At 41.1% G+C, this 55145-nt stretch carries 67 protein-coding genes, 1 tRNA gene and 3 pseudogenes (1 of these 71 only partly in view); 9 read left to right on the top strand and 62 right to left on the bottom strand.

All coding sequences use genetic code 11. The annotated features are described in order from the left end of the window. A protein-coding gene (locus tag C9414_RS04630; RefSeq protein ID WP_107163150.1) for a choline dehydrogenase crosses the window boundary here: on the bottom strand, window positions 1–898 show its 5' portion. Its footprint begins 311 nt before the window's first position; only the first 898 of its 1209 coding nucleotides appear in the window; it begins with the start codon at window positions 896–898; its stop codon lies beyond the left edge, outside the window. 27 nt (window positions 899–925) lie between these two features. Further along, window positions 926–2395: a betaine-aldehyde dehydrogenase gene (gene betB / locus C9414_RS04625; RefSeq protein WP_107163149.1), complete on the bottom strand. Its 1470-nt coding sequence runs from the start codon at window positions 2393–2395 to the stop codon at window positions 926–928. A gap of 207 nt (window positions 2396–2602) precedes the next feature. Between betB and cudC the strand changes: the two genes are divergently transcribed. Continuing rightward, window positions 2603–3160: a transcriptional regulator GbsR gene (cudC, locus tag C9414_RS04620; RefSeq protein ID WP_047204076.1), complete on the top strand. Its 558-nt coding sequence runs from the start codon at window positions 2603–2605 to the stop codon at window positions 3158–3160. A 72-nt stretch (window positions 3161–3232) separates the two neighbouring features. After that, window positions 3233–3305: transfer RNA gene (locus tag C9414_RS04615), tRNA-Ala, on the top strand. Window positions 3306–3358: 53 nt separating this feature from the next. Here the strand turns inward: C9414_RS04615 and C9414_RS04610 are convergent. From C9414_RS04610 to C9414_RS04510, 21 genes are all read right to left on the bottom strand, one after another. Beyond that, on the bottom strand, window positions 3359–3541 hold the full coding sequence (locus C9414_RS04610; protein WP_107163148.1) for a hypothetical protein: 183 nt from the start codon (window positions 3539–3541) through the stop codon (window positions 3359–3361). Window positions 3542–3657: 116 nt separating this feature from the next. Further along, window positions 3658–4461: a peptidoglycan recognition protein family protein gene (locus C9414_RS04605; protein WP_047204001.1), complete on the bottom strand. Its 804-nt coding sequence runs from the start codon at window positions 4459–4461 to the stop codon at window positions 3658–3660. Window positions 4462–4480: 19 nt separating this feature from the next. Then, window positions 4481–4744, bottom strand: a complete 264-nt coding sequence (locus tag C9414_RS04600) for a phage holin (RefSeq protein WP_019743388.1) — start codon at window positions 4742–4744, stop codon at window positions 4481–4483. Between the two features lie 11 nt (window positions 4745–4755). After that, window positions 4756–4968 carry a BhlA/UviB family holin-like peptide gene (locus C9414_RS04595; protein ID WP_008344062.1) on the bottom strand — a complete coding sequence of 71 codons (213 nt, stop codon included), beginning with the start codon at window positions 4966–4968 and terminating at the stop codon, window positions 4756–4758. 55 nt (window positions 4969–5023) lie between these two features. After that, entirely contained in the window at window positions 5024–5170 is a 147-nt protein-coding gene (locus C9414_RS04590) for an XkdX family protein (protein ID WP_080967226.1), read from the bottom strand. Further along, window positions 5171–5509, bottom strand: a complete 339-nt coding sequence (locus C9414_RS04585; RefSeq protein WP_107163147.1) for a hypothetical protein — start codon at window positions 5507–5509, stop codon at window positions 5171–5173. Between the two features lie 11 nt (window positions 5510–5520). Continuing rightward, window positions 5521–6903: a hypothetical protein gene (locus C9414_RS20470; protein ID WP_224929350.1), complete on the bottom strand. Its 1383-nt coding sequence runs from the start codon at window positions 6901–6903 to the stop codon at window positions 5521–5523. An 87-nt stretch (window positions 6904–6990) separates the two neighbouring features. Next, on the bottom strand, window positions 6991–8196 hold the full coding sequence (locus C9414_RS04575; RefSeq protein ID WP_107163146.1) for a hypothetical protein: 1206 nt from the start codon (window positions 8194–8196) through the stop codon (window positions 6991–6993). Between the two features lie 396 nt (window positions 8197–8592). Beyond that, complete coding sequence (locus tag C9414_RS04570; RefSeq protein ID WP_107163145.1) at window positions 8593–8763, bottom strand: XkdX family protein; 171 nt, start codon at window positions 8761–8763, stop codon at window positions 8593–8595. Next, entirely contained in the window at window positions 8760–9089 is a 330-nt protein-coding gene (locus C9414_RS04565) for an XkdW family protein (protein ID WP_107163144.1), read from the bottom strand. Before C9414_RS04565 ends, C9414_RS04570 begins: the two co-directional genes overlap by 4 nt. 10 nt (window positions 9090–9099) lie before the next feature. After that, window positions 9100–9978, bottom strand: coding sequence for a hypothetical protein (locus tag C9414_RS04560; RefSeq protein WP_107163143.1), 879 nt, complete (start codon window positions 9976–9978; stop codon window positions 9100–9102). A 15-nt stretch (window positions 9979–9993) separates the two neighbouring features. After that, window positions 9994–10377 (bottom strand): phage tail-collar fiber domain-containing protein, encoded by a 384-nt coding sequence (locus C9414_RS04555; RefSeq protein ID WP_047203992.1) that lies wholly within the window; start codon window positions 10375–10377, stop codon window positions 9994–9996. Between the two features lie 11 nt (window positions 10378–10388). After that, a complete protein-coding gene (locus tag C9414_RS04550) occupies window positions 10389–11312 on the bottom strand; it encodes a YmfQ family protein (protein WP_107163142.1) in 924 nt (307 codons plus the stop codon). Further along, window positions 11296–12345: a baseplate J/gp47 family protein gene (locus C9414_RS04545; protein ID WP_107163141.1), complete on the bottom strand. Its 1050-nt coding sequence runs from the start codon at window positions 12343–12345 to the stop codon at window positions 11296–11298. Before C9414_RS04545 ends, C9414_RS04550 begins: the two co-directional genes overlap by 17 nt. Then, entirely contained in the window at window positions 12338–12760 is a 423-nt protein-coding gene (locus C9414_RS04540; RefSeq protein ID WP_107163140.1) for a DUF2634 domain-containing protein, read from the bottom strand. The genes C9414_RS04545 and C9414_RS04540 overlap by 8 nt, the downstream gene beginning before the upstream one ends. Window positions 12761–12774: 14 nt before the next feature. After that, window positions 12775–13041 (bottom strand): DUF2577 family protein, encoded by a 267-nt coding sequence (locus tag C9414_RS04535; RefSeq protein ID WP_107163139.1) that lies wholly within the window; start codon window positions 13039–13041, stop codon window positions 12775–12777. Beyond that, window positions 13038–14048, bottom strand: coding sequence for an XkdQ/YqbQ family protein (locus tag C9414_RS04530; RefSeq protein WP_047203987.1), 1011 nt, complete (start codon window positions 14046–14048; stop codon window positions 13038–13040). Before C9414_RS04530 ends, C9414_RS04535 begins: the two co-directional genes overlap by 4 nt. An 11-nt stretch (window positions 14049–14059) precedes the next feature. Next, window positions 14060–14728 carry a LysM peptidoglycan-binding domain-containing protein gene (locus C9414_RS04525; RefSeq protein WP_034282467.1) on the bottom strand — a complete coding sequence of 223 codons (669 nt, stop codon included), beginning with the start codon at window positions 14726–14728 and terminating at the stop codon, window positions 14060–14062. Continuing rightward, window positions 14721–18587: a transglycosylase SLT domain-containing protein gene (locus C9414_RS04520; RefSeq protein WP_107163138.1), complete on the bottom strand. Its 3867-nt coding sequence runs from the start codon at window positions 18585–18587 to the stop codon at window positions 14721–14723. Before C9414_RS04520 ends, C9414_RS04525 begins: the two co-directional genes overlap by 8 nt. Beyond that, window positions 18588–18725, bottom strand: coding sequence for a hypothetical protein (locus C9414_RS04515; RefSeq protein WP_095285871.1), 138 nt, complete (start codon window positions 18723–18725; stop codon window positions 18588–18590). A 41-nt stretch (window positions 18726–18766) separates the two neighbouring features. Beyond that, window positions 18767–19207, bottom strand: a complete 441-nt coding sequence (locus tag C9414_RS04510) for a phage tail assembly chaperone (RefSeq protein WP_039180982.1) — start codon at window positions 19205–19207, stop codon at window positions 18767–18769. Window positions 19208–19266: 59 nt separating this feature from the next. Between C9414_RS04510 and C9414_RS20605 the strand changes: the two genes are divergently transcribed. Beyond that, window positions 19267–19449, top strand: coding sequence for a putative holin-like toxin (locus C9414_RS20605; RefSeq protein WP_306460555.1), 183 nt, complete (start codon window positions 19267–19269; stop codon window positions 19447–19449). 285 nt (window positions 19450–19734) lie between these two features. Here C9414_RS20605 and C9414_RS04505 read toward each other — a convergent pair whose 3' ends face one another. The 18 genes from C9414_RS04505 to C9414_RS04425 form a co-directional block, all read right to left on the bottom strand. Then, a complete protein-coding gene (locus tag C9414_RS04505) occupies window positions 19735–20178 on the bottom strand; it encodes a phage tail tube protein (RefSeq protein ID WP_024423257.1) in 444 nt (147 codons plus the stop codon). A 1-nt stretch (window position 20179) separates the two neighbouring features. After that, window positions 20180–21526: a phage tail sheath family protein gene (locus C9414_RS04500; RefSeq protein WP_041088573.1), complete on the bottom strand. Its 1347-nt coding sequence runs from the start codon at window positions 21524–21526 to the stop codon at window positions 20180–20182. Window positions 21527–21529: 3 nt separating this feature from the next. Next, window positions 21530–21742, bottom strand: a complete 213-nt coding sequence (locus tag C9414_RS04495; RefSeq protein ID WP_039180988.1) for a YqzN/YkzM domain-containing protein — start codon at window positions 21740–21742, stop codon at window positions 21530–21532. Next, window positions 21729–22184: a phage tail terminator family protein gene (locus tag C9414_RS04490; protein WP_039180991.1), complete on the bottom strand. Its 456-nt coding sequence runs from the start codon at window positions 22182–22184 to the stop codon at window positions 21729–21731. The genes C9414_RS04495 and C9414_RS04490 overlap by 14 nt, the downstream gene beginning before the upstream one ends. Window positions 22185–22188: 4 nt before the next feature. Further along, window positions 22189–22686, bottom strand: a complete 498-nt coding sequence (locus C9414_RS04485; protein ID WP_107163137.1) for an HK97 gp10 family phage protein — start codon at window positions 22684–22686, stop codon at window positions 22189–22191. Continuing rightward, window positions 22683–23039: a YqbH/XkdH family protein gene (locus tag C9414_RS04480; protein ID WP_047203984.1), complete on the bottom strand. Its 357-nt coding sequence runs from the start codon at window positions 23037–23039 to the stop codon at window positions 22683–22685. Before C9414_RS04480 ends, C9414_RS04485 begins: the two co-directional genes overlap by 4 nt. Next, window positions 23036–23419 (bottom strand): protein YqbG, encoded by a 384-nt coding sequence (gene yqbG, locus C9414_RS04475; protein ID WP_039181000.1) that lies wholly within the window; start codon window positions 23417–23419, stop codon window positions 23036–23038. Before yqbG ends, C9414_RS04480 begins: the two co-directional genes overlap by 4 nt. Window positions 23420–23432: 13 nt before the next feature. After that, the gene (locus tag C9414_RS04470) at window positions 23433–24356 is read right to left on the bottom strand and encodes a phage major capsid protein (RefSeq protein WP_047203982.1); all 924 of its coding nucleotides are present in this window, start codon (window positions 24354–24356) and stop codon (window positions 23433–23435) included. Window positions 24357–24378: 22 nt separating this feature from the next. Beyond that, window positions 24379–25467 (bottom strand): XkdF-like putative serine protease domain-containing protein, encoded by a 1089-nt coding sequence (locus C9414_RS04465; RefSeq protein ID WP_047203981.1) that lies wholly within the window; start codon window positions 25465–25467, stop codon window positions 24379–24381. Between the two features lie 38 nt (window positions 25468–25505). Further along, on the bottom strand, window positions 25506–26963 hold the full coding sequence (locus tag C9414_RS04460) for a phage portal protein (RefSeq protein WP_107163136.1): 1458 nt from the start codon (window positions 26961–26963) through the stop codon (window positions 25506–25508). Then, complete coding sequence (locus C9414_RS04455; protein WP_162253746.1) at window positions 26960–28261, bottom strand: PBSX family phage terminase large subunit; 1302 nt, start codon at window positions 28259–28261, stop codon at window positions 26960–26962. The genes C9414_RS04460 and C9414_RS04455 overlap by 4 nt, the downstream gene beginning before the upstream one ends. Window positions 28262–28269: 8 nt before the next feature. Further along, a complete protein-coding gene (gene terS, locus C9414_RS04450; protein ID WP_024423266.1) occupies window positions 28270–28914 on the bottom strand; it encodes a phage terminase small subunit in 645 nt (214 codons plus the stop codon). A 151-nt stretch (window positions 28915–29065) separates the two neighbouring features. Next, window positions 29066–29584 carry a sigma-70 family RNA polymerase sigma factor gene (locus C9414_RS04445; protein ID WP_039181011.1) on the bottom strand — a complete coding sequence of 173 codons (519 nt, stop codon included), beginning with the start codon at window positions 29582–29584 and terminating at the stop codon, window positions 29066–29068. A 127-nt stretch (window positions 29585–29711) separates the two neighbouring features. Further along, window positions 29712–29864: an XtrA/YqaO family protein gene (locus tag C9414_RS04440; RefSeq protein ID WP_371412189.1), complete on the bottom strand. Its 153-nt coding sequence runs from the start codon at window positions 29862–29864 to the stop codon at window positions 29712–29714. A gap of 50 nt (window positions 29865–29914) precedes the next feature. Continuing rightward, complete coding sequence (locus tag C9414_RS04435) at window positions 29915–30316, bottom strand: RusA family crossover junction endodeoxyribonuclease (RefSeq protein ID WP_041088550.1); 402 nt, start codon at window positions 30314–30316, stop codon at window positions 29915–29917. A 50-nt stretch (window positions 30317–30366) separates the two neighbouring features. Continuing rightward, a complete protein-coding gene (locus tag C9414_RS04430) occupies window positions 30367–30606 on the bottom strand; it encodes a hypothetical protein (protein ID WP_107163135.1) in 240 nt (79 codons plus the stop codon). Then, window positions 30584–30736, bottom strand: a complete 153-nt coding sequence (locus tag C9414_RS20125) for a hypothetical protein (protein WP_181286102.1) — start codon at window positions 30734–30736, stop codon at window positions 30584–30586. Before C9414_RS20125 ends, C9414_RS04430 begins: the two co-directional genes overlap by 23 nt. Further along, a complete protein-coding gene (locus tag C9414_RS04425; protein WP_047203975.1) occupies window positions 30733–30996 on the bottom strand; it encodes a helix-turn-helix transcriptional regulator in 264 nt (87 codons plus the stop codon). Before C9414_RS04425 ends, C9414_RS20125 begins: the two co-directional genes overlap by 4 nt. Before the next feature lie 159 nt (window positions 30997–31155). Here C9414_RS04425 and C9414_RS04420 point away from each other — a divergent pair, with 159 nt between their 5' ends. The 3 genes from C9414_RS04420 to bioB all read left to right on the top strand — a co-directional run bounded on the left by C9414_RS04420 (window position 31156) and on the right by bioB (window position 33268). Next, the gene (locus C9414_RS04420; protein ID WP_047203974.1) at window positions 31156–31533 is read left to right on the top strand and encodes a helix-turn-helix domain-containing protein; all 378 of its coding nucleotides are present in this window, start codon (window positions 31156–31158) and stop codon (window positions 31531–31533) included. A gap of 236 nt (window positions 31534–31769) precedes the next feature. Then, entirely contained in the window at window positions 31770–32120 is a 351-nt protein-coding gene (locus tag C9414_RS04415) for a hypothetical protein (RefSeq protein WP_047203973.1), read from the top strand. A 152-nt stretch (window positions 32121–32272) separates the two neighbouring features. Next, window positions 32273–33268: a biotin synthase BioB gene (gene bioB / locus C9414_RS04410; protein ID WP_047203972.1), complete on the top strand. Its 996-nt coding sequence runs from the start codon at window positions 32273–32275 to the stop codon at window positions 33266–33268. A gap of 35 nt (window positions 33269–33303) precedes the next feature. Here the strand turns inward: bioB and C9414_RS04405 are convergent, their stop codons facing one another. The 4 genes from C9414_RS04405 to C9414_RS04390 all read right to left on the bottom strand — a co-directional run bounded on the left by C9414_RS04405 (window position 33304) and on the right by C9414_RS04390 (window position 36508). Further along, a complete protein-coding gene (locus tag C9414_RS04405) occupies window positions 33304–33777 on the bottom strand; it encodes a hypothetical protein (protein WP_024423274.1) in 474 nt (157 codons plus the stop codon). Window positions 33778–33947: 170 nt separating this feature from the next. Then, window positions 33948–34781, bottom strand: coding sequence for an undecaprenyl-diphosphate phosphatase (locus C9414_RS04400; RefSeq protein WP_039183288.1), 834 nt, complete (start codon window positions 34779–34781; stop codon window positions 33948–33950). Between the two features lie 127 nt (window positions 34782–34908). Then, a complete protein-coding gene (locus C9414_RS04395; RefSeq protein WP_041088540.1) occupies window positions 34909–36051 on the bottom strand; it encodes an AI-2E family transporter in 1143 nt (380 codons plus the stop codon). 73 nt (window positions 36052–36124) lie between these two features. Then, window positions 36125–36508: a DoxX family protein gene (locus C9414_RS04390; RefSeq protein ID WP_047203971.1), complete on the bottom strand. Its 384-nt coding sequence runs from the start codon at window positions 36506–36508 to the stop codon at window positions 36125–36127. Window positions 36509–36705: 197 nt separating this feature from the next. On the opposite strand from C9414_RS04390, the gene C9414_RS04385 reads away from it, so the two are divergent. After that, entirely contained in the window at window positions 36706–37698 is a 993-nt protein-coding gene (locus C9414_RS04385) for a Gfo/Idh/MocA family protein (RefSeq protein ID WP_107163134.1), read from the top strand. A gap of 72 nt (window positions 37699–37770) precedes the next feature. On the opposite strand, the gene C9414_RS04380 is transcribed toward C9414_RS04385, so the two are convergent. From C9414_RS04380 to C9414_RS21275, 8 genes and pseudogenes are all read right to left on the bottom strand, one after another. Next, window positions 37771–38295 carry a type 1 glutamine amidotransferase domain-containing protein gene (locus C9414_RS04380; RefSeq protein WP_039181039.1) on the bottom strand — a complete coding sequence of 175 codons (525 nt, stop codon included), beginning with the start codon at window positions 38293–38295 and terminating at the stop codon, window positions 37771–37773. A 90-nt stretch (window positions 38296–38385) separates the two neighbouring features. Next, the gene (locus C9414_RS04375) at window positions 38386–40377 is read right to left on the bottom strand and encodes a methyl-accepting chemotaxis protein (protein ID WP_107163133.1); all 1992 of its coding nucleotides are present in this window, start codon (window positions 40375–40377) and stop codon (window positions 38386–38388) included. Between the two features lie 164 nt (window positions 40378–40541). Continuing rightward, entirely contained in the window at window positions 40542–41489 is a 948-nt protein-coding gene (locus tag C9414_RS21300; RefSeq protein ID WP_390273532.1) for a methyl-accepting chemotaxis protein, read from the bottom strand. Beyond that, window positions 41481–42377 (bottom strand): annotated as a pseudogene (locus tag C9414_RS21295) (HAMP domain-containing protein); the annotation flags it as partial. The pseudogene C9414_RS21295 and the gene C9414_RS21300, both read right to left, overlap by 9 nt. 314 nt (window positions 42378–42691) lie before the next feature. Then, window positions 42692–43642 carry a methyl-accepting chemotaxis protein gene (locus tag C9414_RS21290; RefSeq protein ID WP_404841321.1) on the bottom strand — a complete coding sequence of 317 codons (951 nt, stop codon included), beginning with the start codon at window positions 43640–43642 and terminating at the stop codon, window positions 42692–42694. After that, a pseudogene (locus C9414_RS21285) lies at window positions 43637–44527 on the bottom strand (HAMP domain-containing protein); the annotation flags it as partial. The pseudogene C9414_RS21285 and the gene C9414_RS21290, both read right to left, overlap by 6 nt. A 281-nt stretch (window positions 44528–44808) precedes the next feature. Further along, a complete protein-coding gene (locus C9414_RS21280) occupies window positions 44809–45636 on the bottom strand; it encodes a methyl-accepting chemotaxis protein (RefSeq protein ID WP_390273526.1) in 828 nt (275 codons plus the stop codon). A 114-nt stretch (window positions 45637–45750) separates the two neighbouring features. Further along, window positions 45751–46641, bottom strand: a pseudogene (locus tag C9414_RS21275) (cache domain-containing protein); the annotation flags it as partial. 340 nt (window positions 46642–46981) lie between these two features. Between C9414_RS21275 and C9414_RS04355 the strand changes: the two are divergent. Next, the gene (locus C9414_RS04355) at window positions 46982–47722 is read left to right on the top strand and encodes a protein-glutamine gamma-glutamyltransferase (RefSeq protein WP_107163131.1); all 741 of its coding nucleotides are present in this window, start codon (window positions 46982–46984) and stop codon (window positions 47720–47722) included. 21 nt (window positions 47723–47743) lie between these two features. Here C9414_RS04355 and C9414_RS04350 read toward each other — a convergent pair whose 3' ends face one another. The 6 genes from C9414_RS04350 to C9414_RS04325 all read right to left on the bottom strand — a co-directional run bounded on the left by C9414_RS04350 (window position 47744) and on the right by C9414_RS04325 (window position 51900). Then, window positions 47744–47992, bottom strand: coding sequence for a hypothetical protein (locus C9414_RS04350; protein WP_047203931.1), 249 nt, complete (start codon window positions 47990–47992; stop codon window positions 47744–47746). Between the two features lie 24 nt (window positions 47993–48016). Further along, window positions 48017–49048 carry an NAD(P)H-dependent flavin oxidoreductase gene (locus C9414_RS04345; protein ID WP_107163130.1) on the bottom strand — a complete coding sequence of 344 codons (1032 nt, stop codon included), beginning with the start codon at window positions 49046–49048 and terminating at the stop codon, window positions 48017–48019. Window positions 49049–49064: 16 nt separating this feature from the next. Beyond that, window positions 49065–49466 (bottom strand): secondary thiamine-phosphate synthase enzyme YjbQ, encoded by a 402-nt coding sequence (locus tag C9414_RS04340; protein ID WP_039181060.1) that lies wholly within the window; start codon window positions 49464–49466, stop codon window positions 49065–49067. Between the two features lie 112 nt (window positions 49467–49578). Next, window positions 49579–50871 carry a hemolysin family protein gene (locus C9414_RS04335; RefSeq protein WP_047203929.1) on the bottom strand — a complete coding sequence of 431 codons (1293 nt, stop codon included), beginning with the start codon at window positions 50869–50871 and terminating at the stop codon, window positions 49579–49581. Window positions 50872–50919: 48 nt separating this feature from the next. Then, window positions 50920–51594: a zinc metallopeptidase gene (locus tag C9414_RS04330; RefSeq protein WP_024423288.1), complete on the bottom strand. Its 675-nt coding sequence runs from the start codon at window positions 51592–51594 to the stop codon at window positions 50920–50922. Window positions 51595–51675: 81 nt separating this feature from the next. Next, the gene (locus C9414_RS04325; protein ID WP_107163129.1) at window positions 51676–51900 is read right to left on the bottom strand and encodes a YuzI family membrane protein; all 225 of its coding nucleotides are present in this window, start codon (window positions 51898–51900) and stop codon (window positions 51676–51678) included. Window positions 51901–52026: 126 nt separating this feature from the next. Here C9414_RS04325 and C9414_RS04320 point away from each other — a divergent pair, with 126 nt between their 5' ends. Further along, complete coding sequence (locus C9414_RS04320; protein ID WP_047203927.1) at window positions 52027–53013, top strand: potassium channel family protein; 987 nt, start codon at window positions 52027–52029, stop codon at window positions 53011–53013. On the opposite strand, the gene C9414_RS04315 is transcribed toward C9414_RS04320, so the two are convergent. The 3 genes from C9414_RS04315 to C9414_RS04305 all read right to left on the bottom strand — a co-directional run bounded on the left by C9414_RS04315 (window position 53010) and on the right by C9414_RS04305 (window position 55126). Then, window positions 53010–53411, bottom strand: a complete 402-nt coding sequence (locus C9414_RS04315; protein WP_024423291.1) for a YugN-like family protein — start codon at window positions 53409–53411, stop codon at window positions 53010–53012. The genes C9414_RS04320 and C9414_RS04315 overlap by 4 nt on opposite strands. Window positions 53412–53440: 29 nt before the next feature. Next, window positions 53441–53659, bottom strand: a complete 219-nt coding sequence (locus C9414_RS04310; protein ID WP_047203926.1) for a hypothetical protein — start codon at window positions 53657–53659, stop codon at window positions 53441–53443. Window positions 53660–53770: 111 nt separating this feature from the next. Next, window positions 53771–55126, bottom strand: coding sequence for a glucose-6-phosphate isomerase (locus C9414_RS04305; protein WP_107163128.1), 1356 nt, complete (start codon window positions 55124–55126; stop codon window positions 53771–53773). Between the last annotated feature and the right edge of the window lie 19 nt (window positions 55127–55145).

Genomic DNA, 55145 nt, shown 5'->3' with positions numbered 1-55145 from the left:
GTCCCATCATCGCTGCAACACACTGACCGTGCGCGACAGGAATAATGCCTCCGAGTGTTTGACTCATCGCATGTGCAGCGCCAGCTGATTCACTTCCATAAGAAAGCCCGGCAAGCATCGCAGCTTGTGCCATTCCATATCTGGCTTCTAAGTCCCCGCCATCAGCAAAAGCGCGGCGAATATAATGAGCTGCATATTCAATTGCTATGAGCGCTACCGCATCTGTAATCGGCTGAGCAAATTTCATCGTATAGCATTCAATCGCGTGAGCAAGTGCGTCAATTCCAGTCATTGCTGTCACATGAGGCGGCATGGATACATGAAGCTCTGGGTCAATCACTGTAAGATGAGCTGCAATGAGAGGACCACCTGTATTGAATTTGAATTCTCTTTCTTCATCAGTAATGACTGCCCATTGTGTCACTTCTGAACCTGTACCAGCTGTTGTCGGAATAGTGGTTAAAGGCGGGATTCTGTTTTCAAGCGGTTTTTTCCCCTCTGCCGCTTCGTAATCAAGGACTGAACCTTCATGAGTCGCCTCTACTCCGATTGCCTTTGCTGTATCCATTGAGCTACCGCCGCCTACTGCGATTAATCCATTACAGCCTTCTTTTTCATATAAAGCAGATCCTTCGTTCACTAGACGGACTGGCGGATTTGGCTCTACTTTATTAAATAGAACAACATCAATTTGTGCTTCTTTTAATGAAGCAATTACGGGGTCCACCACGCCCGCTTGATAAATCCCGGGGTCTGTTACAAGTAATACCTTTGAAACGCCGTATGCTTTTACTTCTTCCCCGACATGTTTCACTGCACCAATGCCGTGTTTGATGACAGTCGGAATTTCAAATGTATGGAATTTCTGCATGCTTTCAATTTTCATATTTAGTGTCATATAGAATCTCCTCCAAATGCGTAATTTTTATTTAAACCAATGAACTGCTTCAGGTTTTGTATTTCGATATAAATGCTTCAGCTCGGTATATTCCTCAAGTCCCGTGCGTCCTAATTCACGCCCAATGCCTGATTGCTTATAGCCACCCCAAGGTGCTTGAGCGAAATAAGGATGGAAGTCATTGATCCAAACCGTGCCTAATCTTAATTGCCGAGCCACTCTTTCGGCTTTGCTGATATCAGAAGACCACACAGCTCCTGCTAATCCATAAATCGTATCATTTGCCAGCTTGATGACTTCTTCCTCTGTACGGAAGGACTCAACTGTCAGGACAGGTCCAAAGACTTCTTCCTGCACAATCCGCATATCTGACGTGCAGCCTGAGAAAATGGTCGGCAAGTAGAAGAACCCATTTTGCAGCTCCTCTGTGTCAGGTCTTTTTCCACCTGTCTCTAACTTAGCGCCTTCTTCTAAACCGATGCTGACGTATTTTTCTACTTTTTCTCGATGCTCAGCTGAGATGAGCGGCCCGCTCTGGGTGTCTTCATCAAAGCCGTTGCCTAGCTTGATTTTTTTCGTACGCTTCACCAGTTCTTCTAAAAATTCATCATGAATGGATTCTTCCACCAGCAAACGTGACCCTGCTGAACACACTTGCCCTGCATGGAAAAACACAGCATTCATTGCCTGGTCAACCGCTACGTCTAAATCAGCATCTTGAAACACAATATTCGGATTCTTTCCGCCAAGCTCAAGGGCTATTTTTTTCACATTAGCGCTGGCTCCCTGCATAATTTTCTTACCTGTTTCAATACCGCCTGTAAATGAAATCAGATCTACTTGATCATTCACAGCAAGCTCATCCCCAACCGTTGCCCCAGGTCCAAGCACTAGGTTTGCAACGCCTGCCGGAACGCCCGCTTCTTCCATGAGTTTAAATACTTTAATTGTGGTGAGTGGTGTGATTTCACTTGGCTTTAAAACAATTGTATTTCCCGCCGCAAGAGCCGGCGCGATTTTCCAGCTTGCTTGAAGCAATGGATAGTTCCAAGGAGTGATTTGTCCGCATACACCGACAGGCTCTCTGATTAATTCACTTTTCGAGTTTGGAATTGGCGATGCAATGATTTCCCCGCCATCTTTATCAGCCAATCCTGCGTAATATTGGAACACGTTCGCAATATCATCCATATCTGCCTTGCTTTCCTCTAATGTTTTGCCTGTATCAAGTGATTCCAATTTGGCTAGTTCATCAAGATCACGTCTAATCAATTCAGCTATCTTAAACACAATATTTCCTCTTTCAAGTCCAGGAAGATTTGCCCAGTCCCCTTGATCGAAGGCTTTTCTCGCTGCTTTAATGGCTAGCTGCGCGTCATTTCTAGATCCTTCGCTGACTGTCGCGATCACTTCTTGATTGAACGGATTGATGATATCCCGCGTGTCGGTACTTTTAGCGCCAACCCATTGTCCGTCTATAAATAGTGTTTGACTCATAGAAGGAACCTCCTCTGATTCTCTTTGGTAAGTTTGTTAAATAAAAATTTAACGTTTTGAACATAATTAACTTATCATGTTCAAATTTTTCTGTCAAAGGGGAGATATGCTTCATTTATTTTGACTTTTTGTATTCTTTCGTTAACATATAGTCCATAAAGATTTTTTTGAACGGATTGAATTCTCTTAATAGAAAGCAGGGACAAAATGAAAAAGCAGGAACAGCCGCAAGCAGAAGATCGTATTTTAGCTGCTAAAGATCTAGTCATTGATTCCATAGCTGAAACGATGGATCTCTATGGCATTACACGAAGTGCAGGTATTCTATATGGGACGATGTATTTAAACGAGGAAATGACACTCGATGAAATGCGTGAAGAGCTGCAAATGAGTAAGCCGAGTATGAGTACGGGTGTGAAAAAGCTGCAAGACATGAATATTGTCAAAAAGACGTTTCACAGAGGCCGAAGAAAACACAGCTTTGTTGCGGAAAAAGACTTTTTTAAGTTTTTCACGAACTTCTTTCCTCAAAAATGGGAACGAGAGGTCGAGGTCAATTTAACGGCAATCGAAGAAGCGCAAGAGCAGCTTCAAGAGGTGGCGCATGATGATCAGCTGGAGGAACATGTAAGAGAGGAAGCGCAGCAGCTCATTGAGCAGCTTGAAAGCTCAAAAGCCTATTATGACTGGTTGAGACGATTAGCCCATTCTGTTCATTCTGGCGAAATTTTTGACTATATTCCGATTGAGCAGAAGGAAAATTAGACGTTGTGTTTACGTTTTACAGCTTGAATTTCACAGGAGGATTGATTATAATAAATTATGTCGTCATACCTCGGGGCATTAGCTCAGCTGGGAGAGCGCTACGCTGGCAGCGTAGAGGTCAGCGGTTCGATCCCGCTATGCTCCATACGAAAAACCATTCTTGAGAAATCAAGGATGGTTTTTTTATGTACATATCTCTTATGCTTGTTCTTTGTTTTTTCGTATTCTTAATAAATTTATGATGCGGTATGTAATCACAGAAAGATAAGTTAAGATGAGAATGATTGTATAGGACACAGGAAAACCGCTCGTCATTCCGTGATAAATGAAATAGATGAGTAGCACTGACAGCACGATGATCTGGAACAGTTCTTTTTTCATTTTTCCCTCCTCTCATGATAGTGATTTGGTTGATTATACCACATATGATGTGATTTTTTGTTAGCTATCAGCAAGGAAGCATTTCCTCACTTGCTGATAGCTCTTTTTAAAGATCGTCACTTCTTCAGCAATTGTTCGATTTTGTTCTTCGTCTTCGGTCCGTAAATTCCGTCTGCAGCTAAGCCGTTCATAAGCTGAAACCGTTTGACCGCATTTGCCGTTTTTGGTCCATAATAGCCGTCAATCCCGTTGTTTTTTGCCCCTTTGTCTGGGTAAAAATAGAGGGATGATAAGGCTTTTTGCACGGCAGTGACTTGAGGGCCTTTTGTTAAGGGCTTGGTTACTTTTAAAATGCCAGATGGCAGGTTTGACGATTTCTGTTTGGAAACGGGTGCTTTGTGGCTCAAGCTTTCTGCCTGAACTGGTTTTCTTGTGCTTTTGCTGCCGGTATGCGCTGTGGCTATGCCAGCTTTAAACTGATCCCATCGTCCGAGAAGTTTCCTTGGACACTCTTTCCCGCTCCAATGTTTATGAGGCACTACATTTGATAAAGGAATCCCCAAATCTCCTATCAGCTTGCGAATGAGCCATTGGGCATTTTCGACTGCTTGTTCAAAGTTACCGTCTGCATTTTCACAAATTTCAATTCCAATTGACTTCATATTGCCGGTGCCTCTGCCATCCCCTGCGTGCCAGCCGTTTTCGTTTAACGGTAAATGCTGATAAATCACCTGATCATCAACAGTGTAATGCCAGCTGACACCGGTACTTGAACGTGCAACAAACGCTGCATGACTGGCAGCATTAGCACCTTTTGCACTATTTGACGTATTATGCACTGTAATATAGAGCGGCTTCATTGTGTTTCCTGGTCTGTTGCGATGTTGTTTTGGGATCAATGCTTGAATGATTTTCACCATGTCGTTTCTCCTTCAAGTATTATTTTGTTAGCCCTCTTTGTTTCAGAGCATCTTTTTGTAATTGGCCTTTGTAGGTCACATAATTGTTTTTAAACCAAGCTATTACCGCTGTGACCATAGTGAAAATCGTAGAACCTGCCACATAAAGTGCTTCACCTGCGGTTTGTACTTGCTCCTCACTAATCGGTAGCACCGTTTGTCCAAACATGACAAGCGTTTGATTGATCAGAGCAATAAAAAGAAGCACTGTGCGAATTACAGTGCCTTTGTCGAATGTTTTCATGATTTTTCCTCCTATTTTAAATTTCGTTCTATTTTGTCGAGTTTGTCGATCACGACGTCATACTTTTCACTAAACTTTGCTAACACATCATTTTGTGCCTCGATTTGCTCATTGAGCTTGTTTTCTCTTTCCTTTGTTGTGTTTAATACGTAAAACAGCACCCAACAAAACAACACCGCAAACGGTCCTTGTGTCATTAAATATTGAGTCAAATCCATTTCCACTGCACTCACCTACTCCCTCACTTTGCCCATTTTAAAGAAGGCAAAATAAAAACGCCTATTTAGCGTTTGTTGGATATTCTTCTCTTGTTATTTCTTTGTATTGTTCCGGCGTAATCTTCTCGAAACGAACAAATTTTGCTACATCTTCATTTTCATAACACTTCCATTGATAGAACAATGAAATACTACGGAACCAATCCAATTAAATGACCCCCTTTTCATTCAGCAACATGATAAGTTCTGATATTGTTTTTGATTGTTCTTCTACTCTCTTTTCTGACTCTGCCAGTTGCTGAAGCAGATCAGCATTTTGCTGTTTTAATAGATCAATTTCTGATGGTGGCAGCGGCTTTGGCTGCAAGCTATCAATGTATTCTTTAGATGCTGATTCAAACCACATTCTCTTGTTCTCGTCATATTTAGGAAGATATAAACCCTCTTGCGGACGTACATCAGTAGCGCTTTTCGGAATCTCATTATAATCACTTATTACACCTTCGCCTTGATAATTAAAATTCTCGTCATAGTAATAAATGTGCATTGTAACCCCTCCTACCATAAAGGTATAGCAGCATTTATTTCGATGCGGTTGACTTTCGATGCATCGTTCGCTGACAAACCATCAAATTTAAGTGAACCGTCCTGAACAAGCGTCATTCGTGCTGCTCCGTACGACCCAACCGTCGCACCAACGAATACTGTGGTAGTAGACGGCTTTTGAACAAATCGAGCAATTACAGTTTCATTTATAGGTATTTCTTCAAATGATCCTCGTAAGTATAAAATGTTCTGCCTTATAGAAAATTTGAGTGGGTATACGGAATTATGCTTTGCTGTACCATTAATCAGAGTGACTTGATTCCATTCACTGCTCAAATCGTTACTGGTCAATAACTGTTCCCATTTTGACCATACGCCATTCGCTATAGTCTTACGCCACGTGCGGTTTAAGTTGTCAAAGCCAATTGCCTGCCCGTACGTACCTGTGTTATTACAAGTCCAAATCCCCCTTAACGCATTACCCGGGCCATTGGTTGGTGCATTTGCAGATGCAAAATGAACTAAACCTCGATACTTTGGTAATACTTCATGGAAATCTTCTGTATTTCTGATATAAGCCTTCCCCTGTCCATTAATATCAGTAATAGGAAACGATTGAATAGCATTTAAATCTGTAGATGTGAGCTGCCTTTCCCATTCAGTCCATGTATAGTCAGTCTTCCTGATTCTATAAAAAGAGTTCAGACCATTGACTGCATCATATATAGTTTGTAACAGGGTATTTCCATAACTGATAACAATCATAAATGCCCTTTTGATCTCTATTGGACCATTAAGGCCAGCATTATAAATGAGATACATTCCTGTTTCCGTAATTTCGTTATAGTCAGTGGTCTCACTTACCCCTTTATAAATAGGTCTACCATTGTTTTGAGTCAATTTATATAACTGTCCGTTGTTCCATTTATCTTTTTCAGCTACTGTCGGAATCTGAGTCCAAGTGATAGATAAATGGCTAGAATTATAGTAGAAGTAATATGCATTGCCTGATGTATCTATCGCAAAGCCTGTTCCAATATTATTTTGTCCCACTGTCTGTATCCCTCTAATGGCATATTGTGAAGGGCTATCCTCTATTCCACTGGGCGCATAAAATGTACATGTCCCTTTGTCTTTAATTGAGTCATAAATTTTTGAGCCGACAGGAATATTTAAAAGTTGTACTCCATTATCTCCTGTAATTTTATACAGCTGCGACTCATTCCATTTCTTTTTTTCTAGTTCTGAAGAGTGCTGTCTCGAATCATCGATATGATTAGTTAATTGTTCTGATATACCAGTGTCGTTACGAATCAGTATTTTCAACATATCGTTGAATAGATCAGCATGAGCTTTGTCACTCGTTTCAAAAGAACGAGGAGTTTTTATATCCACTGTGTTCTCTCCTTCCTACAATTTTTATATCAAGTTTTGAACGACTTCTACTTCCAATTTGCTCACCCACTTTCTTTTCAAATATCCTTATCTTAGCTGTGACAAGGTAACATAAGCTCTATTTACCGTAATGGTTCTCCCAGTGTTTTTGGGTGTAATATAAAATGTTAATTTATCTCCTGCTTTAAACTTTTGTTGAAGGTACAATACACATATACTTGATGAGATAACAGGATTCCAATTACCTAATCGTTGAAATTCTGTACCATTCACATAACATGATAAAATGCTATCTGATCCAACAGGAATGTTATTGCTATTAAGATAAAGCCTAATTAAATACAGACCATTGTTTTTCAGTGTAATTTCAGCGCGCGAACGATTATACTCTCCTAGGTCGTCTGATCTTGTATCACCAAAATTCAGTTTTGTTGGAACGTTTTCAACGGCTGATACAGAAGAATTATCGAGATCATACGTATCAACAAAAGAAGTATTATCCATATCCTCCTTTGTTAAAACACGTTTCCAGCCTTGCCACCCCAAATTTAAATCAAGATAGTTTGTATACATGTAATTGTTATAATCTATTGCTATGACCCATCCAAATGTCCCTTTTCCATTACTATCTTGAGAAGTAAAATGATACATACCACGACACGATCTTGTTGTTGGGCTGTTTAATGCTTTACCTGTGGCATAAAATGTACCATGCTTCGGGCCTAAAGAAACAACCTTTTCAAGTAAATCTTCACCATCAGAAACAGATAGAATCACCCCTCCATTATCTGAGGTGATCTTAGATAATTGTCCATCATTCCATTTGTTTCTTTCAGCATTTGATGGGAGCTTTGTCCAGTTAATAGCAGTATGTGCAGCATTATAGTAAAAACTATAAGCATTACCAGCAATATCTACAGCAAAGCCAGTACCAATGTTATCTTCACCTACTGTCTGTAATCCTCTCAATGATATATTTACTGGGGAATCTTCGACTCCAGAAGCTGCATAAAAAGTACACGTTCCTTTCCCTTTTATCGCATCAAAAATCCTAGCATCTGCTGGCACATTAATTAACTGACTTCCATTATCTGCTGTAATTTTATAGCTCTGAGAATCGTTCCATTTTTTCTTTTCCGCTTCAGATGCATGTGGTTTTATATCTTTCATATGTTGATTGATTGCCTCTAATAGACCCACATCATTGTCAAGAAAGGCCTCAACCATGTCATTAAATAGATCAGCATGGGCTTTATCAGTTGTTTTAAAAGTACGTGGTGTCTTAATCTCCATGATCATTCTCCTTTCAAATCTATTACCACTTGTTCATGTAAATTTTTTTACATGTAATGATGTTTGACTTCAGTTGTACTGAACTTAAAATTAAATGTAATAAACTCTGTCGAATTGACATTATTTACATAATATTCCACACGCATATTCCCTTATCTAATAAGGTAAGATGGAATCGAGGTACTCTTAAAATCCCTATACTGAAGCGACTCCAACAAATAAATTTCCTGCTGCGGCCGATACCTTCAGGCAAAATAAACAGCATGCTGACTTCCACTATATAATGTTATCTAATCACTCTGGGAATCATTACATTTCTTCTTTTCTGTTTCAGCTGCGTGTATTCTCGCATCATTTGTATGTTTTAAGAAATGCTCTAATATCCCAAGATCATTTTCAAGTAGTGCTTAAGCTTGGTTCTATTTCTTGCAGCTGCTCAAAAGTGAGCATCCTTTGCTCGTATCCTGCATTTAGATCTTCCATCGAACAATCACCTAGTTCAACTGCTTGTTTGACCAACTCAGGTGTCACCCATTGAAAATATAATGCCATTACCCAATAATTCATGTTGTACTCTCCCCTTTAATGAAAAGGATGTCATTTTTTAGCGCTTTTAGTTCGTTTGATAGAAGATCACATTGATGTTCAAGCTGTTTTCTCATCAGCTTTTCTTTTGCTACTTCTTGCGCTAGATAATCTAGCGGGAGCGGTGGGTGATACCTTGGATTGGTTTGTGATTCCTCCCACCATTTTTTCAATTCTTCTTCTGTTGGTTTGGGCACATCAAGATACCACTCATCTATATACGAATCAGCACCATCATTTCTTAGTTCAAAATCCTTTTGCGGGTCCGCATTGGGATATTTATATTTAATGGCTTCATATAAAATCATCAAACCCCTCCTATACTCGTGGGAAATTTCTGCCGCCTATTTCTGTAATATCGAAATAGTTGTACCAGCCCGAGTTCTCTGATATATAACGACTAACGTCTCCGTCATATGCTGCATAAATATAAATTTCTAAATAATCCCCTTTATTAGCAGGAACATTTGCAGCACCATAAAGCCCCATACTTAAACTCAATGTATCAGAAGGACTTCCTGGACTTTGTCTGTGATGTGCAATGTTTTTATACCTTTTTCCATTTAAATAAATCGCTAATTCAAAGTTTGAGTATCGTTGAAAGGTTTCAATATAAACACCTGCATTTACTAAATACATCCCATTTTCGGAACAGATGAAGCGATTATTTTTAATATCAAAATTGTTATGACTGTCTTTTATCTTTCGATTAAAAAGGACTTTTTGGTGCTCTCCCTTGTTTAACAGCTGCTTCCCAGTTGTACCTATATTGGCATGACAGAACCCAGATAGTTTATGCCAGTCGGTCCAACCCGATCCTGTCCACCAGTGACGACACCACGTACCTGTGCTATCAAAATAACTTCCTGCTTCGTTTCCAGTCCCATAGTAATATTGAATAAATCGAAAGTTACTATATTTTTCATTTTTCACAAAGCCGAATCTTGTAGGGTATCCCGTATCATTGGCTTGACCAATATCCATGAATGTAATCCCTATTGGATATTCCTCGCCGCTGATTGTCGCATCTTGAATGGCTTGATCCCCTGTTAGCTTGAAAAAGCTTTCATTTGTGATCCCTGCAATTTGTTTACTCAGCGCATGATCATTCTCTACAAGTGTGTCGACCATCTGGTTAAACAAGTTGGCATGGGCTTTGTCAGTGGTTTCAAACGGTAAAGGTGATTTTATGTCCACTTCATTTCCCCTCCATTAATAAATATCATCAATCTCAAAAACGAATTCGATGTCGCCGTCTTTTTGTTTGTCTGTCATGGTGCGGATGGCGGTGAATTTACCGTCTTCGTCGACAAGAGCTAGTTCGTTGATGACTTCTCCTGCCAGTTCTCCTTCGGCGATCGTGCAGGTGTAGCGGATTTTTGCTGGCTCCATGAAGGTAAATGAATCAATATTTTTTTGGACCAGTTCCTTTTTGAGTGCTTGTTCGGTACCGTCGAGAGAGATCGGTTTTCCATCCTTCGTTCCCCCATTTCCAAATGCCATTTTGACGACTTTTGTGAGTTTTGTTCCTTCTGCTCTTGCCTTTGCCATTTGTTGTCGTGCATACAGTGTTGTTACGGTTAATTGATCAGCCATTGTGATCCTCCTTATAGCTCTATTTTTTTAGAAGTTGCTGCTAGCATTTTTGATCCATCCAGCGGAACAGATCCATCAAGAATCCAGTAATGATCCTTGATTAGTAAGCTTCCACCCTGCTCAGTTTGGACATGTACTGGCAGACGGAACGTCACCTTCTTTTTGGTTTGATGCTGAAGCTGATTTTTTGTGCGTAAAGTCAATGCCGTTCCTTGCTTCGTTTCATGTACCGCTCCAGTCATGACATAGTTCATGCGATGTGCTGTTTCTGACTGATGTAGAAGCCGCATTCTCATGTTTAATGAATGCCGAAAACGAGCAGGCACATCCGTTGTACCTCGTGTTCCACTAAGATAAAACGTACCATTTAAGGCAAATTCACCATTGAGTAAAATCGGGATATGATCGAAAAAACCCACCCTGCTGCGCAGTGTGAGCCTCACGTGATGATCATTTTTTTCATGTACGTCGGTATGATGAAAAGCAGTGAACGTATAAGCCAAGTGAGCAGGCTTTAACGTTTCAAGAATTTCTACAATATATCTCGTGTTTTGCAGATCATCAAGGTTCACACGTAAGGCGAAGTGATAACGATTGGTTGTGAGACGGATGACAGCACTTGGATTCTTGAGAAAGCGATTCACTGATTTCTCTAATGAAAGATATGTGATTGGCGGAATATTCGACATCATATTGAGTAAGCGTGCTCTGCGCAGTTCAATTGAATCATCTGATTCCCGCTGTACCTTCAGCATTCTTTCCCATCTATTCAATCCCCATGTCGCTGTTAAAGGAAAGAACTGATCCGTTAAGTCGAAAATGGATTCATCCAATTGCTCAAATTCAGGTGCTTCTGTCTTGAGCAGGTGATCTACTTCATAAATTTCTGTAAAATATGGCGGCAAATAGTTTTTCATTTCATCCTGTTTGCTCAATAACCTTCACCTGCCTAAGACGCGGAATCTCAATGTCCTGTAATACTAAGTTTTTCGACTCTCCATTCAATAACACATCTGCATAATCTGACACACTTTCTGAATGATACAGAATATCATTTAAGGCGGACATTCGAATGGTACTCTTTTCAAATGCGATTGATTTCAACAACGTCTTGACCTTTTCTTCTATTTCTTTCTGAGCTCCTTCAAGGGTCCAGTCCATTTGAAGTTCGACAGCCACTTCTATGTCGATATCCAGCCATTTGGCGCTTTCAACGGTTGCTTTTGAGCCTATAGGCGCTTGTCCTTCTCCTTCACCTGGCTCTGGGTCGATATATTCCTGTACCCTTTTGACAAGAAGGTCTGATGCAACATCTAGATTGCCATCTGTGATAACAATTTTGACCGTCCCTTCTCCGTTCCAAAGCGGGAACACCTTCGCTCTGCCAACACCGGCTACTTCCTCAGCCCATTTTTTATAATGCGCCCTGTTGGCACTGACAGCCTCTCGCCTCGCACGTATTAAATATCGATCGTATAATGAAGCGTCATCTTCCTCCTCTTGACCAGGTATGACCAGTTCTTTCATCGTAATCGATTCAAGTCCTGGAATTGTATCAAGTGACAGCAGCGGCTGATCTGTTAATTGAACATTGCCTGCTTTACCAGGTGTCTCACATTCTAGCGTGCCATCCTTCGAATACTGGAAATAAACGTCTTCAATAAAAAAACGTGAGCCATCTGGAATATTGATATTCTCTGGCTGAATGGCCGCTGACCAAACCGCTTTAGTGGCTGGTTTTCTTTCAATTCCTACTTCAGCAGCCCGCCGATCTAGAAACTCTCCTTGTGCTGTATCTGCAAAGACCAGCTCAAACACTTGATCAAGCCAAATATAGGATTGGGCCAGTTCAGCAGCAGCAGGTGCCAAGGCATTCCAAATCACGCTATTTTCTCTTTTATCTATATCATCTGGCAGTCTGTCCAGCATTCTTTCCATTAATGCTTCGTACGTCTGTTCCTCAAACATCGCCCTCCATCACCTCCTCTATTTCTAATGTTCCCTCATCTGTGACAATAGCTAATTTGACATGAAACGATTCATTTTGCTTTGTGACCTCTAACTCTTCAATATGATCAATCCGCTCGTCAACGAGCAGTGCCTCCTCTAGCAGCCTTGGAATCTCCATCTCTTTGTATTCATCCGTAGCTTCTGTATCCGTCAACAGCTCCTGAATTTCAGTGCCAATGTCGTGACTGTAGATAGGATGTGCATATCGCTCTGTCCTAAGTGTCATATAAATAAATTGCCGGATTGCTTCAATACCTGAAATGGTTTCGCCTGTCAGTCTGCCTGTTTCAAAATCTATTCGATACGTCGTCGAGGTTTCGACCTCTTCGTCTTCTTCTATTTCCTCGATTTCTTCCTCTGGTGAAAGTGCCACGTTCATCACCTCCCTTACAATTTGTCGATGATGTAAAAGGACTGCCCTCCTGCCATTGCAAGCACCATAATACTGTCTCCTCTTTTCAGCTCATCATCCTCACCCTTATTTAAGCGCTTCGGCCAAATCAGTAATTCTTCTGGAATGATCAGCTTATGATTTTCATTTAATCGGATGCTCAGCGGGGAAACCGCCGTGACTTCTCCAATGACAAGATCGATTGGAGATTCTGCGTCTACTGCATTCACTGCCAATTGTTTAATTGCTTCACTTAATCTCACGCTTGATCACCCTTTGGCATTGAATTTTTCTCAACAACATCAATGGTCATGGTGTGTTTCACCCCACTGAATTCATGTTTGTCTTGATCGATCCAGTAAGTTTTTTTTACGTTGATTTCGGGAATTTTCAAATAGATTGGGAGACCGCTTTGCAGCTCAGGAATTCCTAGCGCTTGGATGCTTTTGACTTCTTGTTTGACGCCTTTTTTCTCTGCCAGCCGTACTTTGGCTCTTTTTTGCAGCTGCGGCTGGTTGATTTGCCCCGTGACTGTCTCAACATGCTGTAAAATACCGTATTTATTCTGACCGGCTTTATCCTGTTCAATCACCACAATCTCTGATTTACTGCCTTTTTTCTTATTTTTCCCCTGTTCATCAGCAGACGTACGCATCTTGACACGAGTGGCTGTCTCTTCAATTGAGGTGCTGTATTGATAGCTGATGAGATTGATGCCTGATTCAATGACCCATACGTCCTCTGGATCAGGCCAGGCTCTCAGCCCCATCTTGCCTTTAGCAGAATAGATTTGATAGTTTCTTCCCGTCTGCCGCTTCGTTTCTTTCAATGCTTTCAATATCATGTCATACAGGCTCGTATCATTTTTAAAGACTAGTGATTTGATGACATGTCCTGTATTGGCGATGGAGGTCATTGGAATTTGAAAGTCAGCTCCAATCCGCCTTAAGATTTGATCTGCTCTTTGATTTGAAAAAACATAGACATCTTGGTTTTTCACCAAATATTGAAGCATATCGTATGCGGTAAAGGTCATCTTCCCTTCAACAGGTGTCCGGGAAAAAACGATGCCTCTAAAAAGCTCTTTTCCTTTCCATTTAAAAAGAACCGTGTCCCCTTCCGAGACACGGTAATAAGTTTGACTGCCTTGCTTTGTGATAATATTTGCCTGAATTGAGCGAGGGGCTTGATACCTTTGCCCCTGAAGTGTCACACTCTCTGTGACAAGCTCATACATGGTGCCGCTTCTGATGGCAAAAAGCTCGATCAATGCCAGCCCCCCTATTGTGGTATTTTTAACCTTTGTCCAGGGAAAATCCAATGCCCCGGCTGCTTAATATTACGTCTGCTACGTTTAATCATCGCTAATTTATTGGCATTCCAAATACGCCGCCATTTTGTACTGTCGCCATAAAACCTGCCAGAAATGGCCCATAGCGTATCCCCTTTTTTGACGGTGTACATTTTTGGTGGTGTTTTTGAAGGCCGTTTCTTTTTCGTTTGTTTTGCTTTTTTCTTCCGTTTTATTTTCCTAGGCGATGCGGTTTTATATTCTTTTAACTCGATCGTAAATTCACGATCTCCAATATCATATGACCCTTCCTTGTGGGTGAAGCTTTCAATGCTGCACGTCATATTGATTTTTGTCCCAGTTACAATCAACCGCACGGATTTCTTTGAACGCATCATTCGTTCAATTTTCGCGATTGCATTCTCTGGTGATGGAATGCTTTTATATTCAGCAATCGGCGAATATTTCTTAGGAAATAATGAAGTGAATGATACTTGTTTCGCCGATGGTACGTCAATAAAGGTCAGTTCTCCAAAAGAGGCGACCTTTACCGTTTCATTTTGTACGTTATTTGTGATTTCGAGTTCGGATGGAAGAACAGGGAATCGCAACTTGTCCTTTCCTTGGGAAATCCACAATTGATACACTGATTTACCCATCGATCACGACCCCCTTCGTTCCTGTATGAAGCTCTATTTCCAGTTCATCTACAAGCATTTGTTTAATTTTTTCGACTAGCGATTGCTGATCTTGTCCATTATGGAAATGCTGATCTCCATTGAATTGAATCGTGATTTGTTTATTACCTGACGATGTTGTACTGCCAGTAGACTGAGCTGAGGTGACTTGCTGCATCTGTGCTTCTGGTAAAGGAGCAGATGCATTTGATGGATCATATACTTGCATCCCAAGTGCCTTAGCTGCCTGCGTCAATAAATACCTTCCGCGAATGCCTCTTTCCTCGGGAATAATCCATTCTCGTTTGTTTCCTTCACCGACTCTAGCCACTTGCTCTTGAGTAATCAATCCACCATTTGCGTAGCCTTTATAAGGACCGCCTCTTCTCATACTTCGTAATCCCGGCGTATTGAAGACTGTTCCATATCTGCCCTTAATGTAGTTAATGGCTGCTACGGCATTATGAATTGGGTTCCAAATGTCATTCATGCCCTTGCCTTTATTGGCGTTAAACGTCGTTCCAATGGTTTGCATTAAGCCTTTAGAAGGTGTTCCCTTTTTGGCGTTGGAATCCCATAAGTTGATCGCTCTCGGATTTCCACGTGACTCATGCTGCGCGATGGTCATCAGACCTGGAAGCCAGCTCATAGATGTGCCAGTTGCCATGATGGCCGCCATGAGCCATTGTTTAATATTAAGCCCTGAAGCTCCCATACCGCTGAAGGCACCGATTAATGAACCAGCCTGATTTTCAGCAAACTTTTTCACATCAACTGAGTCGAGCCCTTTGACGACACCAATTGATGCAAATTTCCCAAGACTCATCATGACGCGTGAAGGGGAATGAATGTCTAATTCCTCTCTAAACGCCTGTTCTACTTTCTTCGCCATTTCTTTGGCCGCTTGCGTGACTTCGCTTCCTTTGGAACGCATACCGCTGTTAAAGGCGTCAATCATTCCAGATCCCCAGCCTGGTGATTCTTGTTTTGCTTGCAGGAATGGTTGTTTGATGTGTTGATCTACGTATTGGCTCGTGCCAATTGATGTGGTATTTTGGCCTGCTGCAAAACCACTAACCGTTCCAGAACCCCAAGTTGGTGATGCGGTCATGACTTGTTGGTATGGTGTTTTTACACGACTTTGCAAGAAGCTGGCTGTACCTGTTGGTGTCATCTGCTGACCATTTGCAAAGGCTGAAACCGTTTGTTGACCATACTTTCCTGAGTCTGATGTCAATTGACCAAAAGGCTGCTGAATATTCTTTTGTTTCCATTGATCAAGGGAGATTACTTTACGATTTAACCCTTGTTCAAAATCGTCATTAAATTGCTCGCCAATGCTAGAGGCCTGAATGTCCCCAGTCATCGAGACCGATCCGTCTATTGAACCGACAGAAGATGATGCAGCTACTGCTGTAGGAGCTGGGGAGCTTGATACTTGATTTCCAGCTGCTCCACTTGGCATAACAGACATTCCAAGATGAGAAGCGGCCTGAGCAAGCAGCATCTTTCCACGTCCTCGGTTATTTTGAGTTGGAATAACAAATTCGTTACCTGCTTCACCGACCCATGATAAGGTTGGCTGGGTGATATAGCCGCCTGTGGCTTTTTTATCAGGGGTTCCAAAGACTTGTTTCAATACAAAATCAACCCCACCGCTAGCCTTATTAAACAAATCTTTGACCCAGCCAAACGCTTTAGAAAACCCATCACCAATAGCTTCTGCTACTTTTACAATCGGCTTTTGAATGTTGTCCTCAAACCATTTGGATAACCCATCCCATATATCTGTCACGACTTTATACGCTTCTTCAAACTTTTCCCCGATACCATCTTTAATGGTTCCTACGGTATCTACAAGTGGATTCCACACATTTTCCATAAACCATGTCGATACAGCACCAAAGATTGATTGTATCTTTTTCCATGCATTTGATAATGCTGTCCAAATCCCTGTAGCGACTGTAACAACTGTGCTGCTTAGTGGCGTCCAGACGTTCTCGATAAACCACCCTGCTACTGCACTGAATGTTTCTTGAATCCATGTCCAGGCATTGACTAGGCTTGACCAGATGGTCGTTGCTACCGTAACGACTGTGCTGCTTAGCGGCGTCCAAACATTCTCGATAAACCACCCTGCTACTGCACTGAATGTTTCTTGAATCCACGTCCAGGCATTGACTAGGCTTGACCAGATGGTCGTTGCTACCGTAACGACTGTACCACTTAACGGTGTCCAGACGTTTTCAATAAACCACCCTGCAACTGTACTGAATGTTTCTTGGATCCACGTCCAGGCATTGACTAGGCTTGACCAGATGGTCGTTGCTACTGTGACAACCGTGCTGCTTAATGGTGTCCAGACATATTCTGTGAACCAAGTCGCAACTGTTGACCAAACTTCAACAATTTGATCTTTGATTTCAATGGCTTTTTGGCCAATCTTTTCAAATCCGCCGCCATCAAACCATTTTCCGATCGTTTCACCGATAGATTCGCCGCCCATACTTCCAGCGATGCCGCCTACTAGACCACCGATGGCTGTACCTACTCCTGGAACTACGCTTCCAATGGCTGCACCTGCTGCTGCACCTGCCATCCCGCCGGCGATACCGCCTCCAGTCGTACCGATCTTTTCACCAGCATTCTCTTTTTTCATACCGATTAAATTTGTTGCACTAAGTAAACCACCTAGAATAGGTACTTTCTTTAGTAATTTACCGCTCCCTTTACCGATATTTTTCATCGCATCCCCTAGTCCCCTTAACCTAGATGTTGGCGCTGTTGTTGGCGCTGTTGTTGGCACTGTTGTTGGTGCTGTTGTTGGCGCTGTTGTTGGCGCTGTTGTTGGTGCTGTTGTTGGTGCTGTTGTTGGTGCTGTTGTTGGTGCCGGAGTGGTACTGCTATTTTCACTTGATTGATCACTTGCTCCAAAGAGACGATCTAATCCAGTCTTCACCCATTGATCTAGTTTTTCTTCAGGATTAAATTTAATCTTCTCTTTAATTCTTCCGATCACATCTTGTTTGTACTCTTCTATTTTATTTTCAACCCAAGGAAGTGCTTTTTCATCCCAAAACTTTCTAGGACTCAATTTTTCCTTCACTTTGTCTGCAACGTCACCTGCATATTTTTGAATTTCATTTAATCCTTTATTGGCAAAGTTCTGTAGCAAACTCTGTTTAGGTTCATCCGTTTCAGCTGAGGGACTAGCAGCCTCAGGCTCTTTTTTTATGGTTTTTTCTTTCACAACAGACTCTGCCTGATCTCGTTTTTTCAACTTACTTTTTGCATTGTCTTGAACAGACACTCTGATTTCGTGTTTGGACATCGTCAAGCTTTTGAGTGTCTTTTTGATTCGTTGAATTGCAGCGGTGGCTTGGTCAACCATGTTTAATCTCATATAGTACGTTCTGTTGATGAGCTGAAGGATTGATTTTTTGATTGATGATATTTTACCTGATAATTGATCGTTCAATTTAAACGTCAGCATAATGGGACTTGTCCCCACTTGTCTCAAACGATCTATGCTGGTTTTAATGACATCCAGTCCCTTTGCTTGAATGGATATGACCATATGATTCGGTAACATATTTAACTGATTTTTTAATGATTTTAGATCACGATAGATTCCCTGATCCAGCGTCATGGAAACAGCTGAAATTTTCCGGAGCGATAAGGTGAGATTTCTAAGCTTCTTTTCATCCATTTCTAGGCTTATTTTCACTGGTTTTCTAAATGGTTTGAGCTGCTTCTCAAATGTTTGAAACCGTTTTTGAATGCGTAATAGCTTTTTCGACACCCGGTCTTCTAATTCAAATCGCGCTGTAAGTTTCGCCATTTACTTACCTCCTTTCTTTGCTTCTTTTTCTAACATGTCTAGTTTGTAGCTGATCAGTCCGAAAAGGAACGCTTTGAATGGTCTTGGTGATTCGTATAAATCAAGGAGTTCAGATGGGGAGTAGTGAAGTTCGTGCATCGCGTAATATAAAAACACGGCTTCTTTATCCCCATCTTTTATTAGTTTTTTGCTGCTTCTTCTAAATCTTCAATTTCATCTTCGAATCCGTTGATTTCGATCGCTTTGTTTAACCAGTTCGCATATTCACCGCCGACTGACAGGACACGTTTTGCTACTTCAACTGGATCTTGTGTGCTGTAGGCTTCTCTTAATTCCTTTGAACGGAAATCTGGGTAAATCGTCGATTCAATTGCAATACGTGCGTAGAAGCGCTGGCTGTCTAAGTCTTTCACACGTCCTCTGCCTTTGATATTTTTGAAGGTTGTGTTTTCTTTTTCCAGTTCATCAATACGTTCAGTTGTAATAGCTTTAAAGACAAAAGGAATGACATTCCCTTTTTTATCAACAAAACGCTTAGAAATCGGTACTTTGACTTCTTCCGCTTCTACTGTTTGTCCTGGCATAAAAAATGAAAGATCAAATGTTTGTTTTTCACTCATGTTTAAAAACTCCCTTTGTTATGTTTTTTTGAATGCAAAAAAGCACATCCATTTTTTGAATGTGCTTTCCAATCTTTTCATGTATAATTTTAATTGTACAATTGAATGGCTTGCTCAAGGGCGTCTGGCTCATCCCCGATAGGAAGGGGGTGATGCATATGTCAACATTTGAAGCGATTTCCCTCATGTTTTTATTCGGGATGTTTATCCTTACTTTGTTGACGTATATAAACAAAAAATAGACTCCCCTTGAGCTTTGGACGGTTAAAGGGAAGTCTATCCTAAAAACTATCTAAATTGATTAGCCAGCCCCTTTGAGGGCCTCATTGTACATTGCCGGGATGTTAGAGCATCCTGGCTTTTTTATTGTATGCAAATAGCTTTGCATGTAAACATATTTTAATGAATCCAATACAAGACGTTGCCAGACGAAATTTAGACGGCTTCAAGACGGCTATATTACAACTGCATTATAGCATATTCAGTTTTTATTTTGCTAATTAATTAGCTGATTTCCTCCACTTTTCTTAGAAAGTATTCTTCAGCTTCTCAGGAAGATCAAAGTCTTCAAACGTGAAAGGAACTTCTTCTTCAAGCGCCTCTGAATCAACATCCAATCCAGCGATTTTAGCTGAATCAAAGTTGACATCAAATAATGTCACACGCTCAGTGCCACGGCCTGATGATTTATCGTCAATGACAGCTTGAAGAGTGAAATATGGATCTTCTCCTTTTTTCACGTAATTGAGCATCAATTGAACGAAACGAGATGTAACTTTATAAAAGGTTGCCGTTCCTGTTCCGTTTGCTCCCGTTGTTTTATGGCCAGTCATTCGGCGGCCCATGACGTTCACTTCTGATTTGTTTTTCTCCACGTTTGCTTCGAAGGTTTTGATAAATGCAAGCTCCTCACCTTCTAAGAAAAGACGACCTTCTTTACCTGAAATTGTATTTTGCGCTTTAAAAGCCATCTTACTTCACCTCCACATTGAAATAGAATTTTTCTGCTGCATCTACTGGTTGAACCGCTAAATCGATGATAAATCCATCACGATCTTCATTGAGGCCGATCACGATATCTGTTTCTGAGTTAAAGCCTGTAATGCCGCTGCCATCTTGAAGCTGTGTGAGGTACTGGGTAATCAGTGTTTTCACAAGCTGCACTCCATCATCTGATGCTGGAATGTCATTGCCATTGGCTTTGCGTAATTTAATCAGATTTTTTAATTCGAATGTTAAATCATTGTTGATCGCATCAAGTACACGAATGATTTTGTTTTTCGCCATTTGCTGGTTCTTTTCAGTTGTGAAGCTTGTCAAGGAGTTAATATCTTTTTCAACACTCACGGTACGATCTCTCGCATCAAAGGTGAAGAGGAACTCCCCTTGTGATAACCGGTATTCTACTTGATCATTGTCAAGGCGTTCTAATGTATCGACTGCTCCTTCGTATTCAACAAAGGTGAGTGACTGATTAAAGTTTGCTCCGGCACTTGCCCCTGCGACCCATGCTGTTGTTTGAGCAGGAGTTAGTTCTGTTCCATCTTCGAGTACAACACCACTTGTCACATTGATGATTCCTTCTTGGTCAGCTGCATAATTCGCCACAACCCCTTGCACCTTACGTCCTTGCTTATCACGTAAACGTTCGATAAATGAAGCGAAGGTTGCTTTTAATTGCTCACTATTATTGACTGGAAGGGCAATGACATCAAAGTATTCTGTTTCTGCTGCTTCTAGGAAAGCTGTATAATCTGCGACACTTGCCACGCCGTTTTTCCCGCCTTTTAGTGCCACACCAGCTGTAATGACGACTGCACCTTCACCAGAAAATTGAACGTATTTGTTTTTCACAAGGTCTTTGACATCGGTAACGACCTGTTTATCCACAATATCTGTTCCAAGATAAGTGATAACATCGCGTTTTGTGCTATCAAGTACATTTTCTGCGACTTGTACTGTGATCTCATTTCCTTTTTGGCCGCCATAATTTGCTGTTACGACAAAATTTTCAGCAATTTCGGCTTTGGCCGGCTCTCCTTCATTTAGACGGTAAAGCAAGACCGTTTGTGCTTTTTTCTTTGCTTCACGGAAAAGAAGAAGTGACTTTTCATCAATGTTGAGTCCAACCTTTTTATTTAAATCTTCCATATTTGAAACGGAAATAAAGGTTTTTGGCTCTCCCCAGCTCATCACAAGAGGAAGTGCCACCGTACCTCGATCCCCTAAAGTAATTCGCTGCTCTGCTGTTGTTTTAAAATTAAAGTAAATGCCAGGACGCTTTTTCTCTGTACCTGGTGTAAAAGTGCCTCCGTTCATCCTTTAAACCTCCTTGGACAAAAAAGCATCAATGTGCTTTTTCGCTTCTGTTTTTGTAATTGGTTGATCTTTGATATAAAAAAGAGCCCCTTCAAGGATTTCTGGTTTGACCCCAAAAAGATCCTTGCTGTGCTCCTTTAAGGCTTCAAATGAAAAGCCAAATTCTTTTTCTTCGCCGGCTGTTTGAGCGGGCTGTGCATTTTTAGTCTTGCTCACGTTTGATCACCCCATCTGAAAAGTTGATATCTTCAAGGCTTGCCTGTTTGTCTCGGTTGTACCAATAGCTGCTATCCCATGTCAGGACAATCGCTGCTACGCCTTGATCTATCATTCTTGTTTCCACTCTTTTTATGCGGACATAATCATCAAGCACCTCTCCGTCTTCACTCATCATCTGAATGATTTGACGATCAGCAAGCAATGCATCAACGATTGTTTCTGCCGCATCATGTGCTTTTTCTGTATCAATATGAAAGACTTTCACTTGCAGCGAATAAGATTTCATAAAGGTAGAAACCGTATCTGGACCACTGATCACTGTCACAGGCGGCACATAAACGGATGGCACTTGAAAGCGTTCTGGCAAAAGACGATCATACATTGTCACAGGAAAGTGTGTGTAGATATAATGCATGATTGCCCCGACTTCTTGATTCATTCCATCACCTCCCAAAATGTCGATCGAACCAGCTTTGCAGCTTTCGATCCAGCGACTGTTCAAACATTTGCTCATAGAGCATGACAGCATGATCCCAGTAGCCATTGCCTTCAATCCATTGAGAGGCAAGCATCATTCCTGTACTTGCATTCGGATCATATTCAAAGCGGCTGCCAGTCCATCTGCCAGGCACCCATCTTCGCTCTCCACTTGAAGAAGTGGCATGTCCATCATTAACATAGGAGGCATATTCAAGCTGCGTTCCCACTTCAAGTGTGAGACCGCCTTTTGACATGAGAAAAAGATTCTCCTTGTCGCCTTGTGTAAAGGATCTTAGAAGCCGTCCTGTATCAACAGCATTCTCCTTGGTTAATTCATCCTGAATGATGTCTAAAAACTGTAGGCCCATGTCCTCCAGCCAATCTTGATATTCTGCCTTTAAGCCGCCATCACACGCTGTCTGCAGTTGTGAAATCAGCCGGTCAAGTCCATCAATTTTCATAGATTTTCCTTCCTGACTGCCATCACTTCGATGTGATGATTTTTCACTTTTTTAGGCTGCTGTAATTTGAGTGACACGCCATTCCACACCATTTTGTCATGCAAGCGAATATCACTTCCTAAAGGAAAATGGACAAGATAGGATTGATAAATGACTGTATTCGGCTCTTCTTGCACAAGTGACTGGTTCTTTTCTATGACATAACAAGCTAGATCGGTCAGGCTGGGAGCGTCGGGATAGGAAAGTGTCATTTGTAAATCATCAGCTGGAATTCCAAATTTCCCGCGGGCAGACTCCTTCTGTTCAAGGTGAAAAAGATCACAGCGATCTGTTAATAGAGATTGATAGCTCATAATGATCTCACCTTTAGTTTGGCACTGCCGGCAGTTAATGTTGGTTCAATGTAATCTACTAGCAGGGCATATACATAGGGTCTGCCTTTCACTTGATCAGCTGCCTTCGCATATGAATAATCACCCATTTTCTCTGACGTAAAGCCTTTCATCATAGATTCGTCATCATTCAGCATGGCAAAATATTGGGCCATTTTTAATAATGCGATTCTTGCTTTTTCAGGGAGGGGCTGATATTTTTCGCTTGAGAAATCGTGACCTACGATCTGAAACACCGCAGCTTCTGCTTCGATAATATCTGCTGTCAGTCTTTCTACAGATCGATTTTTCACACGATCAAATACAGAATAGGCCTGCAGTTCTTCAGCAGAAATGATCATGGTCTGCCGTCACCTACTCTTTCACTTTCATCACTTTTGCTACAGCATCCTCTTCCTCAAATTTGCTGTCTAGCTTCGCTGTGAGGACAATAATAAATTTACGGCTGCGAATATCTTTTTCTACTTCAATTCGAATATTTCGAGAGAAACCTACGATAATATTTTTAGGATGTGTCAGCAAAATATCTGATACATCTGTTCCCGCTTCGTCATATGGCTGCATATTGGCAAGACCTTTGACCGGTACACCGAATGCAGAAGAAAGTCCGCCTTGAATGGCCGCATCCCCAAGGCCCGTCTGACGGTTTGCTACTTGATCCTTCCATTCAACTTCTAAGCTTGGGGATGTGTAGAAACGGAAATCCTGAGGAACACGTAAATATTTTGACGGCATTGCTTTATAAGCTTGCTTAAACAATTGGCGGCTAATTTCCGACCCATTTGCGTCTACAATATGAGATACCGCTTGTTTTCTCACACCATCCATTTGAGCTAAAAATGGATCTGCTGAAGTCGTATCGCCATTGACGATGAGCTCTTCAATGTCAACCGCTGCTCGTTCAGCGAGCATTTGCATAATCGTCTGCTGAATGCCGTCTTTCTCAATATTGTTTTCAATGCTGTCGTAGGTCATGTGGATCTCTGCGATAACCTCTTTCGCATTTAGCTGGACAGTGCTTGTCGCTGGGACAACACGGTCTTTCGCATCAAGCGCTTTGCCTTCTTCTGCTGGGCGCAAAATACGCTGGCCAAAGCCGATTTTTTCGATTTTTTGTGAATCACTTTCCATTGGAATGATACGTGCATCATTTAAAACGGTTGGTGTATTTTGCATCATTCTAATGAATGTGTTGGATTGGGTTGCGTTCATGAGACCGCCGGTTTTTAAGCTGGCAAGTGTCATTTCGGCCTTGCGAATCAACTCTTGATTTCTCACACTGTTTCCTCCTTATTTAGGCTTATAGTAAGCCATCCCAAATGGGCTTTGTACTGTCGTTTTGTGTATCGTGGATTGTTTGTTTTGACATGCCGCGCGCTTTTTCAAGCATGTGAATCCGCTCTGAAATAGGCAAAAGCTGCTGCTGAAGTACTTGCTCAAGCGCTGCTTTTTCTCTGCTGGCTGATTTCTCTAAAGAAGAAAGCTGATGACGAATCGGTGCAACGACTTGCTCAAGCACCTTTTGGACAGGTTCCTCCCCAGTTTGATCTGTTTCCTGCTGTTCAGCATGCTGTAAGACGTTTTCGATGGCCATTTTTGCTTTTTCAAGCTCTCGTACTTGCTCCGTCGTCAAAGCGGTGTCTTGTTTTTGTACGGAGGCTGGCCTTTCACCAATCGTTTGAATCACATCTTCTGTCTTCAAAATCTCCTGCACGATTGGCAGCAATTGCTCAAGCGCTGCTCTTACCCCCGCCTCATCACCATCACTTGACTGTAAGGTTTCCAGCAGATGGTCTAAAACGCTCCAAAATTGTTGTGACATGTTTGCACCTTCCTCTTTCAAAAAGAAATTTTTCAGCAAAGAAAAAAGCCCTCTCTCATTCGTGCTTTGAGATAGGAGCTGATCTTGTTCTTCGATTGCTACGATGTCCGCCGTTCCTGCCATAGAATATCCTGTAATGTGGCCTTTCTGAATTTGATCCCAAATCTCTTGAGAAGCCTTTGTTACAAGCACCCAAGATCCTTTTCGAATCAGCTCACCGCCTACTTCAAAATCAGCTGGTGCAATGTATGATTCAACCACTTCGCCAACACCATGTTGAAAATCATGCTGCTTGTCAATGTGGCGGGCATCTTTCATAAAACCATGTGCTGCTCTTTCAATTTCTTTGGCAGACATAAAGTCTTGGTGTGCATCAGGTGTATTCGGTTCATACACGACACCATACACAAGGCGATGAGCATCTTCTGCCTTTGTCAGCACACTCACCTCTTTTTGAAAGTCAGGCTGGCTTTTCTTTGCCTTCATCAAAAAGAATTTCTTTTTGTTTGCGGCTCTGTCCACGTAGGAAACATGCGTAATTTTTGCGTTTTTTAATTCTCTTGGCATATGTTCACCCCCTTTCAAAAAAGCACACGCGCTTCGGTTTATTCTTTCAACTGATCTGGCTCTCGTTGAGGCTGTTGTTCAGCTGATGTCATGCTGCTTTCTAAAGGTCTGTGATAGAGATCCTCCGGCCATTCCTCTAACGTTTTCCCAAGGATACGTCCCGCGAGATCTCGCAAATCGTTTGGTGACACTGCCCCAGCCTGAATAAATGGTGTCAGAACCTTGGCAATCTCTAATGGGTCTCTAAAGTCAGGACCATTTAATAGGAAACGGACATGCCAAATATCAAGATCCGGCAGGAAAAGGGTATTGAGTTTCCCTGTGATGAGATGCCGTTCAGGCTGAAATACCTGTTCTTCTGTTGTTTTCCGCGCCGTATCGGCTGTCGCTTTGTTATAGTCTTGAGACTCACCTGTGTAAATAGGCGGCAATCGAAAAGCAGAGCGGATTTTGTTTCTTGTTTTTTCATCGTATTCTAAAAAGAGGGCATCTTCTTGCAAGATCTCTGCTAGGGATTTGAAGTTCACTTTGACATTTGAGACATCTTCTTCTCCAGTTAATCCTTTTTCCGTCGGGAGACCTTCGACTTCAAGCAATAGAAACTTATGTGCATGATCAGAGCCTTCAATATCGTCCATATAATCTTGAAGCTGCTGATAGGAAGACTCAGACAGCATTCCATTTTCGACAATGAGGGCACCAGGTACATGCCGCCCTTGTTTAAAATAAAGGTAGTTCAGCTCTTCTGCCTTGCGTGCCCCATACATATTGACGATGTTGCCAATCCAGCGGGGAATCCCATACGTTCCACTGCCGATTTTAAAATGAATCACTTCTGTTGCGCGAAGCGGCTCTGGGGTGGTGTCATCGTATTTGCCTGTTTCACAATGTAAAATGCGCGGATCGCCGTACTCCTTGAAGAAGACTTTCTTTTCATTGATCACCTGCACATATTTACGGAATCGCTTCTTTCGATTCATTGTTTTCAATTCGCCGTTTTCTGTATACCGAAATTCGACGTCGACTGGCTCACTCAGCTTGCAAATGCGGATATGGAGCGCATCTAAATACTCAATTCCTGCCGGCTTTCCCTGGCCATCTCGGAGAACTTCTAAAAAACCATTCCCCGTTTTCTCCCGGTCTTCGATGACATAGCCAAGCACCACATCAGCAGACTCATCATAGTTCATGTATTTCGTAAACTCTTCAAGTCTTGTCCATTCCTTCTCTGCCGCCTTCTTTTTTGCCGGTTTCACGCCTTCTGCATTAAAGTCAAAGGCATATTCTATACCAAATCCAAAGCCTAAAATATTGGTCTTATACGCATCAATACATTGCTGAAGAATGGTTGAATATTCTGCCATGCTTTTTAATTCATTGATATTGTAAGGCGGGGGAACAATGTCATCCTTTTCGTAGGAAAATTCATCTGCATACATTTGTTTTGTATGATCAGACATGTTTGCCTTCATAATGGTTGCTTTCAATTGTTTCATTGTATGGACCTCCTCTCTCTGTTTGGACGGACACGCTCCGAGGCAGTCTGTTTCAAATCTGTCACTTCATAATCATCCAGCGCATACCAGATGGCTGATAATGTGTGTGGATCGATTTGAAATTCATCTTCCTCTAGACGTCCATCCTTATCTGCCTTATAGGTTAGTGATTGAAGTTCATAGATGGTATATGGACATGCATCAGAACAAATAATTTTCTTAAACCGTTTGATCTTTTTTGTATACTGTAAACGTGAGCCTTGGAACTTATGTGCCGCCACCATTTGAAAGCCGCGCTGCCGAAAATAGTGAATGGTTTTAGGTTCGGCTGCATCGGCTTTAATCAGTTCTTTTGATTCAATGAACTCTTTCAAGTCAAGGGCTGTTTCATCATCTGTTTTCCCGCGGTCGTAATATTCCCAATAAATATATAAGTACTTTTTTTCATGATCGACAGCTAGTCGAATGAGCGCATTGTATGATTCAACAAATCCAAAATCCATGCCTGCTCGTTTCAGCGGTCTGTCAATCTGCTGAATGGCTTCTAATACATCAGAATGGCTTCTCACCTCAAACTGAGGAAAAACCTTTGTGCCATTAATGCCGAAATATCCCTTCCTCGCAATGCGATAGAGGTCTGGGTCATACTCTTTCAGCTCATCCAGCTGCTTCACGTAGCTTTTAGGAAGGAATAGATTATCTTCTGCCGTGGAGTGATGATAGTACGTATCCTTGATAACAACAGTTCGCTTTTTGTATAAGGTTTCATCATCTAAAACAAAACGCTTCAGCTGTTCATCTCGAAAAAAATGTCGGTACGTCCAATTATCCTGACCAACAGGATTGGTCGATAACATCATATAAAGCGGTAAGGATGGATGCCTTAGCCTTCCAAGCAGCTCTTTAAAGCCTTCATAAGAAACCTCTGAACATTCCTCAATCCAAATGATCGAGATGTTGTTGATTGATTTCAATTTTTCAGGTTTGTCCAGCCCTTTAAATAAGATGCTGCTGCCATTTCGAAACGTCAGTGCAAGCGGCGAACTTCGGCACTTCACCACATGGTCGATGCCGAGGTCGCTGACGATCTCTTGTAATAAAGAAAAGGTTGATTCGCGGTGCGTATCATACACTTCTCGAATGACAAGTGCTGTCCGCTTTTCTTCCAGCAGCTTTAAGACGAGTTTTAAAGCAATGTGATAGCTTTTAGAGGAGCCATAGCCTCCAACTAAAAATTGAAACTTTTGATTCCAATCGAATAGAAAGTGTTCAAAGTGAGGATTGACTTCTTTTTCAATCAATGGCGTCATGAGTCGTCCTCTTTTCGCTTGATCATGATTTGAAGATCTTCCTCTTTTTCTTCACGCACTGCTTTTTTTGTTTTTTCGATCGTCAGTTCAATTTGTTTCAGCCTTAATCTTCGTTCATCCTTCGCATGTGCGAGCTCTTCAAACTGTTTTATTAAACGCCTGAGTTCACCCATAGCACGGGATTGTGCATTTAAAAACGTCGCATGCCGATCCCATGAAAATTGAAACGAATATTCTTCTGAGGTGATGTCTAGTTCTGGCTGAATGCCTTCTCCTGTTTCTTCTAATGAAGAAGGCATGTATGCCGCCTTTTTCAACTCTTTGATCATGTCCTCTTGATCTGCTACATACATGATTCGCTGCGCCCGAATAATGGCTGCATATTGAATTTGAATTTGATCCCAGATTAAATCAAGCGATGTGCGTCCATCCATTTTCTCCATGATTTCAATCGTTTCATCTGAAAGAAATTGATTGAAGATCGAGTGTGCTTGCTTTGACGAAGTTTTTTGTCTTTGCCATCCGTATCGCCTTTTCCACGATTTGACGGTATGGATCGAGACATTGTAATGATCAGCAATTTGCTGGTACGTCATCCCCTTCATATAATCCTGCTTGGCCTCTATCCGTTTATCTTTCATTTACATTCACCTGCCGCCTCCTTTTAATTCGAATGATTCCCTTTGAAGGAATCATTTGTGTAGGGCTAGCAAACATTCGTTTGGTCTTTCTAACTATAGGTGGCAACTGTAAGACAAGCTTTAGCTGATTTATTTTGGATAGAAAAAACGCCTATTCAGCAGCTCTGAATAGGCGTTCTTGTACTTTTTTGGACATCTTCGTCCGCGCTCTTTCCATATGTTTTTGCACAGTTCCTTTTTTGACATCCAGCATGACCGCAATCTCGCTAAACGATAATCCTTGTGTTGTATGCATAAAGAATACGTCCTTTTCTCGATCTGTTAAAACAGACAAAGCTTCATCAATTCGTTTTTTGTCTCTCTCACTGACTTCTCTTTCTTTCTCTTGAATAAGGGTATATTCATGTGATAAAGCCTCTAACACTTCTGGATTTGCAAGAATGGTGCGCTGATAGACTGAACGTCTGTCTAACCCTCTGCGCGCACCTGGCTCTCTTCCGATTTGTAGCCATTCTACTACGTATTCTAGATCGCTCACCATACTGGCGATCATTTTTTTATCATGCTTGTCTTGAACGGACAGCTGATGTTCTTCTTTTTCTTTAAATGGTTCATATTGTTTTCTAGCATTTTTTAATGCTCTTTTATATTCAATGAGTAAATCTTGCATATTGGCTCTCTCCCTTTTTTAAGAAAATAAAAAACGGACACCAATCAGGTCCCCTTTTAGCAGGGTCTTGATCAGTGTCCGCAGGCTTTCCGTCTTGGACGTATTATGATTTGATGTGTTTAGTCTGTTAGCTGATTTTAAAACCAATCTCGTGATCTACTCTTGCAAAATGACCTTTTGCCGTTTGAATAATGGTTTTTCCATGTTCAGGTACATCCATTTGATAAGCCGTTCCTACATTTCCATCTAACACGATGACTTGAATTTTTCCTTTTTCCATCTCACCGACAAATGTTTGGTTATCTTGAATGAATAGTTGTTTTGGCTCGTTCATATGCTTGTCTCCTTTTTTGGTGATGGCCTCGTGCCACCACCTACCGTATTGATAATGATTTCAACTCTTTCACACATACTATAAAACTGGGAAACTCTTAAATCGACAATCTGCAGAGGGACTTGATCGGCTATAGAATGAAGTGCTTCTTGAATATGCTGTAGACTTGGCTGTAAGATGCTGACGTGTATCGGGCGTATCAACCCTTTTTCTGCGTATGTACGCTTTTTTTGGCAGTCAGCAATGTCAAGCGGCATGTGATCAAATAAACGAATTTCAAGTGATAGTGCGCCTTCTAATTTTTGCGGGCATTGTACTTTTGCAGCTGATCGTATTCTTTTCATCAATGTCTCTTTTGTTAACAAATGTTCATGTTCAATGATTAAATGGATGACCATGTTATGATCTCCCGTCATCCTCTGCCCACTGGCGGATGTCTTGTTCGTTTTTACTCGCTTTGAGCAAGCATTTCAAAAATGTCATGATTTGCTTCCATCGTTTCACGTCGCCCTGATTCCTCCTTTTTTGTCATCGACTTAGCTTTCAGGAGGGTCATATATGTCTCTTTCTCTTCTGCTGTGGCAAAAACAAACATCGGTTTCTGTTGATAAAAGGCGATCCAGCCGCCAGCTTGGTCTAAACAAAGCTGCGCTTCTTTTCTAGCATCAAACATCAACTGATGTCTCATCTTCTTCAGATCCCTCCAAACTGTCCTCAATTTCTGTTTGGTATCCATATCGTTTCATGTCATATGACCAGTAGCTTTTTGGATAACCAAAGTCACTCATCTGTGTCACCATTGGATGTTCAATATTCATTCTGCTCGTCTCCCCTTTTCTAAGAACTGATCTCCTTCTAGAGAATTACTCTTTTTGTGTAACTTTTGACCAAAAAAAAGCTCTTGAACACCGGTATTCAGCAGATCTGCAATATGCTTTGCTATTTCTAAGCTTGGCTTCGTTCTGCCCATTTCTATATTCGCATAACCACTTGTGTACTTATAACCTAATTTTTTCGCCATATAGGTTTGTGTTTTTCCTTGCAACATGCGCTCTTCTCGTAAATTTTCAAGTTTCATCTTTCCACCTCTTACTCAATATGTGTAACTTATATTCATTATGATAATATACACAAAACGAGTAAGTCAACCATATTTTTATTCTTTTTGTGTATTTATTTATCTTTTCCGTGTAATTCATGATAAAATTTACTCATAACATGAAAAAAGGTGTTTCTGATGGATAATTTGACTGGGAAGATTTTAACTGAATTAAGAGAGAAGCATGGATGGAGCAAGTCAACAGTTGCTAAAAAACTCGGATTAAAGGCGATGTCCACTTATGCAAACTGGGAATATGGCTTGAGAAAGCCCGACGGTGAAATGATTGTGAAAATTGCTGAGTTATATGGGGTCTCAACCGATTATCTTCTCACAGGTAAGGACAAAGGCAGACACGATGATGATCTTGCAGACGATCCTGATTTGCAAATTGCGTTTAAAGCCGCCTCAGATTTTTCCGAAGAAGCACGAAGACAAACCATCGATTTTATTAACTACATTAGAGAGAAAGAGAAGAAAAAAGGCCGTCAGCCAAAACAGCAAGACGACCATTGATCACTCTTTCATCTGCTTTACATTGCTGGGGTGAACCCAGCTTTTTTTATACCTCTTTTTTCCCTTAAAAAAGAAAGAGCATATGAATAAAAAATCATGCGTTTTTTTTATATCATGTCTTTCCCGACATAATATGTGACAATTTTCACCATAATTACTCTTTTTCCACATATTTAAATTGACATATAATTCTATTAATATTAATATATGTATATACCAAAAAAGGAGTGTTACCGATGAAAAAATTCATGAAAATCTGTACATTGTCTTTAGCTGCTTTAGGTGCTCTTACGTTCTCTCAAACTGAAGGTGCTCATGCAGCTGCACAGCCAAAAGAACCAGTCATAGCAAAAGCTCCTATTATGAATAAAGTAATTACAGTGAACCGTACGCTTTCTGTAGGTTCTTCAATCGCCGTCTCTCTTCCAGCCAGCCAAATTTCTGTGTCGGGTGCAACGTATGCGATTCAATTGGATCAAACGGCTCCAAACTTCACTTGGATTCGTGCCGTACAACGCGGTTCAGTAACCGTTTCTTACTATAATTCACAAGGTGAGCTTGTCATTAACTATATTACGGTTCGATAAGTAATCTAGCTTTACATATCTGAAGGCGATGACATGGAGTCATCGCCTTTTGGTGTTTAAAGTTGATTTCATCTGATTCGTGATTGCCAATACCTCTCTAATATGTTAACTTTTAATGAAAATAAGTTAACATATTAAAGGAGGCATTAATGATGAAAGAGCAACTGTCTTTGTCTTGGGCAGCTATAGCGGAGAAGGCCATGAAAAATGAACCGATCACGGTGCAAGAGGGTTTAGACATTCTTGAAGCTGACGATAGTGAATTGTTACCTATTATGCATGCAGCCTATCAAGTACGATTTCATTTTTTTCAAAAAAAGGTGAAATTAAATATGATTTTTAACGCAAAAAGTGGATATTGCCCTGAGAACTGTGGATATTGTTCACAGTCGATGATTTCAAAAGCACCGGTTGAAAGATATACAATGCTTGATCAAAAAACCATTGTGGCAGGGGCGCGTGAGGCTCTCAAAAGAAAAGCCGGGACTTATTGTATTGTGGCAAGCGGGAGAGCGCCTTCTCATAGGGAATTAGATGAAGTTACAGCAGCAGTAAAGGAAATCACTGAAACGATGCCTTTGAAGGTGTGTGCCTGTCTTGGGTTATTAAATCAAGACAAAGCGAAGCGGCTGAAGGAAGCAGGTGTTCATCGGTATAATCACAATATCAATACACATCATGAACATCATGCTCACATTACGACAACCCATACATACGATGACCGCGTGTCGACCATTGAGCAGGTCAAACAGTCTGGCATGTCACCATGCTCAGGGGTCATTATTGGAATGGGTGAAACCAATCAGCAAATCGTTGAAATGGCTTTTGCGCTTAGAGCACTAGATGCGGACTCAATTCCAGTCAACTTTCTTCATGCCATTGAAGGAACACCGCTTGAGCATCAAGAACGGACACATCCGATCAAAGCATTGAAAGTGCTGGCAATGATGAGATTTGTCAATCCAACAAAGGAAATTCGGGTATCCGGAGGCAGAGAGTTTAATTTACGGACACTCCAGCCACTCGCACTTTATGCGGCAAATTCGATTTTCGTTGGTGATTATTTAACAACAAAAGGCCAGCAAGTTCAAACGGATCATCACATCATTGAAGATTTAGGGTTTGAAATAGAAGAATGTGCGTTATAAAAAAAGTCTGCCGATTCACCGGCAGACTTCTAAGATTAGAATCTTTTATGAAAATCGACAGTTCCGCTTCCATCTTCTCGGTCAAAGCTGCCAACAAACGTCCAGTTAATATATCCACCGTCACCATTGTTGACAAACGTACCATCTTCAAATACCCAAATACCAAACGTAATACCGTCATATTCAACACTATCATAGTAGACAACATTGTTCAGACCGCTAAAGTCGTGATCTTGGCTTAAATTTTGGACAACTACGTTGTAGTTTTGACCTGCTTCATAGAACGCACTGTATGCCGCGTTTTTTACGAATCCATCACGATTTTGAGATGATTTTACTGCTTGTTCAATTTTATCGGCAATGGCTACTGGATCAATTGAGACACTTCCATCAACACCTGTTGTTGTAGCAGCTTCAGCCGTTTGACCAAAAGTCGTAAGAGATAGAGGGGCAGCAATCATTGACGTAGCGATGACAGAACCAACAAACATTTTACTTGTTTTTCTCATTATTTCTAACTCCTCCTTTAATTGGTATGTTTATGTACTACCCCTTTCTCTATCTCTTAAACACTAATTTATGAAAAAAATTCTTATTCTACCAATTAAGAGGGTGTTTTTACTGTTTAATTAGGCGAAATAACAAAAAACTACTCTTTATAAAAGAGTAGTTTACAGTATTACATGAACAGGATAAATAAAATCACACCTAGGATAATTCGGTATATCGCAAAAGGCACCAGTTTGATTTTATTGATCAGTTTTAGGAAGAATCGAACAACAAAGAGAGCCACAACAAACGCACTCACAAAGCCGACGATAAAGAATGGCAGCATGTCTGTTGTTAAATATTCGGCATTTTTCACAAGGGTTAACAAGCTTGCTCCCGCCATAATCGGCATCGCCATGATAAATGTAAAGTCTGCCGCAGCACGGTGATTCAAACCAAGAATAACCCCGCCTGCGATCGTCGAACCTGAGCGCGAGAAGCCTGGCCATAATGCCAAACATTGAAACAGTCCAATATAAAGCGCCTGTCTGTACGTCATGTTATCGACAGAGCTTGTTTCTGTTTTCCGTTTATTGATCCAGTCAGCGACAAGCATCAGCACTGCCCCTAAAATCAAACCGACAGCGACCGTTCTGACGTCAAATAAGTATTTATCAATATAATCTTCAAATAAGAATCCTAAAATGACGGCTGGAACAAGTCCAACAGCAATTTGGGCGATGGTCAGCTTATGCCCGCTGCGCTTTTGTTCTTCGGTGATATTTTTCTTTAAGCCCAATAAGTTTAAAATACGATCTTTAAACACGATCATGACCGCTAAAATAGAGCCTAACTGAATCACGACTTTAAATGTGTTAGCCGCTTCTGGTGTAATAATTTCCTTTGATTTTAGCCAAAGATCATCGACAATGATCATGTGACCTGTAGATGAAACAGGTGCGTACTCTGTTAATCCTTCGACAATTCCTAAAACCAGTGCCACGAATAAATCCCATAGATTCATGATTTTCTTTCCTTTCAATTCTGATCTTTTGAACACGCCAAACATCTATGTCCACATAAAGACAAGCTTCCTTTATCGAAAGCTCGTCTTTATGATACTATATTTTTTTCAAAAAAAGATTATGACATCAAACCTTTTCTTCTTTATACAAATTGGATCGCATTTTGAACCAATCAAACAAGTGGGTTGTGATAACCTTCAGAACGGCATACGTCGGAATAGCGACAATAATGCCGATTACGCTGAATAATTTACCAGCTGTTAATAGAACAAAAATAATCGTAATTGGGTGAATATGAAGGTTTTTCCCCATCACCTGAGGAGAAATAAATTTCCCTTCAATGAGCTGAACAACTGTCCAAACAATGATAAGTTTTAACAGCATCACTGGAGATGTCACAAGGGCAATCACAATCGCTGGTGTAATCGCAATTGTTGGACCAAGGTAAGGCACTACGCTTGTACATGCCGCAATGATAGCGAGCAGCAGCGCATAGTCAAGTCCAATGATCATATAACCGATTAACAGAAGAACACCGATGCAGAAGCTGACAATAATCTGTCCGCGAATATACGAGCTCAGACGGTGGTTCATTTCGTGAAGCACGATATGTGTATGTTCTCTCATTTTATTTGGAATGAATTTCAAGAAATAGTCAGGCAGCTTTTTGCCGTCTTTTAATAGATAAAACAGAATGAACGGCACCGTCACGATCGAGATGATAACTTCTGTGAGCGCCCCTAAGAATGTTCCTACACCAGTAAAGGTGCTTTCCAAAATCTTCGTCGCTTGACTAGATGCTTTACTTACCAATTCAGACACGTTAAAGTTCATCGTTTTTTGCACTTGATTAATAAAGTTACTTCCTGTTAATTGTCTAATTTGATCTTCTACCGTATCGACGTATTTCGGAAGATTATGAAATAGACTCATGGTTTGAGCTTGTAAAAAAGGAATAATAGACACGATGGTCACTGTAATAATCCCAATAATGACAATATATAAAAGCAAAATGGAATAGATCCGCTTGATTCTTGCTTTCTCTAACAAGTTGACAATTGGATTTAATAAATAATACACGACCCCCGTTAAAATAATCGGTAAGGCAATGGTTTTGACGAGTACAATGAGCGGTGTGAAAATAAATGATGTTTTCATGAAAACAAGGATATTCAATCCGATTAATAACAGGACGAGTAAAAAGAGAACAAACTTGTTATCAAGAAAAAATTTTCTAAATCGACTGCTCCACATTTGCATAGAATTCATATTGTTCCTCCAAACACGGGCTATTTTAGGAGTAAATTGTACACTACTTGATCATGATATGGTGGTTATTGTTTCAGCTTTTTTCCCATTTTGCAATAGACATCGCCCATACAATGAGAATCGGTTGTCCAATAAGTCTTATCCATAGCAAAGCTTGTTCTGTCTTTTCTTGACCCGGAAATGGTATTCCCTCACGAGCGGCAAATAAGTTTGCAGGGAAAATGAGTACAAGATAGACAGCAATGGATTTTGCCGCTGCAATCCTGACATTTGGCAAAAGCAGCAGCACGGCCAGCAGCCATTCAATACATGCAGTCACATAGACCATTACATATGGAAATGGCCAGCCTGGCATCATGCGAGCAAAGCCGCCTGGCTCTATTACATGAAAAATACCAGCCGCTATGAATAAAAGCGCAAAGGTGTATGTACTTCCTATATGCAGGACGCGCTTCATGTTTCCTCCTCTCCCTTCTATCCTGAGTATTACCCGAAGAAGGAAGAAACTACCCACTTTTCGTACATTTATATCCTTTATGTAAGACGCATCAGCCTATATAAAGGTTTCATCCGCTTTTCAATAAAAAGAATATTCTTTCATACAAACGCTTTCAAAGCATGTATAATCAGAGGAAAGCAGAAGGAGGGAATAACATGATTCGATTTGCTGTCATCGGAACGAACTGGATTACAGATCGGTTCTTACAAGCTGGTGAAGGAATCGCTGATTTTACATGTACAGCCGTCTATTCACGATCCGCTGAAAAAGGACAGGCCTTTGCCGAAAAATACGGAATTGAGACGGTTTTTACGAACTTACAACAAATGGCGGAAAGTGATGCGTTCGATGCCGTGTATATTGCGAGTCCAAATGCCATTCATAAAGAGCAAGCCATGTTGATGATGGAGCATCAAAAGCATGTTTTATGCGAAAAGCCATTCGCCTCTCATCGAAAAGAAGTGGAAGAAATGATTGCCGCAGCGAAAAAACATCAAGTGTGTTTGATGGAAGCGATGAAAACGACATTTCTGCCAAACTTTCTGCAAATCAAACAGCACCTTGATCAGCTTGGACCTATCAGGCAAGTGGTCGCGCATTACTGTAAATATTCCTCAAGATACGATGCCTATCGAAATGGCGAGCTTCCAAATGCCTTTAAGCCGGAGTTATCCAATGGTTCTTTAATGGATATCGGGGTGTACCTCGTTTACCCAGTCATATCCTTATTTGGTCTGCCGAATCAAATCACCGCGAGAGGCTATAAGCTTCCTTCTGGTGTGGATGGGAATGGTTCAGTCCTTTTACAGTATGACGGGCATCAAGCACTTCTTTTTCATTCTAAAATTTCAACGTCTCATTTATCGGCTGAAATTCAAGGCGAGGATGCCACGATGGTGATTGATCAATTCCACCGGCCTTCACGAATCACGATACATGACCGTGACGGACATCAAACTGACATCTCGCTCAAAGATGATCAGCCAGCTATGTCTTATGAAATCAATCATTTTATTGAATGTATTCAGCAGGGAATGGGGCAGTCGCCAGTCAATACATTTGCGCTATCTGTTCAAACCATGTCCGTCATGGACGAAGCGAGAAGACAAATGGGCGTAATGTATCCTGCCGACAGACAAAATGTATAGGGAATGAAATGATGAAAAAAGGGCGAATTATTTTTTGGTTCGCCCTTTTTTTTTACGTTTCGTATCAGTCGCTTATTTTGCCGCTAACACATCCGCAAATGCTTTCACATACGGCGGAAGGTCCGGCGGACGTCTGCTGGAGATGAGGTGGCCATCTGTGACGACCGCCTCATCGAACCAGTCCGCACCGGCATTTGTCATATCATCTTTAATACCAGGTGTACTTGTCACTTGTCTGCCTTTCAGGATTCCTGCTGAAATCAGCACCCAGCCGGCATGGCAAATCTGCCCGATTGGTTTTGCCTTCGCATCAAATGTACGGACGATGTCTAATACTTCTGGATAGCGGCGCAGTTTATCAGGCGCCCATCCACCAGGGACAAGCACAGCATCATAATCATCAGCTTGAATGGAATAAAAATCTGCATCAGATACCGCCGGCACACCATACTTTCCGATGTACTCATGATTTGCTTTTTCACCTACAAGATGGACAGTCGCCCCTTCTTCTCTTAAACGCAGAACCGGATACCACAGCTCTAAATCTTCAAAATCATCACTGACAAACGCAATGACCTTCTTATCTAATAAGCGCATACTATCTCTCCTCTTTTTTCAATTTCCTCTATTGTACGAGATGATCTCTTAAAAAGAAAAGCGGTTCCCCTCGAGGAGAACCACTTGACCTTATTCACTGATCTTGAATTTTTTAATTAAATCGCGTAATTCTTCCGCCATTTGGGAAAGAGTCGTGGATGAAGAACTAATCTCCTCCATCGAAGCAAGCTGTTCTTCTGCTGAAGCTGCGATATCTTGGATGCTTGCTGAACTCTCTCTTGATACATCTGCAATTTCATTCACTGCTTTAGAAATTTGTTCAGATCCTTTCGACAGCTCGCGCACTGTTGTATTCATTTCATTCATTCTTGCTGCTATTTCCGCTGTTTGCTCATTTATTTGTGAGAAGCTTTCTTTCGTTTGATCTGTAATAGTAAGACCGTTCTTTACTTCTTCATTCACTGCTTTGAACATATTTTGAGATGTTTCAATTTCAGAGACGATTTCATTCACAAGCTTTTCAATCTCTTTTGCTGAATCTGATGATTGAACCGCTAGTTTACGCACTTCTTCCGCAACAACAGAGAAGCCTCTACCTGACTCGCCTGCACGTGCTGCTTCAATAGCGGCGTTTAGTGCAAGTAAATTCGTTTGATCCGCTATGCCGTTAATCACGCCTAGGATGTTTGTGATATCTTTTGATTTATGCTCTAGTCCGTTGATCACGCCTTCAGCTTCTTTCACTGAATGGTCAATCGTCTTCATTTGGCCGACAGTTTGCTCCACAAGCTGACCGCCTGTTTCTGCAACTGTTTTTGATTGAACAGATGACGATGTGATGACATCAGACGTTTCGGCAACTTCGTTCAGTCCTTCATTCATTTGTTTTAAATGAACTGCGCTTTGCTCCACCATTTCACTTTGATTTTCATTGCCGTTTGAGAATGTTTCAATAGACGATGTAATATGTTCGGTTGCTTTTGTTGTTTGACCTGCACTTGCCGTCAATTCTTCAGATGATGAAGCGACATTTTCAACAGATGTTTGTACAGCTTGAATGACATCTCTTAGAGACTCACTCATTTCATTAAAGCTTGTGCCAAGCTGTCCAATTTCATCTTTTGACCTGACATCAATTTTTTCTGTCAAATCTCCCTGACTGATCTTCTTCGAAGAAGAGACAAGAGTGGAAAGTGGTTTTGTAATGGAACGGATGATAAAGAAGATCAGAATTCCACCTATAATAAGCGCGCCGGCTAAAATGATGGCGGCCATATTAAAGACTGGCTGTGCAGCATCTTCTACTTCACTGACAAACATCGTACCGGCAATTTTCCAGCCAGTCGCCTTGTTTGTGGTGAACTCCATTTGCTTTTCTTTCCCTTCAAACATATAACTCATAGACCCTTTATCTTGTGAATACAGCTTTTCTAACCATTCATCACCAGATAATTTGGTTCCAGCTTTTTTCTTTGGATGTGCCACATATGTGCGATCTGGACTTGAAATAAAGGCATAGCCTTGTTTCCCAATATTAATGCTATTGGACTCTTTTACTAGATTCGCAATGTCTAGGTTCATCGCAATAACGCCTGATCCATCCTCTAGTTTTTTAGAGATTGTGACCACAAGCGTACCGGTCGAAGCCGTTGCATATGGTGCTGAAACAGACAGCTCACCGTTTTTCGCCCAGCCGTCTTTATACCAATCCCGCTCAGTTGCGACATAACCTGCAGGCATTTTTTTATTAGGATATCTTGAAAACACTTTGCCGTCACTTGAAGCGACAAAAATGCCTTCTGTGTCATCATTCATACTCATAAACTGCTCAAAGCGTCCTTGAATTTCGGTCGTTCCTTTTTGCTTGAGCTTTTTCTCCGTGATCCATTTGCTAAAGAAATCGGCTGCGTCTGTTTTCACTTTTACAACCTTCGTAATATTTTTATCTAGCTGCTCTACATTTTCCTTTGCGCTTTGCATAATTTGATCATTTAAGGAGGTGCTTGCCGTATGATATGAAGAGAATGCCAATACGATGATTGGGCATAAAAGAATAAATAAGAAAGAGAATACGAGCTTTTTTGATATAGATGGCTTTCTGAAATACTGTATGAATTTCATAAAAAAGAAAACTCCTTTTAGTAAGATAGTATATATATCGGAAGTACTACTAGGTTCTTTACTTTTTTAACTTATTAAAGTCTAATTAAGTCCAAATTACCCAATTTATATGCATTGAATGGAAAAACACCTGACGTTTTGGCGTCAGGTGTTTCGCTACTCTCTTACATTTTAAATTGTTTAATGAGCTCTCTTAGTTCTTCTGCCATCTGAGATAAAGTGGCAGAGGAAGAACTGATCTCTTCCATAGATGCAAGCTGTTCTTCTGCTGAAGCTGCGATATCTTGGAAGCCTGCTGAGCTTTCTCTTGAGAGCTCTTTGATTTGATTCACCGCATGAGAAATATCATTTGAGCCATGCGATAGCTCTTTGGCTGATCCGTTCATTTGTTTCATTTGTTCTGTCATTTCTGATGTTTTTTCAGTGATTTTCTCAAAACTCACTTTTGTTTCATCTGTAATGTTTAATCCAGACTGTACTTCACCTGCTACTTGTTTAAACATTTTCTGCGATTTTTCTATTTCCTCCACAATTTCGTTCGTCAGGCTTTCAATTTCTTTTGAAGAGCTTCCTGACTGCTCTGCCAGCTTGCGGACTTCTTCTGCGACAACAGAGAAACCTCTGCCTGCTTCACCTGCTCGTGCAGCTTCGATCGCAGCATTTAAAGCAAGGAGATTCGTTTGATCCGCAATACCGTTGATGACCCCCAGAATATTTGTAATATCCTTTGATTTCTGCTCTAAACCTGCAATGACAAGCTCTGCTTCTTTTACTGCCTGCTCAATGGTTTGCATTTGACCTGCTGTTTTTTGAACGAGTTCTCCTCCAGCCTGAGCGGTTTTGCTCGATTCGATCGACGATTCCATCATATGAGAGGTCGTGTCGACCATATGCGATAGGCTGCGATCCATTTCGTTTAACTGGACTGAGCTTTTTTCGATCATATCATTTTGATGTTCAGTGCTGTTTGAGAACTGTTCAATAGAGGATGTGATATGCTCGGTCGCTTGAGCTGTCTGTCCTGCACTTGCCGTTAACTCTTCAGACGAAGCAGCCACATTTTCAATCGAATTTTGAACAGCTTGAATGACTTGTTTCAGCTTTGCTGACATGTCGTTAAAGCTTTGTGCTAGTTTACCAATTTCATCGTGCGTACGAACTTCAATATGCTGGGTCAAATCACCTTGACTGATTTTCTCAGCCGATTCAGAGAGCTCTATCAGTGGCTTTCGAATCGATTTAATAATAAAATAAACCGCGATTCCGCCAATGACAATCGCAGCCGCAAGGATGATCATTGTTAAGTCGAGCACTGGCTGTGCGGCTTCTTTTACTTCATTCACATACATCGTTCCAGCAAGCTTCCAGCCTGTTGCTTCATTTGTGTCAAAAAACATTTGCTTCGGCTGGCCATTGTATTCATATTCAAAGCTGCCTTGTTTTTTATCATACAATTTCGAGATAAAGTCACCAGTCAGCTTTGTCCCAGCCTTATCGGTTTTATGGGCAACATAACGCTGATCTGAGGTGGCGATAAACGCATAGCCTTCTTGGCCAATTTTGATGCTGTTTGTATCTTTTATAACCGTATTTAATCGTACATTTACCCCGATCACACCAGATCCATCTGCTAATTGTTCTGATATTGTGATGAGCAGGTCATCAGATGACTTACTTGTAAAAGGATCTGAAATAATGAGTTTCTTATCTCCCATCGATTGCTGAAACCATGGTTCATTTTTTGCGCTCTTTGCATTATCTTTGTGTATCTCGGAATATTCAGTTAGTTTACCATTTTGATCTGCAACAAATACTTCTACTACATCGTCATCTGTTTCCGATAATTGCTCTAATTTCACTTTGAGTAAATCTTTGTTTTTAGCAGCCAATTCACTCTTTTTGACCGATTTGGATAAGTATGAAACAATGTCAATTTTAGGCTGTATATCTTTATTAATGAGTTCGTTTAATTGTTGAACACCATTTGCAGCGCTAGACATAATCTCATCATTGAGAGACTTTGATGCCACTTCATAAGAAAATGCGGCCAATACGAGAATTGGCACTAGGAGAATCGCTAAGAATGCAGTAATTAATTTCTTCGACATCGTAAAGTGCTTAAAAAAGTTGATTTTTTTCATTTCTCTACTCCTTTTGATTTATGATTTGTGGTCTTTCTCTTCTATTCTTAGGTAATATGAATTATTTTTCAAGGAATAATGTTCAAAAAAACCAAAAAATAAGTACAATTACCCGTTTCTTTTGATTCACTCAATGAAAAAGAGCCTCTAACTGGAGGCTCTTTTCTTCATGTCTATTCAACCTTAAATTTGCTAATTAAATCGCGTAATTCTTCTGCCATCGAAGAGAGTGTGGCAGAGGATGAGCTAATTTCTTCCATTGATGCCAGCTGTTCTTCTGCTGAAGCAGCAATGTCTTGAATATTTGCTGAGCTTTCACGTGATACGTCTGCGATCTCACGAACAGCCTCCGACACATGTGCAGAGCCTTTTGAAAGCTGGACAACGGTTTGATTCATTGTTTGAAGCTGGTTAGAAATTTCTTTTGTCATTTCGAAAATATTGTGGAAGCTTACTCTCGTTTGTTCGGTGAAGCTTAGGCCTGATTGAACTTCTCGATTCACCGCAGTGAATACTTCCTGGGATACGTCGATGTCTTGCACGATTTCTTTGATCAAATTCTCAATTTCTTTTGCCGAGTTGGCAGATTGAACCGCCAGTTTTCTTACTTCTTCTGCTACAACGGAGAATCCTCTGCCAGATTCACCAGCTCTTGCTGCCTCAATTGCTGCATTTAGTGCAAGTAAATTCGTTTGATCAGCAATTCCATTGATGACACCGAGAATTTGGGTAATGTCTTTAGATTTATTTTCAAGCGCACTGATGACGTTCTCTGCTTTTTTCACGGACTGATCAATGACATTCATTTGAGAAGCCGTTTTTTCAACAAGCTGGCCGCCTTCTCCTGCGATATCTGTTGATTTGATCGATGAAGCCGTAATAGATTCAGCCGATTCATTCATATTTTGAAGACCACGGTTCATCTCCTCTAACTCGACTGAGCTCAATTCGACTTTATCATTTTGGCTTTCATTTCCGCTGGAGAATTGTTCAATGGCTAGTGTAATATGCTCAGTTGCTTTACTTGTCTGTCCTGCACTGGCAGTCAGTTCTTCTGATGAAGATGCGACATTTTCGACTGAAGTTTGAACGGCTCCAATGAGGGATCTCAATGAATCAATCATCGTATTAAAGCCTTTACCAACTTGTCCAATTTCGTCATCTGACTGGATCTGAAGTTTATCGCGCAAATCACCATCGCTGACTTTTTTCGAGAAGCGGGCAAGATTGGATAATCTTTTTGAAATAGAGCGGACGATAAAGAAAATGAGGGTTCCTGCTACAACGAGTGTGATACTGAATACGATAATGGCTGTATTGAAAACGGGCTTTGCCGCTTCTTCTACTTCAGATACGAGCATCGTTCCACCAATTTTCCAGCCGGTTAATTCATTGGTGACATATGCAACCTTTTTATCTGTTCCTTTGAGGGTATAGCTGCCGCTTCCTTCTTTGTTTTTATAAATAATACTGGCCAGATTCTCATTGACCTGACTTCCTGACTTTTGGGTTGGATCTGCTAAAACCGTTTGATCTTTCTCCATCATGAAAGCATAGCCTTTTTGCCCAATTTTGATTTCTTTTAGTTTTTGGAGCAGGCTGTCAATTTCCATATCAAGACCAATGACACCTGAACCATCTTTCGTTTTTTGGGCAATTGTGATCACCATTTTGCCTGTGGATGCTGCTACATATGGTTTTGTGATGACTTGTTTGCCGTTTTCTGCTTTCAATGCCTCTTGATACCAAGGACGTTCTCTTGGATCGTAGCCATCCGGCATCTTTTGAACTGGGTATTGCATAAACAATCCCTTTTCAGAGCCTGCATAGATCGCAGAAACATCTTTTTCATTAATTTTTCCAAATTGCTGTAGTTCTTTAATGGTCGCATTTCTATTTTTTTCTTGAAGATTAGACGCTTTGAGTGAATCTGAGAACAGTGTCACAGCATCTGATTTGTTTCCAATATTCTCATTGATTAAGGTATCAAATGCATTGACCTGACTCATCGCACTGCCCATAATCTGTTTGTCTAGCTCTGTCTTTGATGTAAAAAACGCACTAATTGTCAGTGCCACGGTCGGCAGGATAAGAACTACCAAGAAGGCAATGATTAATTTTTTTGAAATGGATGGTTTTTTGAACCATTGGATCATTTTTCCCATTTTAACTTTCCCCCTTTACTTCTCTAAAGTTAATATCGGATGAAAGGTGTATTTTTAGAGACTGGAAATGACGTTTAAAAATAAAAAAAATACCCAGACAATTCTGGATATTTTTTCATCATTATTTAATTAATTTTAAATTGACTTGTGAGCTCTTTTAGCTCCTCTGCCATGTTGGCAAGTGTTACAGAAGAAGACGTGATTTCTTCCATAGATGCTAGCTGCTCTTCTGCTGAAGCCGCAATGTCCTGAATGTTTGCTGCGCTTTCTCTTGAGACTTGGCGCATTTCCTGCATCGCTTGTGAAACAAGCTTTGAACCGCTCGATAGGTCAATGGCTGTATCGTTTAATTGCGACAGTTTTTTCGACATTCCTTCTGCCGCCTCATAAATGTGCTGGAAGCTTTCTTTAGCTTCTTCTGTCATACCGAGCCCTGCGTTTACTTCTCGATTGACTGCTTTGAACATATCTTGAGATTTAGCAATTTCTAACACAATTTCTTGAATAAGCTTCTCAATTTCTTTCGCTGAATCTGCGGATTGGACAGCTAGTTTTCGCACTTCTTCGGCAACGACGGAGAAGCCGCGTCCTGATTCACCTGCTCTTGCTGCTTCGATTGCTGCATTAAGCGCAAGTAAGTTTGTTTGATCCGCAATGCCATTAATGACATTTAAAATACTCGTAATATCTTTAGACTTGTATTCTAATTCTTTCATGACCTGTTCTGCTTCTTGTACGGATGTATCAATATGTTTCATTTGGCTCGCTGTGCTTTCAACAATTCGCCCGCCTTGACCAGCCGCCTCTGTTGATTGAAGTGAGACAGCAGCCACTTCAGATGAGGTTTGTGACATATCTTGTAATCCTTCGTTCATTGCCACAAGCTGATTCGTACTAGATTCGACTTTCTCGTTTTGTGCTTCATTTCCATTTGAAAATTGTTCAATCGACATCGTGATATGCTCTGTTGCTTGACTCGTTTGGCTCGCACTTGCCGTCAGCTCCTCTGAAGCCGAAGCCACATTGTCGACAGACTGCTGTACAGCACGAATGACGTCACGAAGAGATTCACTCATTTTGCTAAAGCTTCTTGTGAGGTCTCCTATCTCATCCTTCGATTTCGTTTCGAGGGTTTCTGTTAAATCCCCATCGCTCACCTTTTCTGAGAAATCAACAAGCCTTCTCAGTCCAATTGTGATCGAGCGAACGATAAAGAAGATAGCGACACCGCCAAGGATAAATGAAGAAATTAAAAGAATAATGGCAGAATTCCAAACTGGCTGTGCTGCTTCTTCTGTTTCTGAGACAAACATCGTTCCAGCAATTTTCCAACCTGTTAAATCATTCGTAACAAAAACGAGACGCTTTTGTTCTCCTTTATTCTCATAAGTTGATGTTCCTTCTTTGCCGCTGTAAAGGATAGATGAAATATTTTCTGTGACCTTAGATCCTGATTTTTCTTCTGGATGGGCTACAATTTGTTTGTTTTTATTTGCAATAATTGGATATCCTTCTCGTCCAATTTTAATATCTTTTATTTTATTTACAATGTCTTGCACATCAATATCGATTCCGATGACTCCCGACCCATCCTTCAGGCGCTGAGCAATCGTGACAACCATGCCGTTTGTTTTGGAAGAGCCCTTTCCGTTTGTTGTGGCAGAAATGTATGGATTGGAGACAACAGGCTCACCTTTTTCATCCTGCATCGCTAGTTGATACCAATCACGTGTTGTTGGATCATAGCCTTTTGGTATGTCTACTTTAGGAAACTGAATGAAATCACGATTTTTACTTGCTGCATAAAAACCTACTACATCATCTTCATTGATTTTGCTGTATATCTCAAAATGCTCATACAGTTCGTCCTGGTTTTTCTTTTTAAAGTCTGCAGCAGTAGATGTTTCAGCAAAGAGTTTCACCGCTTTTTCCTTATTCGAAAGCTTTTGCTCGATCATGTCATTCAGTTCATTAACTCTTGCATTTGCTCCGTACATGATTTCATGATCTAGTTCTTCTTTGGCAATCTGATATGAAATCGTACTGAGTGTAATAATGGGCAAGACGAGAACAAGTGTGAATGAAATAATCAATCTTTTAGAAATCGATGGTTTTTTCAACCATTTTATTACACTTTTCATGTTTTTCCTCCTTTTAAACGTTATTTTATATATCGGACGGCTTGATATTATTTTCATGTTTTTCAAATAAAAAGGATGACTTTTTGTTTATTTTCACAAATTGATTCCTTGCCCAAGCACCCTGCATACGCTAATACTAAAGGGGGGCGCTTTTCATATGATTATCCTTTCAGGACAGCCAGTGACAAATGAGCAGCTGGCATCGTTTCAGCTAGAAGGACAAAAGCGGATCATTTTGATGCAGTTACAGGCCTCGAATGATACGTTCCACTATAGGCAAGCATCTGATTTGTTATTTGAGGTCACTTTAAGATCGAACATTATGAATGCTGCAAGAGATTTGAATAAGAGTGGTGCCTCATTTGCCATCTTTCAAAGGTCTCGTGCAAATGATGCGTTTTGGCGTGTATCGGAAGCAGGAGCACTAGAGCTGCGCTATCAAGTGGAGCCATCTAGAGGCATTAAAGACATTTTTGAAAATGGTTCAAAATATGCATTTGAATGTGCAACGGCGATTGTCATTGTGTTTTATATGGGAGTCTTGCAAACAGTAGGCGAGGAGAAGTTTAATCGAAGACTTCGCAGTTTAACACTGTATGACTGGCACTATGATACTTTGTCAATTTATACAGAGCGCGGAAATGATTTTATCTATGGGGATTGCTTATATTTCGAAAATCCAGAGTTTAGCTATCAGCAGTCGCAATGGCGCGGGGAAAATGTGATTTACTTAGGAGAAGATCAATATTACGGTCATGGGCTTGGAATTTTAACAGCAGCAGAAATTATCGACAAACTGAATAAGAGAAGACGGCCAGGTGCAGTTCAATCCGCTTATTTATTACCGCAGACTACCCGGATGGATGTGATTTATCTCAGGCAAATGTTTGGCAGCTGAAAAAAGCCTCTTGTCTATTGGTTATGACAAGGGGCTTTTGTATGCCTTGCGTTTACGATAATTTGGGAGTGTGCCAAGCAACGTGTTCGCAAGGATCTCCATTTCTTCTAAATCTTTTCTTGTGACCGGTGGATCGTGCCTGCTCCACTTCACGTATCGAACAAAATAGTAGTGACGAATGGGCGTAAGGACGGCAGGAGAATGAGGGAAATCATCAAACCAGAATTCAATCTGACCTTTTTTTCGGTAGGAATGTTTTAAGATGTCCATCCTGTCACACCACCCGTCATGATTTTATATCTGCGTCAGTTCGTGCATGATGTCTTCAACGGTTAAAATCGAGTGAATACGTCCAACGCCCTGTCCTGCCCACAGAGCCATTTGTTCAGGGTTACCGCCGGCAGCGGCTGCTTTTCGCATCGGTGTTGTCCATACATGCTGAACCGGATAAGGAAGAACCCTATCTTCATGCAGGCTTTCATCCTCCATCCACTGATTCACAATGCCTCTCGCTCTTTTCCCAGAAAAAAGCCTTGTCACCCTTGTTTCACTGCCTTCTGCCTGTAAAATGGCCTTCTTGTATACCTCTGCCGCAGCACTTTCCTGGCTGGCTAAAAACCTTGTGCCGATTTGAACCGCATCTGCTCCAAGCGCCAGCACTGCTTTCACACCTGCTCGGTCCGTGATACCTCCGGCGGCAATCAATGGCACGCGGCAGAGCGGTTTGACATCAGAGATCAGACTGATCAGTCCCAGCAGTGCGTCTCCTTTTGCATGTAAAAATGTGCCGCGATGCCCCCCTGCTTCACTTCCTTGCAGAACAATAGCATCCATTCCTTTTTCCTCTAAAAGCAGTGCTTCCTCTTTTGTTGTGGCCGTTCCGATTAAAAAGATTCCCTTTTGTTTTAAGCGGTGAATCGTTTGTTCTTTTGGACAGGCAAATGTAAAGGAAACAATCGGAACGTCTTCTTCCAGAAGAATGTTGATTTTTTGTTCAAAATCATCCCACAATTCTTCTTCGTTTGGCATCCTATCTGCTGACGGGCGTGCAGGCAGTCTCTTTTCCCAAAATGCCACATCCTCTTTTTTCACTTCTGGAATTGACTCTGGTACAAACACATTGACCTGAAACAGGCGAGATGTCAGTTGTTTGACCTGTCTAATCTGCTGTCTTAAATGGTCAGGCTGCACATATCCACTTGCCAGGCTGCCAAGCCCTCCGTATTCCGAAACAGCAGCTGCCAGCTGCGGTGTCACAGCGCCTCCTGCCATTGGCGCTTGGATGATTCCATGTTCAATCTGCAGTAACTTTTTGATATCCCCCATTTACTTCCCCCATCTCTTACTCGTTTGACGACACTTGTACATAAAAATGACGATGTCTCGGCCCATCAAACTCACAGAAATAGATTCCCTGCCAAGTGCCAAGTACAAGATCTCCATCATGAATGAGAACATGCTGAGACGCCCCCATATAACTCGCTTTCATATGTGCTGCCGTATTTCCTTCCATATGGCGGTCCTTTGGATGTTCCCACGGGAAGACTTCATCAAGCCGGCGAAGCATATCCCGTTTCACATCTGGATCCGCATTTTCATTAATGGTGATCCCTGCTGTTGTATGTGGACAATAGACGATGACAGTTCCGTTTTGTATGCCTGTTTCCCTGACATATTGGAGAACCTCGTGTGTGACATCGATCATGTCATCGCGTCTGTCTGTTTGTACATTGATTTTTTTCATATGAGCTGCCCCTTTTTGACGTTTCTATAAATTCATACCCTTTTTATGTGAAACAAATCTTCTTACCTAAAGTTTACCAAGCAAAAAAACCTCGTCAAGCAATACGAGGTTTTTAAGAAAAGTGGACCTTTTTGACTTCAATGGTTCGAATATGGTGGTCTTCAGCATCAATGATCGTAAATTCACAGCCTTCTGCTTCAATCGTATCTCCAATGTCAAAATCAAATTTATGCGTCATCATCCAGCCTGCAATTGTATCAACATCATCATTCTCAATGGCTAAATCCAATAAATCATTTACTTCGTCAATTAACGCTTTCCCATCCATCACATAATGGAAATCACCTTTTTTCACGATGTGAGGTGTTTCATCCTGATCATATTCATCTCGAATCTCTCCGACAATTTCCTCTAATATGTCCTCTACTGTGACTAGTCCCGCTGTACCTCCGTATTCGTCTACGAGCACTGACATATGGATTCGTTCCTTTTGCATCAAAATGAGCAATTCTTGAACAGGGGTGCTTTCAATGACTCGGATCACCGGACGCATTAAGTCTTCAATAGATACATCTTGATTTAGGAAGCTCGCTTTAAATACATCTTTGCTATTGATAACTCCAATCACATGATCTTTGTCTTCTTTAATAACAGGGTAGCGTGTGTACCTTTCGTTCAGCATATAATGAGTCACATCATCCAGAGTCTGTTCAATCTCTATAGCTGAAATTTCTGTACGCGGGATCATGATCTCTCTCGCCACTCGGTTATCAAATTCAAAGATTTTATTCACATATTTGTACTCAGATTGGTTAATCTCACCCTTCTCATAGCTTTCAGATAAAATGAGTCGCAATTCTTCCTCACTAATCGCCACCTCATGTTCTTTGACAGAATGATAACCAAATAATTTCACGATGCTTCGTGCAGCTCCATTTAATGCTTTAATAAACGGGTACATGACTTTATAGAAAAAGATGAGTGGTTTTGCTGTCACAAGGCTGACGGCCTCTGCCTTTTGAATGGCAATTGTTTTAGGCGCGAGTTCTCCAACAACAACATGTAAAAACGTAATGATCACAAATGCGATGATAAACGAAAGGATGTCAGTTAATGCGGAATGAAGCCCGATTCTTTCAAAAAGCGGATGCAGAAAATGCTCCACCGTCGGCTCACCCAGCCACCCTAAGCCTAAAGCTGTGATGGTAATTCCAAGTTGACAGGCGGACAAATATTCGTCCAAATTTGATATCAGCTTTTGAACATGGATGGCCCTCTTATCACCGCTTTCAATCAGCTGGTTGATTTTAGAGCCTCTAATTTTCACAATCGCAAATTCAGTGACAACAAAAAATGCTGTCGCAGCAATGAGTAATATGACTAAAAATACGTTTAAAATGTACAAAAAAACCCTTACCTAACACTGGTAAGGGCTCACCTCCTCTGGCATCAATTAATCATTACGGCCATTTAGGAAGATCATTACAAAACGGAGCAATTCAAACAGGGAGACAAGGGCCGCTGCTACATACGTAAGAGCTGCAGCATTTAACACCTTGTTCACGCCTCTTTCTTCACTGCTTCTAATGATTCCTTCTGAAACAATGATATCTTTTGCACGAGAACTTGCATTAAACTCGACAGGCAATGTCACAAGCTGAAAGAATACAGCTGCTGAGAACAAAATGATCCCAAGCCCGATTAAGTTAAGGCTGCTGAGCAAAATTCCACCAAGGAAAAGAAGCGGAGCAACACCAGATGCAAAGTTCACGACAGGAAAGATCTTATGTCTCAAAACAAGCGCACCATAGGATTCCTGATGCTGCAAGGCATGTCCAACCTCGTGTGATGCGACTGAAATGGCCGAAATGGAGTGGCCATAGTACACAGGTTCAGATAAACGAACCACACGCTGCGTCGGGTCGTAATGATCAGTCAAAGTTCCTCTTACCGGTTCAACGGGCACATCGTATAACCCGTTTCGATCTAAAATATATCGAGCGGTTTCAGCACCTGTTTTCATACTAGATGCTTCCACCTTTGAATACTTTTCAAAATTATTCTTCACTTTAAATTGTGCCCAAAATGATAATCCCAATGCGGCAAATGTTAAAAAATAAAAAAACAGCATGCTCATCAGCTTCCTTTTTATTTTATATATTTATTTACAATTTTAATGACTTTTATGTACCATGTACAGCAAAAAGCACTAGGTCTTTTTCAGGGGAATGACCGCACCAATGAAAAAGAAGAACACACCTAAGCAAGCTGTATAAAAGGTCACTGTACCATAGAGCTCTTGAAAAAAGTGCAACCATGAAAAATCACTCATAAAATGATTCACAGCATTTAAATCAAACACGAGTAAGATGACAGCTGATGATAAAAAGTGCGCGCCAATAAAAAGAAGTGCGGTTTTTTGAACGAACGACATTCGAATTCCCTCCTTCTTCTCCCTTATTTTAAGATATGGGTTCTATTTCAATACATGACGAAGATGAAAAAATGTTTCCTCAATCGGGCATACTGACATTAGCATTCTCCTGAAAGGAAGAGTCCGATGAAATCAAACCGTATCTTTATCGCTTGGCTAAGGTGGCCGCTTTATCTTCGAATTGCCATCATCATCTGTTTCTTGCTTCTTTTTTTTGGACAATTAATCGTTTTACTTGAACCGAAGCAGTATCATACGATCTTTGATGGGATCTGGTGGGCGCTCATTACAGTCTCTACGGTTGGCTACGGTGATTTTGTGCCGCAAACCATGCCAGGGCAGGTGGCGGGTATGGCACTCATTTTTATCGGAGCCAGCTTTGTCACCGCTTATTTCGCAACACTTGCCGCAGCTGTGTTCAGCAAGCAGCACCATTATGTTGAGGGCAAGGTAGCCTTTAAGGGGAAAGGACACTTGATTATCGTCGGCTGGAACGAGAAGACGAACAAACTTCTTCAGTCGTTTCAAACGATTGATCCAGCCATGCCGATTGTGCTGATTGATGACTCCTTGAAAGAGGGGCCTCTTTTAGAGAATGTTCATTTTATTAAAGGACATGGGACCGAAGACAGCACACTCCGCAAAGCCAATATTACCGGTGCAGATGCACTGATGATTACCGCAGATCAGCATGAAAATGAAGTGACAGCCGATATGCAGAGTGTTTTAACCTTACTTGCAGCAAAAGGATTAAACCCTTCGCTATATTGTTTAATCGAAATCTTAACAGATCGTTACGTGAAAAATGCCGAACGTGCTGGTGCCAACCAAGTTATTCATACCTCTGATGCTGTCAATCATTTAATGGTTGAACATTTTCTGATAAAGGAACAGCTTACGGCGTTAACAAAAAAACGACAAATGACCTTGCATAAAAACGTCACCATCATACCTGTACCGGCTTCATTGGCTGGAGAAACCTTCTTAACAGCGCTCCATCACTTTTTAGAGCATCATGTGATCATCGTTGGCGTACAAAAAAAAGAAGGACCCATGATGAATCCTCCCTTTGGCTATGAGCTTCATCCAGAGGATGAACTGATCAGCCTTTAAAGCAGTGCGTCTTCTAATTCCTTGACGAGCGAAAAGCCAATCTCAGCATAAGCCTTTGATACATCTCCATCTTTCTCTTTTGGTTCTTGGAATTGGTTAAAGGATGCGCCCACATTTCCAACCATCGCATGATCATCTAACTTGTCTTGATATACATGTTTTAAGAGAAATGGATGTCCCATTTTCACCACAACACCTGGCTGATCCAGCTGGCCTTTCTCGGCTGTAAATGGAACTCTGAGAAAGGTATAGCCATCACGGTTATCAATTTTATAATCAAAATATCCGTGATCATAATCCCAGTTGCCATTAATGACATAACCGAGCGGCTTCATCGTTTCTTCTAAATGGTAAAGTGAAAAGCTTTCACCAGGCAGCCTGGATGGTACATGAATCATACGAAACCCTCCTTTTTGTATAGGGTTCGTTAAAGAGAGGAATTCATACATTTGCCCTTTGTGATTTGTACATTGTTTGTAAACGCGGCATCAAATAGGCTTTGATTAGATGATTGATTCGTCTCGTTATCGCTGCCGGAACCTGCTGTTTCCTTCGTAGCACTCATAGAACAAATGCGTCCGACATTGCCAAAGTTCACGATCGCCTGACCAGAAATATCATGAATGTAAATATGATTGGTCCTCATTTTTCACCCTCCTCCATTTATTATTCTATGTACAGAACATAGGAAAGCTTGCACAGGAACCTGAATAAAACAAAAAAGGCACACCTTTATGTAAAGGTGTGCTTTTTCGTCTTATGATTGTTTTAAACGGCTTTCAAGCTCTGCTTTTTTCTCTTCGAAGCCCGGTTTGCCTAGTAAAGCAAACATATTTACTTTATAAGCTTCTACTCCAGGCTGATCGAATGGATTGACGCCTAGTAAATATCCAGACATCGCACATGCTTTCTCAAAGAAGTACACAAGGTATCCGAATGTATAAGCATCCATCTCAGGAATTGTCACGATAAGATTCGGTACTTTTCCATCTGTATGGGCAAGCATTGTTCCTTCAAATGCTTTTTTATTGACGAAATCAACCGTTTTTCCTGCCAGATAGTTCAAGCCATCAAGGTCTTGTTCTTCTGCTTCAATCACAAGCTCATGTCGAGGCTTGTCTACATTGACGATTGTTTCGAACAAGTCTCTTCTTCCTTCTTGAACATATTGGCCAAGTGAATGAAGATCCGTTGAGAAGTTAGCAGATGAAGGATAGATTCCTTTTTCATCTTTGCCTTCACTTTCACCGAATAATTGCTTCCACCATTCTGCGAAATATTGCAAGCCTGGCTCATAGTTAATCAGCATTTCAATCGTTCTGCCTTTATTGTAAAGGACATTGCGGACGACAGCATATTGGTAAGCCACATTTTCAGAAAGCTCAGATGAAGCGAAGTCTTCGCTTGCTTTTGCCGCACCTTCCATCATCTGATCAATGTCTGCACCGCTCACAGCGATTGGCAAAAGACCGACTGCTGTTAATACTGAATAGCGTCCACCTACATCATCAGGGATGATAAATGATTCATAGCCTTCTTCAGTTGCTAATGTTTTCAGTGCACCGCGTGCCTTGTCAGTTGTCGCATAAATACGTTTTTTCGCTTCTTCAGCACCGTATTTTTCAATAAGGAGCTTTTTAAAGATGCGGAACGCAATGGCTGGCTCTGTTGTTGTACCAGATTTTGAAATCACATTAATGGAGAAATCTGCATCTTCCAATAGATCCATCACATCTGTTAAATAAGAAGAACTGATGTTGTTTCCAATAAAAATGATTTGCGGTGTCTTGCGCTTGCCTTTTGGCAATGTGTTATAGAAAGAATGGTTCAAAAACTCAATTGCCGCACGTGCACCTAGATATGACCCGCCTATTCCAACAACAAGCAGGACATCAGAGTCAGACTTAATTTTATCTGCACTTTTTTTAATGCGGGCAAATTCTTCGCGGTCATATTGCTTCGGCAAGTCCACCCAGCCTAAATAGTCACTGCCTGCACCCGTTTGTTCATGAATATTATGATGGGCCACCTTCACAAAATCTTTTAAATATGTAAGCTCATGTTCTTGAAAGAAAGGTAACGCTTTCGAGTAGTCAAATTGAATATGTGTCATCGCTTGTAAGCCCTCCATT

Origin of the sequence: Bacillus sp. Nf3 (assembly GCF_003028545.1) — a bacterium.
Taxonomy (GTDB): domain Bacteria; phylum Bacillota; class Bacilli; order Bacillales; family Bacillaceae; genus Bacillus; species Bacillus safensis.
This window is presented reverse-complemented; position numbering and strand designations above follow the sequence as displayed.

Excerpts from the sequence above, each read along its gene's own strand:
- betB (WP_107163149.1), bottom strand. The coding sequence starts at position 2,395 with ATGAGTCAAACACTATTTATAGACGGACAATGGGTTGGCGCTAAAAGT.
- cudC (WP_047204076.1), top strand. The coding sequence starts at position 2,603 with ATGAAAAAGCAGGAACAGCCGCAAGCAGAAGATCGTATTTTAGCTGCT.
- C9414_RS04610 (WP_107163148.1), bottom strand. The coding sequence starts at position 3,541 with ATGAAAAAAGAACTGTTCCAGATCATCGTGCTGTCAGTGCTACTCATC.
- C9414_RS04605 (WP_047204001.1), bottom strand. The coding sequence starts at position 4,461 with ATGGTGAAAATCATTCAAGCATTGATCCCAAAACAACATCGCAACAGA.
- C9414_RS04600 (WP_019743388.1), bottom strand. The coding sequence starts at position 4,744 with ATGAAAACATTCGACAAAGGCACTGTAATTCGCACAGTGCTTCTTTTT.
- C9414_RS04585 (WP_107163147.1), bottom strand. The coding sequence starts at position 5,509 with ATGCACATTTATTACTATGACGAGAATTTTAATTATCAAGGCGAAGGT.
- C9414_RS04575 (WP_107163146.1), bottom strand. The coding sequence starts at position 8,196 with ATGGAGATTAAGACACCACGTACTTTTAAAACAACTGATAAAGCCCAT.
- C9414_RS04570 (WP_107163145.1), bottom strand. The coding sequence starts at position 8,763 with ATGAATTATTGGGTAATGGCATTATATTTTCAATGGGTGACACCTGAG.
- C9414_RS04565 (WP_107163144.1), bottom strand. The coding sequence starts at position 9,089 with ATGATTTTATATGAAGCCATTAAATATAAATATCCCAATGCGGACCCG.
- C9414_RS04555 (WP_047203992.1), bottom strand. The coding sequence starts at position 10,377 with ATGGCTGATCAATTAACCGTAACAACACTGTATGCACGACAACAAATG.
- C9414_RS04545 (WP_107163141.1), bottom strand. The coding sequence starts at position 12,345 with ATGTTTGAGGAACAGACGTACGAAGCATTAATGGAAAGAATGCTGGAC.
- C9414_RS04525 (WP_034282467.1), bottom strand. The coding sequence starts at position 14,728 with ATGGGTAAATCAGTGTATCAATTGTGGATTTCCCAAGGAAAGGACAAG.
- C9414_RS04520 (WP_107163138.1), bottom strand. The coding sequence starts at position 18,587 with ATGGCGAAACTTACAGCGCGATTTGAATTAGAAGACCGGGTGTCGAAA.
- C9414_RS04515 (WP_095285871.1), bottom strand. The coding sequence starts at position 18,725 with ATGCACGAACTTCACTACTCCCCATCTGAACTCCTTGATTTATACGAA.
- C9414_RS04510 (WP_039180982.1), bottom strand. The coding sequence starts at position 19,207 with ATGAGTGAAAAACAAACATTTGATCTTTCATTTTTTATGCCAGGACAA.
- C9414_RS20605 (WP_306460555.1), top strand. The coding sequence starts at position 19,267 with ATGTGCTTTCCAATCTTTTCATGTATAATTTTAATTGTACAATTGAAT.
- C9414_RS04505 (WP_024423257.1), bottom strand. The coding sequence starts at position 20,178 with ATGGCTTTTAAAGCGCAAAATACAATTTCAGGTAAAGAAGGTCGTCTT.
- C9414_RS04500 (WP_041088573.1), bottom strand. The coding sequence starts at position 21,526 with ATGAACGGAGGCACTTTTACACCAGGTACAGAGAAAAAGCGTCCTGGC.
- C9414_RS04490 (WP_039180991.1), bottom strand. The coding sequence starts at position 22,184 with ATGAATCAAGAAGTCGGGGCAATCATGCATTATATCTACACACACTTT.
- C9414_RS04485 (WP_107163137.1), bottom strand. The coding sequence starts at position 22,686 with ATGAAAATTGATGGACTTGACCGGCTGATTTCACAACTGCAGACAGCG.
- C9414_RS04480 (WP_047203984.1), bottom strand. The coding sequence starts at position 23,039 with ATGAGCTATCAATCTCTATTAACAGATCGCTGTGATCTTTTTCACCTT.
- yqbG (WP_039181000.1), bottom strand. The coding sequence starts at position 23,419 with ATGATCATTTCTGCTGAAGAACTGCAGGCCTATTCTGTATTTGATCGT.
- C9414_RS04465 (WP_047203981.1), bottom strand. The coding sequence starts at position 25,467 with ATGCCAAGAGAATTAAAAAACGCAAAAATTACGCATGTTTCCTACGTG.
- C9414_RS04460 (WP_107163136.1), bottom strand. The coding sequence starts at position 26,963 with ATGAAACAATTGAAAGCAACCATTATGAAGGCAAACATGTCTGATCAT.
- terS (WP_024423266.1), bottom strand. The coding sequence starts at position 28,914 with ATGAAAGATAAACGGATAGAGGCCAAGCAGGATTATATGAAGGGGATG.
- C9414_RS04445 (WP_039181011.1), bottom strand. The coding sequence starts at position 29,584 with ATGCAAGATTTACTCATTGAATATAAAAGAGCATTAAAAAATGCTAGA.
- C9414_RS04440 (WP_371412189.1), bottom strand. The coding sequence starts at position 29,864 with ATGGAAAAAGGAAAAATTCAAGTCATCGTGTTAGATGGAAATGTAGGA.
- C9414_RS04435 (WP_041088550.1), bottom strand. The coding sequence starts at position 30,316 with ATGGTCATCCATTTAATCATTGAACATGAACATTTGTTAACAAAAGAG.
- C9414_RS04430 (WP_107163135.1), bottom strand. The coding sequence starts at position 30,606 with ATGAGACATCAGTTGATGTTTGATGCTAGAAAAGAAGCGCAGCTTTGT.
- C9414_RS20125 (WP_181286102.1), bottom strand. The coding sequence starts at position 30,736 with ATGAATATTGAACATCCAATGGTGACACAGATGAGTGACTTTGGTTAT.
- C9414_RS04425 (WP_047203975.1), bottom strand. The coding sequence starts at position 30,996 with ATGAAACTTGAAAATTTACGAGAAGAGCGCATGTTGCAAGGAAAAACA.
- C9414_RS04420 (WP_047203974.1), top strand. The coding sequence starts at position 31,156 with ATGGATAATTTGACTGGGAAGATTTTAACTGAATTAAGAGAGAAGCAT.
- C9414_RS04415 (WP_047203973.1), top strand. The coding sequence starts at position 31,770 with ATGAAAAAATTCATGAAAATCTGTACATTGTCTTTAGCTGCTTTAGGT.
- bioB (WP_047203972.1), top strand. The coding sequence starts at position 32,273 with ATGAAAGAGCAACTGTCTTTGTCTTGGGCAGCTATAGCGGAGAAGGCC.
- C9414_RS04405 (WP_024423274.1), bottom strand. The coding sequence starts at position 33,777 with ATGAGAAAAACAAGTAAAATGTTTGTTGGTTCTGTCATCGCTACGTCA.
- C9414_RS04400 (WP_039183288.1), bottom strand. The coding sequence starts at position 34,781 with ATGAATCTATGGGATTTATTCGTGGCACTGGTTTTAGGAATTGTCGAA.
- C9414_RS04395 (WP_041088540.1), bottom strand. The coding sequence starts at position 36,051 with ATGAATTCTATGCAAATGTGGAGCAGTCGATTTAGAAAATTTTTTCTT.
- C9414_RS04390 (WP_047203971.1), bottom strand. The coding sequence starts at position 36,508 with ATGAAGCGCGTCCTGCATATAGGAAGTACATACACCTTTGCGCTTTTA.
- C9414_RS04385 (WP_107163134.1), top strand. The coding sequence starts at position 36,706 with ATGATTCGATTTGCTGTCATCGGAACGAACTGGATTACAGATCGGTTC.
- C9414_RS04380 (WP_039181039.1), bottom strand. The coding sequence starts at position 38,295 with ATGCGCTTATTAGATAAGAAGGTCATTGCGTTTGTCAGTGATGATTTT.
- C9414_RS04375 (WP_107163133.1), bottom strand. The coding sequence starts at position 40,377 with ATGAAATTCATACAGTATTTCAGAAAGCCATCTATATCAAAAAAGCTC.
- C9414_RS21300 (WP_390273532.1), bottom strand. The coding sequence starts at position 41,489 with ATGTCAGCAAAGCTGAAACAAGTCATTCAAGCTGTTCAAAATTCGATT.
- C9414_RS21290 (WP_404841321.1), bottom strand. The coding sequence starts at position 43,642 with ATGATTGATTCATTGAGATCCCTCATTGGAGCCGTTCAAACTTCAGTC.
- C9414_RS21280 (WP_390273526.1), bottom strand. The coding sequence starts at position 45,636 with ATGTCGATTGAACAATTTTCAAATGGAAATGAAGCACAAAACGAGAAA.
- C9414_RS04355 (WP_107163131.1), top strand. The coding sequence starts at position 46,982 with ATGATTATCCTTTCAGGACAGCCAGTGACAAATGAGCAGCTGGCATCG.
- C9414_RS04350 (WP_047203931.1), bottom strand. The coding sequence starts at position 47,992 with ATGGACATCTTAAAACATTCCTACCGAAAAAAAGGTCAGATTGAATTC.
- C9414_RS04345 (WP_107163130.1), bottom strand. The coding sequence starts at position 49,048 with ATGGGGGATATCAAAAAGTTACTGCAGATTGAACATGGAATCATCCAA.
- C9414_RS04340 (WP_039181060.1), bottom strand. The coding sequence starts at position 49,466 with ATGAAAAAAATCAATGTACAAACAGACAGACGCGATGACATGATCGAT.
- C9414_RS04325 (WP_107163129.1), bottom strand. The coding sequence starts at position 51,900 with ATGTCGTTCGTTCAAAAAACCGCACTTCTTTTTATTGGCGCGCACTTT.
- C9414_RS04320 (WP_047203927.1), top strand. The coding sequence starts at position 52,027 with ATGAAATCAAACCGTATCTTTATCGCTTGGCTAAGGTGGCCGCTTTAT.
- C9414_RS04315 (WP_024423291.1), bottom strand. The coding sequence starts at position 53,411 with ATGATTCATGTACCATCCAGGCTGCCTGGTGAAAGCTTTTCACTTTAC.
- C9414_RS04310 (WP_047203926.1), bottom strand. The coding sequence starts at position 53,659 with ATGAGGACCAATCATATTTACATTCATGATATTTCTGGTCAGGCGATC.
- C9414_RS04305 (WP_107163128.1), bottom strand. The coding sequence starts at position 55,126 with ATGACACATATTCAATTTGACTACTCGAAAGCGTTACCTTTCTTTCAA.